We start from the raw sequence: 55,416 nt of genomic DNA on the forward strand, positions 1-55,416 counted from the left end.
GTGTCGTCACCGCTGTTGTAGCTGACCGCAGTGACGTAGCCGCCGCCATCTTCGGTCTGACCTTCCCGGCGGAAGATGGACTCGTCCGGCTCCGGCGTGCCGGTACCGGGCGGCAACTCGCGATCGCTGGAGATCGGGCTGCCGTCATCGCCGTCGTCATCATCGTCGGTATCATCAGGGGTCTCGTCGACCACCTCGTCTTCGTCGAAGGGGTTCGACGACCCACCACATCCGCTGACGGTCGCGACCGCCAGCAGCAACAGGATCCACATCCGCGCCATATCACTGCCTCTGCTCAAGCTTGTCTGGCCTCTGATGGGCCGCTTTGGGCAAAACGGTTGCCCGACCGCCGAAAAAAGTCAATTGCCCTTGGCGCTTACCCTGCGCTCTTCACCCGACTGCGGCGGAAATGCCCTACCGCATCTAGAGGTTCCGCTCCCCCGCGCCACAAGATACCTTTGGCGCGACACCGATCTAGTGGAAAGGATTCGCCCCATGACGCTCTCTGCCGACCAGCAGGCCGAAATCGACGCCCTGCGTGCCGAGACCCATCAGACCCTGCGGGCCACCGTGCCGGGGATGGAGGCGCATCTTTACAAGGCCTACCCGGTGCTGGATCACGGCTTCGTCCGGGTCGTCGACTATATGGGCGACGATTCCGCGATCTGCCAGGCGGCACGCGTCAGCTACGGGCGCGGCACCAAGTCGGTGCAGAACGACGAGGGGCTGATCCGCTACCTGATGCGCCACTGGCACTCGACCCCCTTCGAGATGTGCGAGCTGAAGCTGCATGTGAAACTGCCGGTCTTCGTCGCCCGCCAGTGGATCCGCCACCGCACCGCCAACGTCAACGAATACTCCGCCCGCTACTCGATTCTGGACCGTGAATTCTACATCCCCGGGCCCGAACATCTGGCGGCGCAATCGGTGGTCAACAACCAGGGCCGGGGCGAGGCCCTGACGGGCGAGGAGGCGGCCCGGGTGCTGGAATACCTCAAGGCGGATTCGGCGCGGGCCTATGACCACTACGAGGAGATGATCTCGGACGAGGGTCAGCAGGGCCTGGCCCGGGAACTGGCGCGGATGAACCTGCCGGCGAACATCTACACCCAGTGGTACTGGAAGGTGGACCTGCACAATCTGCTGCACTTCCTGCGCCTGCGCGCCGATGCCCACGCCCAATACGAGATCCGCGTCTACGCCGAGGAGATCTGCAAACTGGTCGCCGACTGGGTGCCCTTTGCCTACAAGGCCTTCGAGGATTACCGCCTGGGCGCGGTGACGCTTTCGTCGCAGATGGTCGAGTGTTTGCGCCGGATGCTGAAGGGCGAAGAGGTGACGGAAGAGAATTGCGGGATGAGCAAGCGGGAATGGCGGGAGTTTATGGGGACGTTTGAGTGAGCCGTTTGGTGCCGGAAGGCGCGGATGATCCGCGCTTTTCGGGGCTTCTTCGGGAGGTTGACGGAACAGCGGTTGTTTTGCGCCTTGAGCGTGGAGTGCGCGACGAGGAGCGTAAGTTTCGTTCTGCGCATGACTTGTTAGCGAAACAGCTAGAATTGGCCTCGGAAGGTAGGTCAACGCGTGTGTCGGCTCAGATTTCTGGTGATCGGGTTGTTGCTGAAGAGATCGGAGAGCACTTGCTTCCTGGTCTCAGTGATGTAGCGCTCGAGAGCTTTACGCTCTCATCCTATATGGATTCCCCAGCTGCGCTGACAGGTTATGACATTATTGGCCTGCAAGCAGTCGATGCCACTTTGCGCGTGAAAGATTGTACTCTTCGCAATCTGCTGTTTGGTAGCCTAACTCTACACGCCCAAGGTACGGTTAGACTCGAAGATTGCAGGGTCGGCCGCTTAGTTTTATCGGGCAACGGTGAGCCGGACATTGTTTTGTCAGGAGGACGGGTTTTGGTAATTGAGGTTCAGGATGAGCCTAATCTTCGGAGTTTAAATCTGTCGGGCGTTCAGATCTCCAGACAACCTGTAAAGGTCTCGCAAATCCCCAAAGATCTGCCGGCCTGGCTGCGGCTGGATGCCGTTTCGTTTCGCCGACTGCACAAATGGGCGCAGGACAAGGAAGACGTGAAATTGGCGCACCAGATGCGCGGTCATCAACTTTCGGTCGACTACTACCTGTCGGATCGCACCGAACGGCCCTTCATGTACCTCTGGCGGCTCTTCGGGAACTACGGCCTTAGCCTCTGGCGCCCAATGGCGTGGCTCCTCGCTTCCAATCTACTCTTTGGGACGCTGCTCTATTGTACAGGCACTGTGGCGACCGATGCCGTCCTGCCCGTTGCCAACGCCGTTGCTCCCGGGACTGACGCTGCCAATGCCGCAACTCTTGCTGCTGATGGTATCGCCGCCGCTGAGGCCTCCCTCGGCTGGCGCAGTGTCCTGATCGGGGACGGGCAAGGCGCCCAGCTCTCCCGCGCTATCGTCGGCGCGACCGAAGCCATCTTCTCTCCGGTCAACGTCTTCTCCATCCGCAAGCTCGTCCTGCCAACGGAGCCATGGGTTGCCGTGGTGCAATTTCTCTACAGCTACCTCTGCCTTGGCCTGATCTTCCTCTTCGGCTTCTCGATCCGCCGCCGATTCAAGATCTAAGCGCCAAGGGCCGCGCCCTCCCGTGGGGGAGGGAGGGCGCGGCCCGGCGTTGCCGCCGGGCGGGCCGTTGTGGCTGGTGTGCCCGTTGCTAAATTCCCTGACGTCTTCTAGCCCTGTCTAGGCCGCGCCGCACCCCGTGGGCCGGGGGCACCCCGGCCGCCTATCGGTCGCGGGCCTCCACCTCGCGCCCGAGCACAACATCCCCACCGGGCGTCCTTCCCGCCCCCCGGTGTAGGCTGGATGCCAATCCACCGAGCCCCATCAATACTGCCCCATCTCCCCGGCCAGCAGCTGGGTGAAGGCCGTGGGCGGCAGGGCGCCCGGGTTCGCGAAGGGATCCGAAAAGGCGAAGATCACGAACATGATCACCCCGGTATAGCCCCCGTAAAGCGACAGCAGTGCCAGGTGCAGGGGCGTCGGCGCGAAGGTGAAATAGGGCACCGCGACGCAGACCACCCCGGCCAGGGCGGCGAACCAGAACAGGCCCGACAGCTCGCGCGCGGCGTTGTTCTCGCGCTTCTGGCGCAGCTCGGCGATGGCCTGGGCCTTTGCCACCATATGCGCGCGCAGGTCCGTCTGGCGCAGGGTCGCGGGGGCGAGGTTCAGCGCCGTCTCGTAGATGGCCTCGCGCAGGATCCAGCCCTCGGCGGTCAGCTTGCCCGTCTCCGACAGTTCCGCCCATTCGTGGTTCACCACGTGGCGCAGGTAGGCGGCTAGGGTGCCTTGGACCTCCGCCGTCACCTCCTCCCCGGCATCAAAACGACGGATGTCGTTGAAGATGTCGGCGACGGCCGTGGCCTCGCTCACCAGATCGGCGCGGATCTCGGAATAGTCGATCAGTTCCTGGGCGAAGACCAGCGCCAGGATCAGCCCGTGCAGGGAGGCGATGCGGAAGATGACGGAGCCGGCCAGGTCCTTCGTCTCGGTGGTCTGGCGGCCACCCCAGATCCTGCGCGTCAGGGCATAGATGGCGAAGATCACGGCGATATTGGCCAGGGCGATCCCCACGCCCAACCCGATGTCCGACAAAGTCACCCGCGGTCCTCCCTGCGGCCCCGGCCTGCTGCCGCTGCGTCAACAGGTTAGGCGCGGGCGCGGCGCGCTGTCCAGCACCCGGATGCGGGCAGGGCAGAGGGGGCGCATGTGATCCAGGGGGGCGATCCGCGCGTATCCTTGTCGAACACCTCGGGAGGTCTCATGCAACTCGTCACCCTCTACCTGATCACCGCGCTGGTCTTTCTCGGCCTCGATGCGCTCATGCTGAAGAACGTCATGCGGCCGCTTTTCGAAAGCCGGCTGGGCGACCAGATCCTGGAGGACCCGCGGATGGTGGCCGCCGGGCTCTTCTACCTCGCCTATGTGGGCGGGCTGCTCTATTTCGTGTCCGTCCCGGCGCTGGAGGCGGGTAAGCCGTCTCAGGCCCTGCTGAACGGGGCGCTGATCGGGGCGATGGCCTATGGCACCTACGAGGTGACCAACTATGCCGTGCTGCGCGCCTGGTCGCCGGTTATGGTGGCCGTGGACCTCAGCTGGGGCACGGTGCTGACCGGCGTGTCGGCGGCCCTGGGGGTCTGGGCGACCCGGGCGATCTTTCCCGCCGCCTGAGGGACGTTTTGGCGATTTGCGGATGGGCGCGGCGCTGCTATCCTCCTGAGGATATTTGCATGAGGGACATCCGATGAAAGCCGTTTTCGCCGCCGCCGCGCTTGCCGTGGCCCCGCTGGCCGTCGCCGCCGAAGGCATGGTCGTCAATGACATCTACACCGGCACCACTGCCGGTATCAGCTATGGGGGGCTGTCCTACTACGACAGTCCGGCGATCACCGCCTATCCCTCCGGCGCCAACTATTGCCCCGCGGGCCTGCAGCCCGTTCAGCTGGGCGGCGAAGTGTCCTGCGGCACGCCCAATGCGGCCGGTGACTGGAACCGGCATCCGGTGCGGACCTGGGGCTGGTCCGGCGCGGTCGACTACGGGTCGAAATCGCCCAACTGATCTGGCCGACAAGGCGGAAGACCGGCGGGCGTCCCCCAGGGGCGCCCGTTTCGCATTCATGTGATCGGGGCAGGGGGCATTGGTCCTGCGTGATCTGTCATTTTTCTGTTACATCGGGGCGCAGGAGGAATTGCCATGCGTCCTTTCGCACCGCTTCTGGCCCTTGGCCTTTTCGCCGGTCCGGCACCGGCCGCCAGCCCCCTGGCGGAGGTGGTCTGCGACAGCACACCGCGCCTTGAGGCGCGGCTGTCGGGGGCGATGAACCAGCGAAGAGAGGCCATGGGCCTGCGCGATCCGGAACAGGTGATGGAGGTCTGGCTGGCGCCCGGCGGTGCCTGCACGCTGGTCGCGGCCTATGCCACGGGGCGGTCCTGCATCCTGGCCATGGGCGAGGCCTGGCAGGACGGCTTGGCCCGCGCGACCGCCGCAGAGCGGGATCCGAGCTGACCACGAAGGCAAACGTGAACCCCGATCTTGCAATGCAAAGGGGATTCACGGGCTGTTTGAAAACCCCGGCGGGGCCGGGACGGACCGGGGAATGCCGGTCAGAGCAGTTTCAGGTCACCCGCCATCTGGCGACCATCACGGCCCTCGGTCAGCTCGTAGCCGACCTTCTGGTTGTCGGCCAACCCGGTCAGGCCCGAGCGTTCGACTGCTGAAATATGCACGAAGACATCCTTCCCGCCCTCTTCGGGTTCGATGAAGCCGTAGCCTTTCGTCGTATTGAACCATTTCACGGTGCCTACAGGCATGCCGTTTCTCCTCTTGCCGTTCCACCCCGACATACGGGGGTCTTTCATCACGGCATCCAAGGCCCGCTAAAGGGGGCTTTGCCTGCCAAGCGACATGGTCAGGATTGCATTCACTATGTAAAAAGCAAGCAAAACCGGGGCTGCATTCGGATTCAGTCCCATTTTTGGCATTTTTGACGAAAGGGACAGCGATGCGCGTTTATGGGCTTAAGACCTGTGACACCTGCCGCAAGGCAATGAAGGCTCTGGAGGGGGCGGAACTGGTGGATGTGCGTAAGGATCCGGTGCCCGGGGCGCTACTGGAACGGGCGCAGGCGCAATTCGGCGAGGCGCTGGTCAATCGCCGCTCGACCACCTGGCGGGGCCTGGATGAGGCCGAGCGCGCCCGTCCGCCGCTGGATCTGCTGGCGGATCATCCCTCGTTGATGAAACGCCCCCTTATCGAGGACGGCGAGGATCTCTATCTGGGGTGGACGCCCGAGGTGCAACGCGCCCTCGGCGCGGGCTGAGAAGGAGACGGCGGTTTGCGCAACGCGGCATTGGTACTGGGATTGATTGGCGGGCTGTTCGGCCTGCTCGTGGGATTTGTCGGCTACGGCTACACCGAGGCGATCGAGGTCTACGGCGAGGTTGAGGGCCTCTTCGAGCAGGTGACCAACGTGCAGGCGGTGCGCCTGGCGGGCCTGCTGTCGCCGATCCTGGCGATTGCGGGCGCCGGTATGGCGAAGGTCCGCGCGCTCTGGGGCGGGGTCCTTCTGCTGGCCGGCGCCCTGGGGTTCTACCTGGGCTTCGGGGTGACGGTCTTCACCATCTTCCCGATCGCCTTCATCGGGATCGCGGCGCTGCTGGCACTGGCGGCCGGGAAGCCGGACGAACCTCAGGCGCATTTCTGAACAGGACCTGATCGGCGGACAGCGCGCCCGCGCCCTTCACCAGCAGCACCAGCAAGGTGAAGGTCCAGAAGGCGCGCTGATCCAGGATCAGCCCGTCGGGGTGCCTGTCGAACCAGGCGCCCAGGGTTTCGGCATGTTCGATCCCGCCGTGGCCGTAGAGGTCCGTCAGGCTCTGCACGGCGATGAAGCCGATCATGCCGAGGGCGGCGACCCGCGTCAGCAGTCCGATCAGGATCATCAGCGGAAGGACGAACTCGGCAACCGTGCCGGCGGTGACCACGGCCCAGTGCCAGGGCCCGAGGGCGGAAAGGTTGTAGCTCGCGGCGTCTAACGCGCGGGGGAAGATCTGCGCATAGGCACCGAGCGACGGTTGGAAGATACCCAGCGGGCCGTCCCCCAGCTTAGTCAGGCCCGAGGCCCAGAAGTAGGGCAGCAGCACGGCCGCGAAGGTGAAACGCGCCAGCAGCGGCAGCAGCGGGTCGAGGCGGGTCAGGGGCGCGGTCGGATCGGTCATCGGGGCAACTCCATGTCGGTCAGGGCACCGCCTTGCAGCAGCAGCCCCAGGATGGCGGACAGGTCGGGGGTGGGGGTCTCGGCGCTGGCGGCCTCGGCCGCCTCCGCCGTGGGGGCGCCGCGCGCCAGGGCCTGCAGGAAGACGGCGCCGCCCGGCGGCAGCAGGTAGACCTGCGGGTCGAAGGCGGGGCGGGCGATCAGCAGGTCCTCGGCCCGGGCCTGCGGCGGCGGGCCGTCGTGATGGGCCAGCTGCCAGATCTGGTAGAGCGGCCAGGGCGAGCGCAGCAGCCGCAGCGCCGGCGCCAGTGTCAGCCGGGCCCCGGCCAGGGCCTCGGGCGGCAGCTCCGACAGGCGCGCGGGATCCAGCGGTGTCGCATCGGCGGCGTGGTAGGCGGCGCGCAGGGCCAGATCCAGCCGTGCGACGTCCGGCAGATACTCCAGGTGCGCCAGCGGGGCGAAGTCATCCAGGAATGCGGGCAGGGCCGCGCCATAGCGGAACATCAGCGGCGAGGACGGCGGATGCGCCCGCAGGAAGGGCGCGGCGATGGCCCGCAGCGCCTCCTCGCCCAGCAGGGCGCGCAGGGTGGGGAAGCCCTCCAGCACGGCGTCGGTCAGGCCGACGGCCACATTGTTGCGATAGACGGCAAAGCGCCGCCCGGCGGGCCCGCCGTGGCCATCGCCCAGCCCCTCAGGCACGGCGGCGTCGGGACGCAGCAGGGCCTCGCGGAAGGTCGCCTGCGCGACGGGGGAAGGCCTGGGGTTCATGCCGGTATCCTTTCCAGCGCGCTGGCGGCCCGGGTGGCCTCGGCGGCCAGCACGGGCCAGTCGGGCACGTCGGTGTCCCATTCGATCAGCAGCGGGCGCGGCCCGGACCGGGTCAGGACGTGATCCAGCAGGGACCAGACCGGATCGGCCACCTCCCGCCCGTGGCTGTCGATCAGCAGCGGGCGACCCGCGTCATCGGCATCCTCGTCATGGCCGCCGAGGTGAATTTCGCCCACTTTCTCCAGCGGGAAGGCCTCGACATAGGCGCGCGGGTCCAGCCCGAGGTTCACCGCCGAGACGAAGACGTTGTTCACGTCCAGCAGCAGGCCGCAGCCGGTCCGGCGGCTGACCTCGGCCAGGAACTCGGTCTCCGCCATCTCGCTTTCCGCGAAGGCCAGGTAGGACGATGGGTTCTCCAGCAGCATCGGGCGGCCCAGCACCTCCTGCACCTGATCGATGTGATCGGCCACGCGGGTCAGGGTCGCGGCGGTGTAGGGCAGGGGCAGCAGGTCGTTGAAAAAGGCAATGTCATGGGTCGACCAGGCCAGATGTTCGGAGAAGCTCGCCGGGTGCAGCCAGTCGCAGAGCCCACGCAGTCGCGCCAGGTGGGCCGGGTCCAGCGGTCCCTCGCCGCCGATCGACAGGCCGACGCCATGGACGGAGATCGGGAACCGCTCGGCCAGGTGGCGCAGCATGGCAATGGGCCGCCCGCCGGCGCCCATATAGTTCTCGGCGTGGATCTCCAGCCAGCCGACGGGGGCGGGATCGTCCAGGAGGTCGAGGTAGTGCTGCGGCTTGAAGCCGACGCCGGGCAGGGGTGGAAGCGGGGGACGGGTCTGGTCCAGCATGGGGCGGGTGTCCTTGGTCCGGGGGCCGCTTGCGAAAGCGTCGAGGCTCGCGAAAGGGGCCCGAAGTGGCGGAGATGGCGGAAAAGGGGGAGGCGCGCCCGAACCCCGGGCGCGCCGGCAGCCGGATCAGCTGTCCATCGGCAGGTCACGCTCCAGCGGCTCCAGCGAGCCCATGCGCGCGGTGCCATCAGCCATGGCGGGCAGCTCGATCATGGCGCATTTGCCGGCGTCGACCAGGGTCCAGGCGTTGCCCTGGTAGTCGACCTTCGAGGTGCCGGCGCAGGTGGTGCCGGGGCCGGCCGCGCAGTCGTTCTCGCCGGCCAGGGACACGCCGAAGCATTTCTCCTGCGCCATCTCGTCGGCACTGGCGGAGGTGGCATGGGCGGCGAGGGCGGTGGCGAAGGCGCCGGCGATGGCGGCGGTCTTGAGGATGGTGGACATAGGTCTCTCCCTAAGAGGTTTGCGATCGGGCGCCGATCTGGCGTCCGTGCCCTGCCATTCGCGCCCCGCGGCCCTGTCGTTACATCTGTCACGAACGAGTGATGGGGATCGGCAAAATTTTCGACCCGCTGTAACGTTTGCCGATCCGTCTGCGAATGGAGAGACGTATGACAGACCGGAACGAGCTTTGGGGCGACTTGCTCCGCCGGGGGAACCGTGGCGATGCCGCGGCCTACGGGCGTTTCCTGACGGAGGCCGTGCCGGTTCTGCGCAACATCGCCCGTGCCCGCCTGCCCGGCGGCAATGCCGAGGAGTTGGAGGACGTGGTGCAGGAGGTGCTGATGGCCGTCCATGCCAAGCGGCACACCTGGCGCGAAAGCGATCCGGTGACGCCCTGGCTTTATGCCATCGCGCGCTACAAATGCGCCGATGCCGCGCGCCGCCGCCTCGGGCGGGGCGGGCAGGGGGCCGATGTGCCCATCGACGACCTGGCCGAGGTTCTGCCCGATGAGGCTGGCGGAGAGATTACCGCGGCCCGCGATCTGGGGCGCCTGCTGGATCGGATCGAGCCGCGCGCGGCGGATATCGTGCGGGGCCTCGGGATCCAGGGCGAAAGCGCGGCGGAGGTTGGTTCGCGTCTCGGCATGACCGAGGGCGCGGTGCGCGTGGCCTATCATCGGGCCATGCAGAAGTTGCGGGACATGGCAGATGATGACATGGCCGCAGGGAACGCGGTCGGGGAAGTGGAGCGCCCCGGCCAGATCAAAGGCGCCGGGGATGAGCCCGGCCCGACAGGGAGACGAGCAGAGGCAGCAGACGGATAAAACGGATGAATACGGACGACCTAATTGCTCAACTGGCGCAGGACCCCGCGCCGGCGCCCTCGGCCCGTGTCGAGGCGCGACTCTGGCCTTGGCTGGCCGGGGGGCTGGCGCTGACCGCAGCCGCCTTCGCGCTTCTGCTTGGCCCGCGCCCCGATCTTGCGGCGGCACTGGCGCAGCCCGTGGTGGCCGCCAAGACGCTGCTGCCGCTGTTGCTGGCGGCCCTGGCCCTGCCGCTGGCGCTGCGGGCGGTGCGCCCCGGCGCGCGCCCCGGCTGGCCCGCGCGGGTCCTCTGGGCGCTGCCGCTGGCGGTCGTGGCGCTGATTGCCCTGGCCTGGCTGGGCACACCGGCTTCGGAACGGATGCGCCTGTTCATCGGCCATTCGATCCATGTCTGCCTGCCGGCCATCACTCTGCTGTCCCTGCCGCCGCTGGCCGGGCTGATCGCCGCGCTGAAACGGGGCGCCCCGGTGCATCCGACGGGCGCGGGGGCTCTGGCCGGTCTGGCCGCAGCGGGCCTGGCGACCGCGCTTTATTCGACCTTCTGCATCGAGGACAGCCCGCTGTTCTACGGCGTGTGGTACTCGCTCGGTATCGGCATCGCCACGGGCATCGGCGCGTTGGCGGGGCGGCGCTGGTTGCGCTGGTGATCCGGCCGACGCGATGACGCTGAAACGAAAAAGGGCGCCCCGTGGGGCGCCCTTTCGTCTTACTCGGCGGCCAGCTCGGCCGGCGCATCCTGGCGCAGGTCCGGGGGCGTGGCTTCGCCCGCCAACTGGGCGACGATCTCGTCCAGGGTCTGCGTCTTCGTCTGCTTCTCGCCCAGACGACGAGTCGACACGGTGCGTTCCTCGACCTCCTTCATGCCGCAGGCGAGGATATAGGGCACCTTGCCCAGCGAATGCTCGCGGACCTTGTAGTTGATCTTCTCGTTTCGCAGATCCGCCTCGGCGCGCACGCCGCGGGCCTTCAGCGCCTCGACCACTTCCAGCACGTAATCGTCCGCATCCGATACGATGGAGGCGACGACCACCTGGCGCGGGGCCAGCCAGATCGGCAGCTTGCCGGCGTGTTCCTCGATCAGGATGCCGATGAACCGCTCGAAGCTGCCCAGGGTGGCCCGGTGCAGCATCACGGGGCGGTGCTTGTCGCCGTCCTGGCCGATATAGCTGGCATCCAGCCGTTCCGGCAGGTTCGGGTCCACCTGCAGGGTGCCGCACTGCCAGTTCCGGCCGATGGCATCGGTCAGCGTGAACTCCAGCTTGGGCCCATAGAAGGCGCCTTCGCCCTCCAGGATCTCGAAGTCGTAGCCGGCGGCCTTGCAGGCATCGCCCAGGGCCTTTTCCACGATGTCCCAGCTTTCGTCGCTGCCGATGCGCTTCTCGGGGCGGGTCGACAGCTTGATCGTCCAGTCGTGGAAGCCCAGATCGGCATAGACCTTGGACAGGAAGGCGATGAAGCGGGCGGTTTCGCTTTCGATCTGGTCCTCGGTGCAGAAGATGTGCCCGTCATCCTGGGTGAAGCCACGGACCCGCATGATCCCGTGCAGCGCGCCCGAGGGCTCATAACGCGCGCAGGAGCCGAATTCGGCCATGCGCAGGGGCAGATCGCGATAGGATTTCAGGCCGTGGTTGAACACCTGCACGTGGCAAGGGCAGTTCATCGGCTTCAGCGCGTTCACGGTCTTCTCGCGCGCATGGTCCTCGTCCACTTCGACGATGAACATGTTGTCCTGGTAGTTGGCCCAGTGACCGGAGGCTTCCCACAGCTTGCGGTTCACCACTTGCGGCGTGTTCACCTCGACATAGCCGCCGGCGCGTTGCTGGCGACGCATGTAGTCCTGCAACTCGGTGTAGATGGTCCAGCCGTTCGGATGCCAGAAGATCTGGCCCGGGGCCTCTTCCTGCATGTGGAACAGCTCCATCTCGCGGCCCAGGCGACGGTGGTCACGCTTGGCGGCTTCCTCCAGCATGGTCAGGTGGGCTTTCAGCTTCTCCTTGCCGGTGAAAGCCACGCCGTAGATCCGTTGCAGCATGGCACGGCTCGAGTCACCGCGCCAGTAGGCGCCGGCCACGGACATCAGCTTGAAGGCATCGGCGGGCACCTGGCCGGTGTGCTGCAGGTGCGGACCGCGGCACAGGTCCTGCCAGTCGCCGTGCCAGTACATGCGCAGGGGCTCATCGCCCGGGATGCTCTCGATCAGCTCGACCTTGTAGGGCTCGCCCCGGTCCTCGTAGTACTTGATCGCCACGTCGCGATCCCAGACCTCGGTCTTCACCGGATCGCGAAGGTTGATGATCTCCTTCATCTTCTTCTCGATCTCGCCCAGATCCTCGGGCGTGAAGGGCTCTTCGCGGTCGAAGTCGTAGTACCAGCCGTCCTTGATGACCGGGCCGATGGTGACCTTCACGTCCGGCCACAGCTCCTGCACGGCGCGGGCCATGATGTGGGCCAGGTCGTGGCGCACCAGTTCGTTGGCCTGCACCTCGTCCTTCATCGTGTGAATGGCGATGGAGGCATCTTCGGTGATCGGCCACTGCAGATCCCAGTGCTGGCCGTTGACGGTGGCGGAAATGGCCTTCTTGGCCAGCGAGTTGGAAATGCCCGCGGCCACGTCTGCGGCGGTCACGCCAGCGTCGTAGTCACGCGAATTGCCATCGGGAAAGGTGAGGGAGATCTGGGACATGCAAGTCCTCCTCGTCGGTTTGGCGCCCACGGAACGCCCGGTTGCGGGTTATGTACGGGGGCGTTGTGCCGCGCGGGAGGGGCGGGGTCAAGGGCGGTCTGGCGCGTAGGGTCGCGGGGGGAACGCGGGACGCCCGGCCGCGAGGGCAGGACCGCCTGCGCCGAAAGTGAACCAAACCCGTCCGCCCGGCGTTACCTAGGGGCCTAGCAGACGGAAAGGACGAGCCATGGCGGACCCGGCGCAAACCACTCTCTTCGGACAGATCGCAGGAGGAGAGGAGGCGCCGAAACCGCGAGAGGCCCGCAACGGTCTGCGAGAGATCGCCTCGCTGTCGATGACCAAGATCAGCGATGGCCTCATCAATCCGAAACTGGTTCTCAGCTGGCTGCTGAACGCGCTCGGCGCGCCGGCCTATTTCGTTTCCGCCCTGGTGCCGATCCGCGAGGCAGGCGCGCTGCTGCCGCAGATCCTGCTGGCCGGCTGGCTGAAAACTCTGGCGCATCGCAAGTGGATGTGGGCCGCGGGCGCCGCGTTGCAGGGCGTTGCGGCGCTGGCCATCGCCCTGTCAGGGATCTGGCTGCAGGGCTGGGCCGCCGGGCTGGCGATCTGCGCGGCGCTGGCGGTGCTGGCCCTGGCCCGCGCGGCCTGTTCGGTCAGCTACAAGGAGGTGCAGGGCAAGACCATCGCCAAGACCCGGCGCGGCGCGATCACCGGCACCGCCGGATCGGCGGCCTCGCTGGTCGTGGTGGTCTTCGCCGTCCTGCTGATGACCGGCCTGCTGCAATCGGAAGGCGCCGTGGTCGCGGCCATCGCCGTGGCGGGCGTTCTGTGGCTGGGCGCGGCCCTGCTGTTCTCCACCCTGCGCGAACCGGCCAGCGAGCCCGAGGACGATCCGGGCCGGCCGGAGTTCCTTTCGGTGCTGCGCGGCGACGCGGCCCTGCGCCGTTTCGTGCTGGTGCGCGGGCTGCTGGTCTCCACCTCGTTGGCGCCGCCCTACATCGTGCTTCTGTCGCAGGAAAGCGGCGAGGGCGTGCTGGGGCAGCTCGGTGCGATGCTGCTGGCAAGCTCGGCGGCGTCTTTCCTGTCGTCCTATCTCTGGGGGCGGCTGTCGGACCGGTCGTCGCGGCTGGTGCTGGCGGCCTCGGGCGTGGCCGGGGCGCTGTCCATGGGGCTGATGTTGGTGCTCTGGGCCGCCGGGATCGCCAATGCGGTCTGGGTGGGGCCGACGGTGCTCTTCCTGCTGATGATCTCCTACCACGGGGTGCGGCAGGCGCGGTCGACCTACCTGGTGGACATGGCGCCCGAGGACAGCCGGGGCAGCTATGCCGCCGTGGCCAACACGCTGATCGGGTCGATCCTGCTGCTGACCGGCCTCTTCGGCGGGGCGCTTTCGGTGATCTCTGCCGCCTGGGCGTTGGCCGGGTTTGCGGTGATGGCGGCGGCGGGTGGCGCCCTGGCGCTGACCCTGCGCGAGGTCGAGGCGGGCTGAGTTGCACCCCGTCCCGGCCCATGCCAATCATTGGGCAAACGCCATCTATGGGGACGGGACATCCGCATGACAGACGCCACCTATCTCGAGACGCCGCAGGGCCGCCGACTGGCCTATCACAAGACCGAAGGGGTCGGCGACGGCCGCCCCGGCGTGGTCTTCCTGGGCGGGTTCAAATCCGACATGGGCGGCACCAAGGCGGTTTTCCTGGAGGAGTGGTGCCGGGCCCGTGGCCTGTCGTTCCTGCGCTTCGACTACTCGGGGCACGGCGAAAGCTCCGAACCCTTCACCGACGGTTGCATCGGTGACTGGGCCGAGGATGCCGAGGTGGCGATCACCGAGCTGACCTCGGGGCCGCAGATCCTGGTGGGCTCGTCGATGGGCGGCTGGATTTCCCTGCTGATGACGAAGCGCCTGCATGACCGGGTGGCCGGGCTGGTGACCATCGCCGCCGCGCCGGATTTCACCGAGGACAGCATGTGGGCCGGCTTCACCCAGGCGCAGCGCCTGGCGCTGGACATGGTGCAGCACGTCGAGCTGCCGTCGGAGTATGGCGAGCCCTACGTGATCACCAAGCGGCTGATCGAGGACGGGCGCGATCACCTGGTCCTGCGCGACCCGGTGCCGCTGCCCTTCCCGGTGCGCTTCCTGCACGGCACGGCGGATGCGGATGTGGAACTGTCCGTGGCGCTGCGGCTCATGGAAAAATCGGTCGGCGAGGACATTCACCTGAAGCTGGTGAAAGGCGCCGATCACCGCTTCTCCACCCCGGAATGCCTGGACCTGATCGGCACGGGCATCGAGGAAGTGCTGGCACGGCTCTGAAAACCGCGACGGGGCAGGGTGGCGCAGGGCGCGCCGTCCGGGTCCCGCTCAGCTGCGGCCCGCGCGGGCCGGGATCAGCTGCTGCACCATGCCCACGAACAGCAGGTAGGCGCTGACCACGATCAGGGCCACCTCGGCCCAGTCGGGCAGGTTGAAGTTGGTCAGCGTGGCGAACAGCGCCAGTGCCACCCAGATCCCCGCCAGGGGCAGGGACAGCCCGCGCCAGCGTTCGGTGCGTACCGGGTGGATGAATTTCAGCGGCAGGAACATCGTGGGCGTCAGCGCCAGGATCACGCCGACCATCACGGTCCAGTGCGGCTCCACCGCGAAGAAGACCAGCACCACCATGTTCCAGCAGCCCGGGAACCCCCAGAAGCTGTTGTCCTCGGTCTTCATCCGGGTGTCGGCGAAGTAGACCGAGCTGGCAAACGCGATCAGCAGGACCCCGAACCAGCCGGTCCAGCCCGGCAGCAGGCCCGACTGGTAAAGGGCGAAGGCCGGTATGAAGACATAGGTCAGGTAGTCGATGATCAGATCCAGTAGCACGCCGTCGATCTCGGCCGCCTGGGTCTTCACGTGGTAGCGTCGGGCCAGCGGGCCGTCGATGCCGTCCACGGCAAAGGCCACGACCAGCCACAGGTACATGGTTTCCCAGGCGCTGTTGGCGGCAGCGATGATCGCCAGCATCGAAAAGACCGCACCCGTGGCGGTCAGCAGGTGAACGGAGAGGGCGCGCAATCTGATCGTGTTCATGTCGGAGCCTAGTCATAGAAATGTTACCGGGGCAAGCGGTTAGCCCCGCGCCGCGGGATCGGGCGGTTTCAGGTCGGGGGAGGGATGGGGGTCAGCCGCGCGGATGGGCCTTGCGGTAGACCTCCATCAGGCGGGCGCTGTCGACCGCCGTGTAGGCCTGGGTGGTGGAGAGGCTGGCGTGGCCCAGCAGTTCCTGGATCGCCCGCAGGTCGCCGCCGGCGTTCAGCAGGTGGGTGGCGAAGCTATGGCGCATGGCGTGGGGCGTCGCGCTGGCGGGCAGGCCCATCTGGGCGCGCACTTGGGCCATGGTCTTGCGCAGCTGCGCGGCGGCCAGCGGCCCGCCCCGGATGCCGCGAAAGACCGCGCGGTCGGGCTCCATTTCCCAGGGGCAGAGGCTGACGTAGCGGTCGACCGCGGCGCGGGCCGGGGCGATGACCGGCACCACGCGTTCCTTGTCACCCTTGCCGCGGATGCGCAGGGCCTCGCCCAGGGGGAGGTCGGCGCCGGTCAGGCCAAGCGCCTCGGAGATCCGCAGCCCGCAACCGTAGAGCAGGGTCAGCACGGCGGTGTCGCGCGCCGAAACCCAGTCGCGGGCATCCTGTTCGCCCATCTGTTCGATCATCTGCGCCGCGTCGGGCACCGACAGCGGGCGCGGCAGCTTGCGCTGATAGCGCGGCGAGCGCGCGGCCAGCACGGCCGTCGGCTCGAACCCTTCGCGCTCCGCCAGCCAGCGGTAGAAGCTTTTGACCGCCGAGAGCTTGCGCGCCAGGCTGCGGGCGCCGCAGCCGCCTGACCGCATCGCGGCCATCCAGGCGCGCATGTCCGACAGGGTGATATCGCGCAGCGGCCCGAGGCCCTGCGCCTCGCCCTTGTGGGTGGTCAGGAAGGCCAGGAACTCGGCCACGTCCCCGCGATAGGCGGTGATGGTGTTCTCGGCGCGGTCCTGGACCGCCGATTGCAGCTCCAGCCACTGCGCCAGCGCGTCGCGCGCCGCCGGCGAGATCAGCAGGCTGCCCTCGGTGCGGCTCATGACAGCCAGCGCCGCATGGTCCTTTCGAAGACCCCGGCGAAGAAACCCAGCAGGTCGGTGCCCTGCTGCGGGGTGAACTGCTGCGGGTCCTCGGACCCCATCAGAAGCATGCCGGGCAAGCGTCCCGGGCCGAAGTCAAGCCGCAGGCAGGCTTCGGAATAGGTATGCTCGGCCTTCTCGCCGTACATCTCCTCGGTGCCGGCCTCGATCTGGCGCAGGATCACCTGGCGCGCGGGGGAGGTGCGGTGGCCATCCATGTAGGCGGAGATGAAGCCGGGATCGACGACCCGCAGCACGTCGCCAAGGCGACGCACGGCCGGGTCGCTTTCGTCCTGGGTGGTTTCCAGCACCAGGTGCATGGAATCCACGCCCAGGATGTCGGCCACCTCGCCGCCCAGGTCGCGCAGGAAGGTCTCGAATTCGTCGGCGTCCATCATGCGGATGATGGCGCGGTGAATCTGGTTGGTGCCCGCAAGGTTTTCGTAGGCCGCCGCGATGACCGACCGATGGGTGTCCTCCAGCCGGTCCAGCCGGTCTTCCAGACGTTCCATGGCGATGCCGCGCAGGTCGACGATATTGCCGCCCATGGTCTTGTCGTTGGCCGCGATCAGGGCCTTCATCATGTCGCTGTCGTCGAGGATGATATCCGGCCGCGCCAGTACGCGCTCGCGCAGTTTTCGGTCCAGCTCGGGTTTGCCGGGGGTCGTTGTCATGCCTGGTGTCTGCCTCTGGTCTTCTTTTGCCGGTAAACCTAGCAGACCCGCGGGGGGATTTCGCGCCTTTTCTGGGGCGGGAGAGCGAAGTTTCGCCGCCCGCGCCGGGACTTTGGTCGCAGCTCCCGCAAAGGGAAAGCGCCCCCGCTTGTCAGCGGAGGCGCCCCTGGTCGTCTGTCTGTCGGTGCGCCTGCCCGCCGGGGCAGGGGGCGCCTTACAGGATCTTGATGCCGGCTTCGGCGATGTCCTTCAGGAAGGCATCCAGGCCCTTGTCGGTCAGCGGGTGGCTGGCCAGCGCCTTGATCACGGCCGGCGGCGCGGTGATCACGTCGGCGCCGATGCGGGCGCTGTCCAGCACGTGGTTCGGCGTGCGGATCGAGGCGGCGAGGATCTCGGTCTCGAAGCCGTAGTTGTCGTAGATGGTGCGGATGTCCTCGATCAGCTCCATGCCGTCCAGGTTGATGTCATCCAGGCGACCGATGAAGGGGCTGATGAAGGTCGCGCCGGCCTTGGCGGCCAGCAGCGCCTGGTTGGCGGAGAAGCACAGGGTCACGTTGACCATGGTGCCTTCGTCCGACAGCACCTTGCAGGCCTTCAGGCCGTCCCAGGTCAGCGGCACCTTCACGGTGATGTTGTCGGCGATCTTGGCAAGCTTGCGGCCTTCGGCGATCATCTGCTCGGCTTCGGTGGCGACCACCTCGGCGGAGACGGGACCGTCGACCAGGTCGCAGATCTCCTTGATCACTTCCAGGATGTCACGGCCGGACTTCTTGATGAGCGAGGGGTTGGTGGTGACGCCGTCCACCATGCCGAGGTCATTCAGCTCGGCAATGGCGGACACGTCTGCGGTGTCGACGAAAAACTTCATGATCGGGGTCCCCCGGGTTGCATTGTCTCGCCCCGCGTTTACCCGATAGACTGGTCGCCCGAAACCCTGAACACGCGCGGACGCTTTCTTTGGCCGATCCCGACCCTGCCTTCTCCGGCTCTCTCTTCGATGAGACCCCAGCCTACAGCTATGCGCCTGCCGATTACGCGGAAGGCGAACTGGTCAGCGTGCTGACGACTCAGCCGCTGGACCGGCCGCTGGACTACAAGGCGCCCCCCGGTGGGGTGGCCGACGGGGCCTTCGTGCTGGTGCCCCTGGGGCCGCGGCTGGTTATGGGCGTGGTCTGGGGGCGGGGGCGCGGCGGCTTCGACCTGTCGAAGGCGCGCGGCATCAATGCCGTGCTGCCCGTGCCGCCAATGCGCGAGGAAATGCGCGACTTCCTGGAAAAGGCCGGGGCCTACACCCTGACGCCCATGCCTGCCATGCTGCGGCTTGCCACGCGCGCGCCGGGCCTCACCGATCCGCCGTCGATGCGCAAGGTCTACCGCATGGGCGAGGGCGAGCCCGACCGGATGACCGACGCACGGTCCCGCGTGCTGGCGGTGCTAGAGGAATTCGGCGGTCTGGCCTTCACCCTGAAAGAGCTGAGCGAGGCCGCCGGCGTCACCTCCTCGGTCATCAAGGGGCTGGTGAAACAGGGCGCGGTCAGCGAGGAGAACACCCCCCGCGATCTGCCCTATCCCAGGCTGGACCCCAGTTTGCCCGGCAAGGCCCTGACCGAGGCGCAGGAGGCGGCGGCGGAAGACCTGCGCGCGGGTCTGCGCGCCGGTAACTACGGCACGACCCTGCTGCGCGGCATCACCGGGTCCGGCAAGACCGAGGTCTATCTGGAGGCCGTGGCCGCCGCCCTGGCGCAGGGGCGCCAGGCGCTGGTGCTGCTGCCGGAGATCGCCCTGTCGGCGGAATTCCTGACCCGGGTCGAGCAACGCTTCGGCGCCAAACCGGCCGAATGGCATTCCGGCGTGACCATGACCGAACGCCGCCGCACCTGGAAGATGGTGGCCGAAGGCGGCGCGCAGCTGGTGGTCGGCGCGCGCTCCGCGCTGTTCCTGCCGTTCCGCGACCTGGGCCTGATCGTGGTCGATGAGGAACACGACAGTTCCTACAAGCAGGAGGATGGCGTTCTTTATAATGCCCGCGACATGGCGGTGCTGCGCGCCTCGATCGCGGGCGCGCAGGTGGTGCTGGCCTCGGCCACACCGAGCCTGGAGAGCTGGGTCAACGCCCAGGCCGGCAAGTATCGCCGGGTCGATCTGAAATCCCGTTTCGGTGCCGCCGTCCTGCCGGAAATGAAGGCCATCGACATGCGTGCCGAGGAGGTGCCTTCGGGGCAGTGGATTTCCCCGGCGCTGCGCCAGGCGGTGAACCAGCGGGTCGAGGCGGGGGAACAGTCGTTGCTGTTCCTCAACCGCCGTGGCTATGCGCCGGTGACGCTCTGCCGGGCCTGTGGCCATCAGATCGAATGCCCGCAATGCGACGCCAGGATGGTCGAGCACCGCTTCCTCAAGCGCCTGATGTGCCACCAGTGCGGCGAGAACATGCCGGTGCCCGAGACCTGCCCGAAATGCGAGGCCGAGGGCACGCTGGCCGCCGTCGGCCCCGGGGTCGAACGGCTGACCGAGGAGGCGACGGCGCTCTTCCCCGAGGCACGCATCGCCACGCTGTCGTCGGACCTCTTTTCCTCGGCCCGTGCCCTGAAACAGGCGGTGGCGACGATTGCCGGGGGCGGCGCGGACATCATCGTGGGCACGCAGCTGGTGGCGAAGGGGCACAACTTTCCCGCGCTGACGCTGGTGGGGGTGATCGACAGTGATCTGGGCCTGCACGGGTCGGATATGCGCGCCGCCGAGAAGACCTTCCAGCTGATGCGCCAGGTGGCGGGGCGGGCCGGGCGCGCCGACAAGCCCGGCCAGGCGTTGATGCAGACCTATCAGCCCGAGCACCCGGTGATCCGCGCCATCCTGTCTGGCGACGAGGAGGAATTCTGGAACGCCGAGGCCGAAAGCCGTCATCAGGCCGGCATGCCGCCCTTCGGGCGCATGGCGGGGATCATCCTGTCGGCGGAACAGGCCGATGTGGCCATGGCCGCGGGGATGGAACTGGCCCGCCATGACGGCCCGATCCGCGCGGCGGGCGCCGTGGTCTACGGGCCCGCGCCCGCGCCCATTGCCCGGGTGCGCGGCTGGCACCGGGTGCGGATGCTGGTCAAGGCGCCCAAGGGCGTGGCCCTGCAACGGGCGGTGTCGGACTGGGTCGCGGGCGTTCGCCTGCCGAAGAACCTGCGCCTGGCGATCGACATCGACCCGCAGAGCTTCTTCTGAGGCAGACCCGGGAGCAGGACTGGCCGCGCGGCAAACCGGCAGGCTGCGCGGGGGCGCGGCCAAATTGTGCGTTCTTGCGAAATCATTTTTCTATCCAAAGCATGCGGATCGCATTAATTGGGCTTCATGACCAAGACCCTCCCCCTTGCCGATGCGGCCACTCAACCCTTCTGGCGGCGCCCCGTGGCGCTGCTGTTCCTCATGGCCGCGGCGATGCCGATCTCCTTCGCCACCTGGTCGGCGCTGCTGAACAACTTCGTCATCGAGGCGGCGGAGTTCGACGGCTCCGACATCGGCTGGCTGCACACGGTGCGGGAGATCCCGGGCTTCCTCAGCTTCGGGGTGATCCTGGTGCTGATCCTGGTGCGGGAACAGGCGCTGGCGCTGACCTCGCTGATGCTCTTGGGGATCGCCACGGCTCTGACCGCCTGGTTCCCCTCGCTCGGCGGCATCCTGATGATCACCTTCCTCAGCTCGGTCGGCTTCCACTACTACGAGGCGGTGAACCAGTCGCTGCAACTGCAATGGCTGACCCGCGAGGAGGCGCCGAAGGTGCTGGGCAAGCTGCTGGCGGTGGGATCGGCGGCGACGCTGGTGTCCTACGGGCTGATCGTGCTGCTGTGGGATCCGCTGGGGCTGACCTACAACACGGTCTTCATGATCGCGGGCGGGATCACCGTGGCCATCGCGCTGTTCGCGCGCTTCAGCTACCCGCGCTTCGAGAGCCCGCATCCGCAGCGCAAGACGCTGGTGCTGCGCAAGCGTTACTGGCTCTATTACGTGCTGCAGTTCCTGGCGGGCGCACGGCGGCAGATCTTCGTGGTCTTCGCGGGCTTCATGATGGTCGAACGCTTCGGCTTCGATGTGCATGAGGTAACCTCGCTCTTCCTCATCACGCTGTTGGGTAACATGATCATCGCCCCCCTGATCGGTCGCGCCGTCAGCCGTTTCGGCGAACGCCGGGTGCTGCTGGTGGAATATGCGGGGCTGGTCACCATCTTCACGCTCTACGGAGGAATCTATTTCTTCGGCTGGGGGCTGGTGCTGGCGGCCACGCTCTACGTGATCGACAACCTGCTGTTCGGCCTGGCGCTGGCGCTGAAGACCTACTTCCAGAAGATCGGCGACCCGGGCGACATGGCCCCCACGGCCGCCGTGGCCTTCACCATCAACCACATCGCGGCGGTCGTCCTGCCGGCCTCGCTGGGCTACCTTTGGCTAGTCTCTCCGGCGGCGGTCTTCGTGCTGGCCTCGGGGCTGGCGGCCTGTTCCTTCCTCTTCGGCCTGCTGATCCCCCGCCACCCCGAACCGGGGTACGAGACGATCTTCGCCGGCCGTCGCGCCCCTGCCGCGGCAGAGTGAGCGTGCTTGACGCCGGGCCGCCCTGCGCTTAGGCCGCTGGGCGACCCAAGATGCGAGGACGCAATGGCCACCTGGACCGCCCTGACCACCCTTGAAGCCAAACACGACGCCGAGGCCCTCGGCGCCGCGATGGAAGGGCTGATGCCGGAACCCACGGGCGTCGGCGTCTTCGAGATGGAAGACGGCTCCGGCCTGTGGGAAGTGGGCGGCTACTTCGAGGAGAAGCCCGACATTGCCGGGCTGGCCCTGCTCGCCACGCTGCACAACGCGCGCCCCTTCGCCGTGTCCGAACTGCCCGAGACCGACTGGGTGGCCCATGTGCGCCGCGAACTGGCGCCCGTCGAGGCTGGCCGCTTCTTCGTCTACGGCTCCCATGATGCGGACAAGCTGCCGCAGGATCCGGCCAAGATCCCGCTGCTGATCGAGGCCGCGATGGCCTTCGGCACCGGCCATCACGGCACCACGCTTGGCTGCCTGAAGGCGCTGGACCGGCTGGACAACGAAGGTTTCTCCACCGATCGCACGGCCGACATCGGCTGCGGCACCGCCGTGCTGGCCATGGCGGCGGCGAAGATCTGGCCGGGCACGCCCGTGGCCTCCGACATCGACCCGGTGGCGGTCGAGGTGGCCGAGGCCAACCTGAAAGCCAACGGCATGGCCGGCGCCGTCACCTGCTGCGAGGCGGCCGGGTTCGATAACCCCATCCTGGCGGAGAAGGCCCCCTATGGCCTGATCTTCGCCAACATCCTGATGGGCCCGCTGGTGGCCCTGGCGCCCGACCTTGCCAAGCATCTTGAGCAGGGCGGCTACGCCATCCTGTCGGGCCTGCTGAACGAGCAGGCCGAGGCCGTGCAGGCCGCCTACGAGGCCGAGGGCTTCGCCCTGCACCACGCGGAGCAGATCCGCGAATGGACGACCTTGACCCTGCGCCGGGTCTGACGCCAACACCTTCGTCCCGACGGTCCGGACCCGGTCAGCACGAATCGCTGTACCGGGTTTGACCGCTTTTGGCCCCATTCAGGCCCGAATCCTGCGTTTACCTTGATCTCGACGGGCTGGGGGGCCTGAGAGCTGAGGGACGAGATGACCCAATCCTTTAGAGAATTCGACGACCGTGTGCGCCGGATCCAGAAGAAATCGCGCCGCGCTGGCGGCATGCGGTTCACGGTGGATGAATACGGCAACGTGCGCCGGCGCGGCGCCCGCCGCTTCGGGTTGTGGCGCCTGACCCGCGGACTGGTGGTGCTGGTCGCGGCGATCTACCTGTTCAAGGTGATCGGCTTTGCCTTTCTCGGCGCTGCGGAGTTTGAACGCCGGGCCGATATCCTGTCGGAGGGCGCCCGCTGGGAGCGTACCGTTGGTCGCCTGATGCAGGTCGACCCGCTGACCCAGGAGCTGGGCAGCCGTCTGCGCCCCTACATCATGCACCAGTAACCCGGCTCGGGGCCGCCCGGGCAGGGCGGCTCTGCCCCTCGGCAAGAGGGCCTTGGGTCCCCGACAAGGCTGCGCCGGGAAAGTGACCCCAGAAAAGAAGAAAGCCGCCCCGGTTTCCCGGCGCGGCTTCCTGTCCCCGAAAGCGGCGCGGCCCCCAAAGCCGCGCCTTTTTCGGGTCTCAGATTTTCGAGATGTGGTCGATGTCGCCGCGGACCAGGCCGATGTCGTTCAGTTCACGGTCGGTCAGGCGGGACAGGGCCTTGCGGGTGACGCGGGCGTCGTTCCAGTTCATCACGGCGGCAACCAGGTGGTTGACGGCGGCGGCGATCGGCAGAACCAGGGAGGTGGAGGCGGCGGTGCGTGCGTAGAGCGTGGTCATGGTCGTAGTCCTTAACTTTCGGGGTGGGGCCCTGTGCCGGACCCCGTTGGGTTGTTCTCTGACGCCGCAGGTAGGATTCTTTTTCCGCCCAAACAATCGGCATTTTTGCATGAATTGCATGCGCGTTTTGCATGGCTGACCATTTGTTAAAATTTCGTTCGAAAACCCATAAAAATCCGTGACATTGGCGTCGGGTCTGAGCCGCCGAGTGTCGGATTCGCGCGATTTCGACATGCGTTTTGCGCAGGAAGGCGACCCGGGCGGGGTCTTGGCGAATGTTCTCCTTTCGTGCTAGGTCAGTGAAAAACCCGTGAACACATCCGCGAACACGGGGGCTCGGGCAGGAAAAGGGGCGGCAGCATGCGCATTCTGGGGATCGACCCGGGGCTACAGAACCTTGGCTGGGGCGTGATTCGTGTCGAAGGCAGCAAGATTGCGCATCTGGGCAACGGCGTCTGCCATGGCACCGGCACCGCCCTGGCGCAGCGCTTGCTGGCCCTGCACGACGCGCTGACGGAGGTCTTCACCCGGTTCGAGCCGGACGAGGCCGCGGTCGAGCATGTCTTCGTCAACCGCGACGGGGCGGGCACGCTGAAACTGGGTCAGGCGCGGGGCGTGGCCCTTCTGGTGCCGGCGCGTTTCGGGCTGGAGGTGGGCGAATACGCCCCCAACCAGATCAAGAAGACGGTGGTCGGCGTCGGCCACGCGGACAAGAAACAGATCCAGCACATGGTGAAGATGCAGCTGCCCGGCGTGCAGTTCGCCGGCCCCGACGCTGCTGACGCCCTGGCCGTGGCGATCTGCCATGCCCGCCACGCGGGGTCGTCGCTGGGCAAGCTGATGAAGGCGCAGGCATGAGGAGAGGCGCATGATCGGGAAACTCTCGGGTCGGATCGACTACAAGGCCACGGATCATGTCCTGCTGGACGTGCGAGGCGTCGGCTATGTCGTCCACTGCTCCGATCGGACGCTGGCCGCGCTGCCCGGTCCCGGCGAGGCGGTGGCGCTTTATACCGACATGCTGGTGCGGGAGGACCTGTTGCAGCTCTTCGGCTTCCCGACGCTGGTGGAAAAGGAATGGCACCGGCTGCTGACCTCCGTGCAGGGGGTGGGGGCCAAGGCGTCGCTGGCGATCCTGTCGGCGCTTGGCCCCGACGGGGTCGGCCGGGCGATCGCGCTTGGCGACTGGAATGCGATCAAGGCGGCGAAGGGGGTGGGCCCTAAGATCGCACAGCGTGTCGTGGCCGAGCTGAAGGACAAGGCGCCCACCGTCATGTCCATGGGCGGGCAGAGCGCCGAGGTCACCGAGGTGATCGAGGACGCCCCGATGCCCGCGGCGGCCAGCCCCGCGCCCCGGGCGCCCAAGCCGGCGCCGAAACCGGCAGCGAACCTGCAGGGCGATGCACTCTCGGCGCTTTCGAACCTCGGCTATCAACCCTCGGAAGCGGCGGGCGCGGTCGCCCAGGCGCTGAACGAGGATCCGGACCTCGACATGGCCGGGCTGATCCGTGCGGCGCTGCGCCTGCTGGCGCCGAAGGAATGAACCGCTCTTGCCCGTTCCCCGTGCCCGGCGCTAGGAGGGTCGAATGACAGAACCCGACCCCACCCTGCGCCCCGATCCGCTGCCCGAGGATGCCGCCGGCGACACCCGCGCCCTGCGGCCGCAGCAGCTCGATGACTTCATCGGCCAGGCAGAGGCGCGGGCGAACCTGAAGGTCTTCATCCAGTCCGCGCGCCAACGCGGCGAGGCGATGGATCATACGCTGTTCCATGGGCCGCCGGGCCTCGGCAAGACGACGCTCGCGCAGATCATGGCGCGGGAGCTGGGGGTGAACTTTCGCATGACCTCCGGACCGGTGCTGGCCAAATCCGGCGACCTGGCGGCGATCCTGACCAACCTGGAGGCGCGCGACGTTCTCTTCATCGACGAGATCCACCGCATGAACCCGGCGGTGGAAGAAGTGCTGTATCCCGCGATGGAGGATTTCGAGCTGGATCTGGTGATCGGCGAAGGCCCCGCCGCGCGCACCGTGCGGATCGAGCTGCAGCCCTTCACCCTGGTCGGCGCCACCACGCGCCTCGGCCTGCTGACCACGCCGCTGCGCGACCGTTTCGGCATCCCGACGCGGCTGCAGTTCTACACGGTCGAGGAGTTGCACGACATCGTCACCCGCAACGCGCGCCTGATGGGCGCCCCCGCCGACGCCGAGGGCGCGCAGGAGATCGCACGCCGGGCGCGCGGTACGCCGCGGATCGCCGGGCGCCTGTTGCGCCGGGTGGTGGATTTCGCCGTTGTCGAGGGGGACGGCACGATCACCCGCGCCCTGGCCGACCGCGCGCTGACCCGGCTGGGCGTGGATGAGCTGGGCCTCGACGGCGCCGACCGCCGCTACCTGCGGATGATCGGCGAAGGTTACGGCGGCGGCCCGGTGGGGATCGAGACCCTGGCGGCGGCGCTGTCGGAAAGCCGCGACGCCCTGGAAGAGGTGATCGAGCCCTATCTGCTGCAACAGGCGCTGGTGCAGCGCACGCCCCGCGGGCGGATGCTGGCACAGCGGGCCTGGGGGCACCTCGGGCTGACCCCGCCCCGGCGGGAGCCGCAGGCGGGCCCGGATCTCTTCGGCAAGTAGCCTCGCCCGGCCGCCCAACCCGACACCTCCCGCGAAGGAAAGGACAAAGCATGCAAGGACTGGCCCCCAGCCCCGAAGAGGCCGAGGCGCTGTTCACTGGCCCCGACGGCAGTTTCCGCTTCGCCCGCTGGTCGCGCCCGATCGCGCCGGTGGTCTTCGGCGCCACCGACGACAGCGTCGCGCCCCTGAAGGCGGCGATGGCGACGGTGGTTCTGGCCGCCAATCACCGGCTTGCGGAAACGGACCCGGAACTGGGCGCCAACCTGATGATCTTCTTCCTGACCGACTGGGCCGAGCTGGCCGAGGTCGAGAACATGGATCGCCTGGTCCCAGACCTGCCAGCCCTGCTGCCGCGCCTGCAGGCCGAGGAGGCCGATCAGTACCGCTTCTTCCGCTTCGAGGAGGACGGCTCGATCAAGGCAGCCTTCGTCTTCCTGCGCATGACGGGATCGCTGGCCGGCATGCCGGCGGCGGACCTCGGGATGGAACAGATGCTGAAAACCATGCTGCTCTGGGCGCCCGGAGCCTTCGCGGGCCGTTCGGCCCTGGCGCGGGTGGAAGGGCGGACCGAGGCAGTACTGCGGCCCGACCTGTCCTCGCTGCTGCGCGCGGCCTATGATCCGGTCCTGCCCGCCGCATCGCAGGACCCCGTGCTGGCGATGCGCCTGGCGGCCCGGGCCGGGCAGCTCTTCAACTGAGCAAAGGGGCGCGGCGCCCCTCTTATCCGACAGCCGGAAATACTCCGGGGGTGCGGCGGCTGGCTCCTGACTGGCTTGCCCGCGCCTCTGGACAGCGGGCGCCGAAGGAGGCAGCAAGACGTCATCAGGCCGTCGGGCCCAAAAGCAGGAGCGGAGAATGCACAGGTTCGATCTGCGGGTCTACTATGAGGACACCGACCTGGCGGGGATCGTCTACTACGCCAACTACCTGAAGTTCATCGAACGGGCGCGCAGCGAATGGGTGCGTGATCTGGGCGTCGATCAAGCGGCGATGAAGGCCGAGACGGGCCAGGTCTTCGCCGTGCGCCGGGTGGTGGCCGACTACCTTGCGCCCGCCCGCTTTGACGACCGGCTGACGGTCGTGACCCGGGTGCTGAAGGTCACGCCCGCCCGGATCATCCTCGGCCAGGATGTCACCCGCGAGGGCGAAAGCCTTTTCACTTCCGAGGTCACGCTGGTCGCGCTGGACGGGCAGGGCGGGGCCACCCGCCTGCCGGCGGTTCTTCGCCAGTTGACCCCCGCCTGAGGGGCGAACACCCCGCTGCTCACGCCGCCGAAAGGCCTTTGTCATTGGCCTTTGATCGGGATCTGCGCTAGGTTCTCTGACAATTGGCCCATCAGACGGCCCGGCGAGAAAGAGCAGACGAATGGAAACCCAAACCCTGGCAATGGCGTCGGAGATCGACTTCTCCATGCTTGGCCTGTTCTCTCAGGCAACCTTCACCGTGAAGCTGGTGATGCTTCTGCTGATCCTGGCGAGCTTCTGGAGCTGGTCGATCATCATCCAGAAGATCATCGCCTACCGCGCCGCCCGGCGCGAGGCGACCCGGTTCGACCGGTCCTTCTGGTCCGGTGAGCCCCTGGATGAGCTTTACGACGAGATCGGGCCGGACCCCTCGGGCCGCAGCGAGCGGATCTTCGCCGCGGGCATGACCGAATGGCGCCGCAGCTACCGCAGCGACGGGCAGATGATCGCCGGCGCCCAGGCGCGGATCGACCGGTCGATGGACGTGGCCATCGCGAAAGAGGCCGAAAGCCTGCAATCGGGCCTGCCGGTGCTGGCCACCGTCGGCTCCACCGCGCCCTTCGTGGGCCTCTTCGGCACCGTCTGGGGCATCATGCACGCCTTCATCGGCATTGCCGCCACCCAAAACACCAACCTGGCGGTCGTGGCGCCGGGCATCGCCGAGGCCCTGCTGGCCACCGCGCTTGGCCTCTTGGCGGCGATCCCCGCGGTCGTCTTCTACAACAAGCTCAGCACCGACTCGGACCGGCTGGTCGGCGGCTACGAGGCCTTCGCGGATGAGTTCGCCACCATCCTCGGCCGCCAGCTGGAGGCCTGAGCCATGGGAGCGGGTGTCATCGGAAAAGGCGGCGGCGGGCGCCGCAGGGGGCGTCGCCACGGCGGTCGCGCACGGCCCATGGCCGAGATCAACGTCACGCCTTTCGTGGACGTGATGCTGGTGCTGCTGATCATCTTCATGGTCGCGGCGCCGCTGATGGTCACCGGCGTGCCGGTGCAGCTGCCGCAGACCCAGGCCACGGCCCTGCCCACAGAGGCCGAGGAGCCGTTGTCGGTCACCCTGACCGCCGATGGCCGCATCCTGATCCAGACCACCGAGACCGACCGCGCCGAGCTGGTCGACCGCCTGCGCGCGGTCGCCGCCGAACGCGCTTCGACCCGGATCTACCTGCGCGCCGACGGCTCTGTCTCCTACGATCAGGTGATGCAGGTGATGGGCGCACTCAACGCCGGCGGCTTCAGCGACATCGGGCTGGTCACCGACCAGGCCGATCCCACAGCGGAGGCCGGCTGAGGCCGCCAGAGAATGAACACGGGCCAAACCATATCCGGGGCCGTCCATCTGGGCCTGATCGGCTGGCTGTTTCTCGGCGGGCTGTTCACCTCTGACCCCCAGCCGGCGCAGGTCAGTCCGGTGACGCTGATCACCGAGGCGGAGTTCGCGGCGCTGGAGGGGGCGGCGCAGCCCCCCGGGGCGGCGACCGAGCTGTCGCAGCCCGAGGCCCCCGCGCCGGAACCCGAACCCCAGGCACCCGCCCCGGAACCGGAGGCCCCCGCGCCCACGCCCGAGCCGCCGGCCCCCGCGCCGGAACCGGCGCCGGAACCCGATCCCGTCCCGGAGGTTGAACCGGAGCCGGTGGTGCCCCAGGCCGAGGTCGATGACGTCGCGCCCGAACTGCCGCCGGTCCCCGAACAGGTGCAGGGCCCCGACCGTCCGGATCTGGAGCCCAGCCCCGAAGCCGCCCCGCGCGTCAGCCCAGAGCCGGTCGCGCGCCCTGAGGAAGACGTGGCCGTGGACATCGAGACCCGCCCCGAGGTCGCCCCCTCGGACGCACCGGCCGAGGTGCAGCAGGACGAGCAGGAGGCCGCGGCCCCCGAACGCTCGACCACCGAGATCGTGACCGAAGCCGACAGGCCCTCCGGCGCGCCGACGTCCTCCGTGCGGCCCAAGAGCCGCCCGCAGCGCCAGGCGGAGGCACCGGAGCCGGAGGCGGAACCGGAAGATCCGCAGCCGCAGCAGCAGGCCGCGCAGCCTGAACCGGAGCCCGAGCCCGCGCCGCAGCAAAACGACGACGCCATCGACCAGGCCCTGGCCGAGGCGCTCGGGGCGGGCGGCAGCGAGGCCGATGCGCCAGTGCGCCAGGGGCCGCCCCTGTCCGCGGCGGAACGCGAAGGCCTGCGCCTGGCGGTTCAGCAATGCTGGGTGGTCGATCCCGGCTCGCCCGCCGCCCAGGTGGTCGTGACCCTGTCCTTCTCGCTGGATCGCGACGGGCAGGTGCAGCAATCGACGTTGGAAATGGCCAGCGCCCAGGGCGGTGACGCCGCGGCCCAGCGGGCGGCCTTCGACGCCGCGCGGCGTGCGGTGCTGCGCTGCAATGCCATGCAGGGGGGCTTCGCGCTGCCGCCCGAGAAATATGACAGCTGGCGCGACATCGAAATGACATTCAACCCGGAGAGAATGCGGAACCTATGATGACACGCCTTGCAGTCCAGACCCCGCTTGCCCTTTGCCTGAGCCTGGCCCTCGGCCTGGCCGCCCTTGTCGCGCCGCTGGCGCCGGGGGCCGCGCAGGCGCAATCCTCCGGTCCCCTGCGGATCGAGATCACCGAGGGCGTGATCGAGCCGATGCCGATCGCCGTGCCGGCCTTCGTGCCCGAGGGCGGCGAGGCGGGCCAGATGGCCGCGCAGATCAGCCGGGTGGTGGTCGACGATCTGGTGGGTACTGGCCTCTTCCGGGAAGTTCCGCCCTCGGCCCACATCGGCCGGATCACCTCGTTCAACAGCCCCGTGCAATATGCCGACTGGAAGGCGATCAATGCCGAGGCACTGATCACCGGCGCCGTGGCCGTGCAGGGCGGGCAGGTGAACGTGAAGTTCCGCCTGCATGACGTCTTCGCCGATCAGGAAATGGGGGCGGGCCTGCAGTTCACCGGCACCGAGGCCGGCTGGCGGCGCATGGCGCACAAGGTGGCCGACGCGGTCTACAGCCGGATCACCGGCGAAGATCCCTATTTCGACAGCCGCACCGTCTTCGTCTCCGAGGACGGGCCCAAGGACGCGCGGCGCAAGCGGCTGGCGATCATGGATTACGACGGCGCCAACGTGCAGTTCCTGACCGACAGCTCCTCCATCGTGCTGGCGCCGCGGTTCTCCCCCACCGGGGACCGGGTTCTTTACACCAGCTACGAAAGCGGCCGACCGCAGATCTACATGCTGGACGTGGCCAGCGTCGGGCGCCGCGTTCTGGATACCGGGGCCGGCGACATGGCCTTTTCCCCGCGGTTCAGCCCCGACGGGCGCACGGTGGTCTATTCCAAGACCGAGGGCAGCAACACCGACATCTACCGCATGGACATTGCCAGCGGGCAAAGCACCCGGCTGACCGATGCCCCCTCGATCGAGACCGCGCCCAGCTTCAGTCCCGACGGCTCGCGCATCGTCTTCGAAAGCGACCGCAGCGGCAGCCAGCAGCTCTACATCATGCCGGCGACGGGCGGCGAGGCGCAGCGGATCAGCTTCGGCGAGGGGCGCTACGGCACGCCGGTCTGGTCGCCGCGCGGCGACCTGGTGGCCTTCACCAAGCAGTCCAAGGGCCGTTTCCACATCGGGGTGATGCGCACCGATGGCTCTGGCGAGCGGCTGCTGACTGCCTCCTTCCTGGATGAAGGTCCGACCTGGTCGCCCAATGGCCGCGTCATCATGTTCGCCCGCGAAACCCAGGGCGCAACGGGCTCCTCTTCGCTCTACACCGTTGATATCACGGGGCGGAACCTGAAGCGGGTCTCGACGCCCTCGGGCGCCTCGGACCCGGCCTGGGGGCCCCTGCAATGAGCGCGAGCGCCCGTCGCACGCCCAGCTTCACGTCCTTGCCGTCAGGCAAGGGCGTCCTTGCTGCCCCGGCGCTTGCCCGGGGCGGACCCGGTACTATACGCTACACAAAACATATGAGGCACGACGCATGACCCATCTGGTGAAAGCCACCCTCCTGTGCACCGTCCTGGGCCTCGGCCTGGCCGGGTGTTCCAGCATGAGGCCCGACCGTTTCGACAATGTCACCGATCTGAACCAGGCCGGTGGCGCTGGCGCCGCGGGGACCGTTTCCGATCCCAGTTCTCCGGCCTACTTCCAGCAGAGCGTGGGGGACCGTGTCCTCTTCGCCGTGGACCAGTCGACGCTGAGCTACGAGGCCCAGGCCGTTCTGGACGGCCAGGTGCGCTGGCTGCAGTCGAACCCCAGCTACCAGGTCCGCATCGAGGGCCATGCGGATGAGCAGGGCACGCGGGAATACAACCTTGCCCTGGGCGCCCGCCGCGCCACGGCCGTGAGGGACTACCTGGTGTCGAAGGGCATCCCGCAAGGCCGCCTGACCACGATCAGCTACGGCAAGGAACGCCCGATCGAGATCTGTTCCGAGGAAGCCTGCTACGCCAAGAACCGTCGCGCCGTCACGGTGCTGACCGGCGGCGTCGGCATGTAACGCGCATCTGGTCGCCCCGGCGCAGGGACGGCGCCGATCCCGGTTCGAAAACCGGGGCGGGCGACCACGATGCCGCAAGGCGGCGGTCCAAAGGGCCGCCTCTGTCCGGTCTCGCAGGGCCCCCGGCGCGCCACTGGCCCGCCGGGGGTGGTGCGGCACCGACGAAGAGTGAGGGAGACGGCAATGCCCGATCGCAGACTGCCCCTGAAACGCGCGTCGCTGACCCGGCGCTGGCGCCAGCTGGCGCTGCGCCTGGCGCTGGTCGCGCCGTTGGCCCTGGCCCCGCTGACCGCCCCCGCGCCGCTGGCCGCCCAGGATCGGCAGGAGACCCTGGCCGACGTGCGCCAGCAGCTGACCCTGCTCTATGGCGAGGTGCAGGGGCTGAAGCGCGAGCTGTCGACCACCGGCGCGCCCACGCAGATGAGCGGTGGCGGCAGCCAGCTTGAGCGGCTGAACGCCATCGAGGCTGAGCTGCGTCGCCTGACCGGCAAGACCGAAGAGCTGGAACATCGCATCGACCGTGTCGTCACCGACGGCACCAACCGCATCGGCGACCTGGAATTCCGCTTGGTCGAGCTGGAAGGCGGCGACCTGAGCCAGCTGGGCGAAACCACGACCCTGGGCGGCGGCGCCGCGCCGGCGACCTCCGGGTCCGGCGCCCCGGCGTCTGAAACCAGCTCGGGCATCGCCCAAAGCACACTTCCCGCTACCGGCGATACCGCAAGCGGCGGTGCCGCGCCCCAACTGGCGGTCAGTGAAGAGGCCGACTTCCAGTCCGCCTCCGATCTGCTGGACAACGGGGATTACAGCGCGGCCCTGTCGGCCTTCGAGACCTTCAAGGCCAGCTACCCCGGCAGTCCCCTGACGCCCGAGGCCGACCTGGGCCGTGGCCGGGCGCTGGAGGGGCAGGGGGACATCAAGTCTGCCGCCCGTGCCTATCTCGACGCCTTCTCGGCCGCACCCTCCGAGGACAGCGCGCCCGAGTCGCTCTATCGTCTGGGCCTTCTCCTCGGCCAGCTGGGCCAACAGAACGAAAGTTGCGTGACCCTGAGCGAAGTCTCCAACCGCTTCCCCGGCGGCCCCTGGGCGACCGAGGCGAGCACCGCGCGGCAGCAACAGGGCTGTAGCTGACACCGGCATCTGAATGACTGAAAGCACCTCCCTCCTGAAAGAGATCGTCGCCGGGCATTTCCTGCCCGGTCCCGCCGAGGAAATCGGCCTGGCGGTCTCTGGCGGGGGGGATTCCATGGCGCTGATGCATCTCATGGCCGAAGTCGCCGTCGAGGGCGGTCTGCGCCTGCGCGTGGCCACGGTGGATCACGGGCTGCGGCCCGAGGCGGCGGACGAGGCGGCCCGTGTGGGCGAGGCGGCTGCGGGCCTGGGCCTGCCCCATGAGGTGCTGCACTGGGACGGCGCCGCGGATGAGACCGGCAACCTTCAGGATCGCGCCCGCCGCGCGCGCTATGACCTGCTCGCGGACTGGGCGCGCCGCCACGGCATGCGCCAGATCGCCCTTGGCCATACCTCCGATGACCAGGCCGAGACCTTCCTGATGCGCCTGGCGCGCGCGCCGGGCGCCGACGGTCTGTCGGGCATGGCGGCACGTCGCCGCATGGGGGCGGTGACGCTGGTGCGCCCGATGCTGGAGATCTCGCGCAGCTGTCTGCGGAACTACCTGGAAACCTGCGGCCTCACCTGGGTCGAGGACCCCTCGAACCAGGACGACCGTTTCGACCGGGTGCGCGCCCGCCGCGCGCTGGAGGTGTTGCGCCCCCTGGGCCTGACCGTCCAGACATTGTCGGAAACGGCGAAGAACATGGCCTCGGTCCGCAACGCGCTTGGCTGGTATGCCTTCACGGAGGCGCAGCGCCTGGTGCGGATCCAGGGGGGCGACCTGGTGATCGAGCGCAGCGGCTTTCGCGTCCTGCAGCCCGAGATTGCGCGGCGTCTGCTGTCACAGGCGTTGATCTGGATTTCGGGCAGCGACTACCCGCCGCGGCGCCGGGCGCTTGCGATGGCGCAGGAGGCGGTGCGATCGGGCTCCGGCATGACGCTGCACGGCTGCCAGATCTCGGTCACGCCGCGCGAATTGCGCATCACCCGCGAATACGCCGCGGTGAAGGATCTGAGTGTTCCGGCCGACGGTGTCTGGGACGGGCGCTGGCGGCTCAGCGGCCCCTGGGGCGACCGCTTCGGCGCCGCGGGGGCGGAGATCCGCCCACTGGGCGCCGAAGGCCTGCGCCTGTGCAGTGAATGGCGCGCCTCCGGTCTGCCTTACCGGTCCCTGCTGGGCTATCCCTCGGTCTGGATGGACGGGGACCTGGTGGCCGCACCCCATGCGGGGTTCGGTGACGGCTGGCGCGCGGATCTGCTGCGGGGCGAGGACGCGCTGCACACCGGCCTCCTGGCACAGTGAGCGCGGCGTCATTTTTTCGCCCAAAGTGACCGGCTCGGGCTCACGACGGGGTCGCGGTACATTGAACCCGGGGCGATCAAGCTTATTTAATCCCGGACGCCCTTATGCTAGGCGACTTACGACTTCGACTTAGGGGAGACCTTTCGTGGGTACCGCAAAAAACCTCGCCTTCTGGGCCGTACTGCTGCTGCTGATCGTGGCGCTGTTCAATCTGTTCGGCGGCTCGAACAGCGCGCTGCAAAGCCAGTCCCGGCCCTACTCCCAATTCGTTCAGGAGGTGGACGACGGATTCGTGCAATCCGTGACGCTGGATGGCGAGAAGGTGCTGTACCGCGGGACCGACGGCCGCGACTACGTGACCATCAAGCCCGAGGATGCCGAACTGACGAGCGAGCTGATCGCCGACGGCATCCCGGTCGAGGCGCGCAGCCAGGAAGAGAACGGCTTCCAGGCCTTCATCATCTCGCTGCTGCCGATCCTGCTGCTGATCGGCGTGTGGATCTATTTCATGAACCGCATGCAGGGCGGCGGCAAGGGCGGGGCCATGGGCTTCGGCAAGTCCAAGGCCAAGATGCTGACCGAGAAATCGGGCCGCGTGACCTTCGACGACGTGGCCGGCATCGACGAGGCCAAGGAAGAACTGGAAGAAATCGTGGAATTCCTGCGCAATCCGCAGAAATTCTCCCGTCTGGGCGGCAAGATCCCCAAGGGCGCGCTTCTGGTGGGCCCTCCGGGCACCGGTAAGACGCTTCTGGCCCGTGCCATCGCAGGCGAGGCCGGCGTGCCCTTCTTCACCATCTCGGGCTCCGACTTCGTCGAGATGTTCGTGGGTGTCGGTGCAAGCCGTGTCCGCGACATGTTCGAACAGGCCAAGAAGAACGCCCCCTGCATCGTCTTCATTGACGAGATCGACGCCGTGGGCCGCCATCGTGGCGCTGGCTATGGCGGGGGCAACGACGAACGCGAACAGACCCTCAACCAGCTGCTGGTCGAGATGGACGGCTTCGAAAGCAACGAGGGTGTGATCATCGTCGCGGCCACCAACCGCCGTGATGTGCTGGACCCCGCGCTGCTGCGTCCGGGCCGTTTCGACCGCCAGGTGACCGTGCCAAACCCCGACATCAAGGGCCGCGAGAAGATCCTGGGCGTGCACGCCCGCAAGACGCCCCTGGGCCCCGATGTCGATCTGCGCATCATCGCGCGCGGCACGCCCGGCTTCTCGGGCGCCGACCTCGCGAACCTGGTGAACGAGGCCGCGCTGATGGCCGCCCGCGTCGGGCGACGTTTCGTGACCATGGTCGATTTCGAGAACGCCAAGGACAAGATCATGATGGGCGCCGAGCGCCGCTCCATGGTGATGACCCCGGCGCAGAAGGAAATGACGGCCTATCACGAGGCCGGCCACGCCATCGTCGGCCTGACGCTGCCGAAATGCGACCCGGTCTACAAGGCCACCATCATCCCCCGTGGCCAGGCCCTGGGCATGGTGATGTCCCTGCCGGAAATGGACCAGCTGAACTACTTCAAGGATGAGCTGGAAGAGAAGATCGCGATGACCATGGCTGGCAAGGCCGCCGAGATCATCAAGTACGGTGAAGAGCACGTGTCGAACGGTCCCTCGGGCGATATCATGCAGGCCTCCAACCTGGCGCGGGCCATGGTGATGCGGTGGGGGATGTCCGACGCGGTCGGCAACATCGATTACCAGGAGGCCGCGGAGGCCTTCCGTGGGGGCGGCGCCGGTGGCTTCTCCATCTCCGCCCAGACCAAGGAGATGATCGAGAGCGAAGTGAAGCGGATCATCGACGAAGGCTACCAGGAGGCACACCGCATCCTGAGCGAGCGTCACGAGGAATGGGAACGTCTGGCTCAGGGCCTGCTGGAATATGAGACCCTGACCGGCGCCGAGATCGAGCGTGTGATCCGTGGCGAGCCCCCCCATGCCGACGACGGCGAGGACGACAGCTCCGACCAGGGCTCCGCGCCGTCCGTGGCGGCGATCCCGAAGACCAAGCCGAAGCCCAAGCCCGATGGCGGGCTGGAGCCGGAACCCTCCGCCTGATCGAGCGCGAGAGGAGAAGATTGAGAGGCCGGGGCAAACGCTCCGGCCTTTTCCCTTCCTGTATCGGCCCTTGGCAGATGGCCGCCGGCGGGAGTATTTGCAGCCATCGTATAGGGGTAGGTCTTCCTTCTTTCATACGATGGCTGCAAACACTCTGGGGGAGTCTCGGCGGGCCGAGACGGGGGCAAAGCCCCCTCCGCCGATTGCCTCTTCCCGCCGCTTTCGGGTTGCCGGGCGCCGGGCTTACGGCGAGGATCACCCGTGCCCCGGACCGGAGAAAGACATGCCTGCCCTCATCGCCACAGAGTACACCGCACGCATCACCTGGCTGGGCCTCGTGCCCGACCGCGACAGTGACCTGCCGTCCGTCCGGCGCGAACGGCTGGAATTGCGGTTTTCCGGACCGGCGGGGGAAAGCCATGGCGGGCTGACCCGCCCCAGCTGTTCGCGGGTCCTGACGCAGTACCCGCAGCAGGGCACCGAGATCCGCAACGTACGTCAGTTGTCGATTCTCTCGGCGGAGGAACTGGCGAAGATCGCCGAGGGCTGTGGGCTGGAGACGCTGGATCCGGCTCTGCTTGGTGCCACCATGGTGATCGAGGGGATCCCCGATTTCAGCCATGTGCCACCCTCATCGCGCCTGCAGGGCGCCGACGGGGCCACCGTGACGGTGGACATGGAAAACCGCCCCTGCCTGCTGCCCGCGCGGGAGATCGAGAAACGGATGCCGGGCCACGGTAAGCCCTTCAAACGCGCCGCGCGCGGGCTGCGCGGCGTCACCGCCTGGGTGGAGCGCGAGGGCGCCTTTACCCTGGGCGAGGAGATCCGCCTGCATATCCCGCATCAGCCGGTCTGGGCCCACCTGGATCGCGCCTATGCCGATGCCCGCGACTGACGGGATGCGCCGGAGGGCCCCTGCGCGCGGCCAATAAAAAACCGGCAGGTTCCGAGCGAGGAACCTGCCGGCAGTCAGACTGAGTTCTGGGGAAAAGTGTCGTCAGGCAAACAGCGCCACGGCCAGCGCAAGCGTGGCAGCGAAGCTGGGGAAGACGACGAGGGCAGCGGATCTCATGTTTGTTCTCCTTGGGCAGCTATGGAGTTATCGTCCGTTCGGGGTATTAACGCGGTGTTGAGGAAAAAAGTTCCGCTGCTCTTATCCACAAGTTTCTGACTGCGGAAGTCATGAATACCTGACCGTATGGAATTCCTGCCTTGCTGCATCTGCATGACAGCCCCTTTGGCAAGCGGCGCGGGGACGGGTAGGCTCCGCGCGACCGCCCCCGGAAACCTCTCCGCGGCAGCCAGAAGGAGACAGCCATGAGCCAGCCCAGTGACATCGAGATCGCCCGCGCGGCGCGGAAGAAGCCGATCACCGAGATCGCGGACCGCCTGGGCATTCCCGAAGAGGCCGTGCTGCCCTATGGCCGTGACAAGGCCAAGGTGGACCGCGATTTCATTGCCGGCCTCGCGGATCGGCCCCGGGGCAAGCTGGTGCTGGTCACCGCCGTGACCCCGACGCCCGCGGGCGAGGGCAAGACGACGACCACCGTGGGTTTGGGCGACGGGCTGGCACGGATCGGCGAAAACGTCGCGATCTGCCTGCGCGAGGCCTCGCTGGGCCCCTGTTTCGGCATGAAGGGGGGCGCCGCCGGCGGTGGCCATGCCCAGGTGGTGCCGATGGAGGAGATGAACCTTCATTTCACTGGCGATTTCCATGCCATCACCAGCGCCCACAACCTGCTGGCGGCGATGATCGACAATCACATCCACTGGGGCAATGCGCTGGACATTGACGCCCGGCGGGTGACCTGGCGGCGGGTGATGGACATGAACGACCGGGCATTGCGCGACGTGGTCGTCTCGCTGGGCGGTGTCGGCAACGGGTTTCCGCGTCAGACCGGCTTCGACATCACGGTGGCGAGCGAGATCATGGCGATCCTCTGCCTGGCGCGGGACCTCGACGACCTGCAGGCGCGCCTGGGCCGGATCATCATCGGCTATACCCGTGACAAGGCCCCGGTGACGGCGAAGGATCTGAAGGCCGACGGCGCCATGGTGGTGCTGCTGCGCGAGGCGATGCAGCCCAACCTGGTGCAGACGCTGGAGAACACGCCCGCCTTCGTCCACGGCGGGCCCTTTGCCAATATCGCCCATGGCTGCAATTCCGTGGTGGCCACGGAAACTGCCTTGCGCCTGGCGGACATCGTGGTGACCGAGGCGGGTTTCGGCGCCGACTTGGGGGCCGAGAAGTTCCTGGACATCAAGTGCCGCAAGGCCGGCCTGTCGCCCGATGCGGCGGTGCTGGTGGCGACAGTGAGGTCGCTGAAGATGTCGGGCGGTGTCGATAAGGCCGACCTGGGCGACGAGGATGCCGAAGCGGTGGCGCGTGGTTGTGCCAATCTGGGCCGCCACCTGGAAAACCTGCGCGGCTACGGCCTGCCGGTGCTGGTGGCGATCAACCGGTTCGACGGCGATACCGAGGCCGAACTGGCGGCCGTGCGCGACTACGTGGAGGGGCAGGGGGCCGAGGTTCACCTGTGCACCCACTGGGCCGAGGGGGGCGCGGGCACCGAAGGGCTGGCGCGCCGCGTGGCCGAGGTGGTGCAGGCGGGCGAGGCGGATTTCGCGCCGATCTACCCCGACGACATGGGGTTGGTGGAAAAGATCGAGACCGTCGCCCGGCGCATCTACCGCGCCGAAGGCATCGACATGCCCGCCCCGGTGCGCGCACAGCTGGCGGACTGGGAAAAGGCGGGCTTCGGGGATCTGCCGGTCTGCATGGCCAAGACGCAGTATTCCTTCAGCGCCGACCCGGGCCTGCGCGGGGCGCCCGACGGGTTCCGCGTGCCGGTGCGCGAGGTGCGGTTGAGCGCCGGGGCCGGCTTCGTGGTGGCGATCTGCGGGGAGATCATGACCATGCCGGGCCTGCCCCGCGTGCCGGCGGCCGAGGCCATCGGTCTGAATGAGGCGGGGGAGATCGAGGGGCTGTTCTGACGATCCCCGCTGTCGGACGTTCCTGATCCGCATAAGGCGCGAGGCGTGGATTGTGAAAGATCCACGCCCTCAGGTCGTCTCGACACAGGGGCAGGCGATATCACTTTTCGGACCTTTCGGGCTTCACCGGGGCCGCTTTTCCTCACGTGAACTTTGCCTATGAATGCATGGAAAGTATAATCACTTTCCTTTTGCGGAGCATGCTAATCTGATCAGGCAGCGATTCCCCTTTGGAGTCCAGAACCGGCGTTTGGCATGGTTGCCCGGGCAGATCCGCCCTAGGTTGAGGAAAGGCAAACTCTGCGCCGTCGCCCTTCAGCGTGGCATCGGGATCGGCCGAGCCGTCGACCCGGTGAGGATGGCGACCGCACCCGCCCCCATCAGGCCCGACAGTGCCGGGTCGCGCGTGCGCAGTCCGCCGGTGTAGGTACCGAAGGCCGGCAGGATCAGGCGTTGGCCGTCGAGCAGGAAACAGGGCCGCGCCCGCCCGCCGCGCAGACCGGCCTTGGGATGGTAATGGCCCGACACCTCCGCCTGCGCCCCGGGCAGGGCGATGTGGCGGAAGGTGAGGGGGCTGAGGGAGAGCTCGGCCAGATGTTCCCCGCCCAGGTCGACGGGGCCGGGATCATGGTTGCCTTCGATCCAGATCCAGCGCCGCCCGGCCTGCAACGTGGCGATCCACAGCCGGTGCGCCTGCGGCAGGGCACGGGCGGCGGCGTCATCGTCGAAACTGTCGCCCAGGCAGACCACGGTCTCGGCCTGCGTCTGCTGCAGCGCCTCTTCGAGGCGCGCCAGCGTATCCTGGGTCTCATAGGGTGGCAGGGGCGACAGGGCGCGGCGTGCGGCGCGCTCGGCCTTGCCCAGGTGCAGGTCGGAGACGCAGAGCAGCCGTTCGGCGGGCCAGTGCAGCGCGCCCGAGGGCAGGGCGATCAACTGGGCCCCGGCAAGAGAGAAGGGATGGCCGGTCATGGGCCGTTCTTGGCGCGGGTGGCGAGGAAGGGCAAGAGGCGCCGTGGTGATGGGGTGTAGGTCGGACAGGGGGCTCTGCCCCCTGCTGCGCGCCCTCCCATGGACTGTTTTCTATAAGGAGAAGCCTGGAGCATGCGCCTGCCGAGAGGCTGCCGTCCTCCTCGCAGGCGCGAGGGCCGCTCAGGCGAGGCCCGCGGCCTGCATCAGGCGCTCGGCCTCCTGCTCTTCGAGCCGTTCGCGGCCCTCGCCTTCCACCGGAACCTTGCCGACTTCAAGAAACAGCGGCGCGGCCAGCGGTGTCACTCGGTCGAGGCGCAGGTGGTCGATGCCCGAGATCCGGCCCAGCATCTCCTCGATCCGACCGAAATCGACGAGGCCGCGCATGGCCTCTTCGCGGGTGATCCGCATCAGCAGATGATCGGGATCGTAGCGGTGCAGCGTGTCGTAGAGGATGTCCGAGGAAAACGTGGCCTGCCGCCCCGATTTGCGCGACTGCGGCGTGTTGCGGTTGATCAGGCCCGCGATAGTGGCCGAGGCGCGGAAGGTGCGTTTCATCACCGCGTTGCCGGCCAGCCAGCCCTCCAGCCCGTCGCGAAGCGCCTCGGCGTCGAAGAGCGGCGCGGGGTCGGTCACCGCGTCCAGCCCCCAGATCAGCGTGGCATAGTCGGTGGCGACGAAGCCGAGCGGGGCCAGGCCCATCTCCTCCATCCGCTTGGTCAGCAGAAGGCCCAGCGTTTGCATGGCGTTGCGACCGGCAAAGCCATAGACAACCAGGTGCTGCCGCCCGTCGTGGGGGAAACTCTCGACCAGCAACCGGCCCGGTTCCGGCAGGCGTGACACCTCGCGCTGCAGGGTCAGCCATTGCGCCGTATGGCCCGGCAGCTCGGGCCAGCTGTCCTGGCGGAACATCCGCAGGATGCGGTGCGACAGTTGGGTGGAGGTGGCGAATTTCGTGCCCGAAAACACCGCCACCTTGGGTTTGCGCCCCGGGTCGCGGCTGACCTCCACCGTCATTTCGCGCAACCCCTCGTAGCGGACGATGCGGCCGCCGATCAGGAAGGTGTCGCCCGGGGTCAGCGAGGCGGCAAAGCCTTCCTCGACCTCGCCCAAAGCCCGGCCGCCGCCGCGCTTCATCCGCACCTTCAGGGTGTCGCTGTCCTGGATCGTGCCGATGTTCATGCGGATCAGCTGTGCCGCGCGCGGATCGCGCAGCTGCCACTGCCCGTCGGGGCGCTGTTTCAGCCGCTGCCACTGGTCATAGCCGCGCAGGGCATAGCCCCCCGTCGCCACGAAATCGAGGCAGGCGTCGAAGTCCGCGCGGGTGAGCGCGGCATAGGGCCCGGCAGAGGTGACCTCGGCATAAAGCGCCTCGGCGTCGATTGGCCCGGCGCAGGCGGCGATCAGGATCTGCTGGCAGAGCACGTCACGCGGCCCCGGGCCCCGCGGGTCGCCATCCAGGTCGTTTTCCTTCACCGCCTCCAGCGCCGCGACGCATTCGACCACCTCGAAGCGGTTGGCGGGCACCAGCAGCGCCTTCGAGGGCGCGTTGTAGCGGTGGTTGGCACGCCCGATCCGTTGCACCAGGCGTTTGACGTTCTTCGGCGCGCCGACCTGGATCACCAGGTCCACGTCGCCCCAGTCGATCCCGAGATCCAGGGATCCGGTGCAGACCACTGCCCGCAGCCGCCCCTGCACCATAGCCTTTTCCACCCGCTCCCGCTGCTGCCGGTCGAGCGAGCCGTGGTGGATGCCGATCGGCAGGCCCTCTTCGTTGGCCATCCAGAGGTTGTGAAAGAAGATCTCGGCCTGGGCGCGGGTGTTGTGGAAGATCAGGGTAATGCGGTGCCGGCGGATCTGGTCGAGCACCTCTGGGATGGCATAGGCGCCACCGCCGCCGGACCAGGGGGGCGGCGTCTCGACCTGCAACATCTGGATGTCCGGCGCCGGGCCTGGGTCGGCCTGCAGGATGGCGCAGGGGTCCGGGTGGCGCGCCAGGAACCGCGACAGGGCGGGGGGATCTTCGACCGTGGCGGACAAACCGACGCGCCGCAGCCCGGGGCAGAGCGCCTCCAGCCGCGCCAGCGCCAGCATCAGCTGATCGCCGCGTTTCGATTCCGCCAGGGCATGGATTTCATCCACCACCACCCGCTTCAGCCCGGCGAAGATGCGCGGGGCGTCTTCGTAGCTGGTCATCAGGGCCAGGCTTTCCGGGGTGGTCAGCAGGATGTGGGGCGGGTCGGCGCGCTGGCGGCGCTTGACCGTGTAGGAGGTGTCGCCGGTGCGATCCTCGATGCGGATCGGCAGGTCCATTTCGTCGACCGGGGTCGACAGGTTGCGGCGGATGTCGGCGGCCAGGGCCTTCAGCGGCGAGATGTAGAGGGTGTGCAGTCCCTCGTGCCCCCCGTCGGCCAGTTCGACCAGTGTCGGCAGGAACCCCGCCAGCGTCTTGCCGCCGCCCGTGGGGGCGATCAGCAGCAGGGCAGGATCGTCCTTGCGCGCCAGCATGTCCTGCTGGTGCGGGTGGATCTGCCAGCCGCGGGCAGAGAACCAGTCACGGAACCGGGGGGGAAGCGTCATGGGGTAGAGATAGGCGCGGGGCCGGGGTTTGGCGAGGGGCGACGGGCGCCCGCTCGCGCAATTCTCAGGTGCCGGTGTCCTGGGTGTCGGCGGTGCGTCCGACCGCGCCGACCGCATCCAGCTGGGCCACTAGGGTGTCGATGGTGGTCTCGAACCGGCTGTGATCGGCGGCCGCGGCCTCCTGCGACCAGGTCGAGAAACGGTCGAGCAGGGGCAGGAAGGCCTCCACCTCGGCGCTGTCCCAGCCGCGCAGGTAGTCGCCCAGGATCATGAACTTCAGCGTGCGCACCGCGTCGACCGTCACCAGGCCCTTGTCGGTCAGCTCGACGATGGTGCGCCGCGCGTCCTGCTGGCTGACGCCGCGTTTCAGGTAGCCCAGGCCGATCAGGTCCGACACCAGCCGCGAGGCGCGCGACGGGTCGATGGACAGTCGACAGGCGATTGTGGACACCATCGTCTCGCCTTCCTCGTCGCCGAATTCGTTGGAGGGCGCGCGCGTGGCCATCAGCACGTCGAGCTTGGGCAGGTCGATGTCCAGCTTCAGCCGCTCCAGCGCCATGCGCCCCAGTTCACGCTTGCCCACGCGGCGGCGCCACTTCTGCAGCACAGCGTCGATCTGCAACGCCTGACGGGTTGCGGTTTCGGGAATGCCGGCCTCGGACAGAAGCGCGGCCAGGTCCTCTTCTCGCGTGGCGATCGTTCTACCCTCCGTTCGGATTATTGCATGCAGTTGACATGCATATGCCATGAGCATATATGAGACGCAATCCAGTTTAGCAAGGCGGGGATCGGTCTGTCACGCAAGTGAGAGGACCCTCCGGGCGCCTTCCACAAGAAAAGACATACATCATGACACGTTCCACCCAAGACGGCGCCGCCGCGGCGCCCGCGGGGGCAGAGACCGACAGCGGTCTGCCAGACCCCAAAATCCGCCGCCTGACAATGATTACCGTGGCCCTGACCCTGTTCCTGGCCTCCACCGGTCAGAGCATCGTCTCCACCGCCCTGCCGGAGATCGTCAGCGATCTGGGCGGGCTGTCCTACATCACCTGGGTCGTCACGGCCTACCTGCTGGCCTCCACCATCGGCGCGCCGATCGCGGGCAAGCTGGGCGATATGTACGGGCGCAAGATCGTCTTGCAGTTCGGCATCGCCATCTTCCTGGTCGGCGGCTGGATCGCCGGCGCCGCCTGGACCATGCCGATGCTGGTCGGCGGGCGCATCATCCAGGGCTTCGGCGGCGGTTCCCTGATCGTGGTGGCCATGGCCGTCGTGGCCGACCTGCTGCCGCCGCGCGAACGCGCCAAGGCGCAGGGCATGCTGTCTGGCGTCTTCGGTGTCTCCACCGTGCTGGGACCGCTGGTCGGCGGTTTCCTGGTGCAGACCGTGGGCTGGCACTGGATCTTCTTCGTCAACATTCCCTTCGGCATCGCCGCCTTCACCGTCCTCAGCCGCACGCTGAAAGCGCCGGATGAGCAGGTGAAGCACAAGATGGACTACCTGGGCGCGGTGCTGCTGATGGCGTTGCTGTCCTCGGTGGTGCTGATCGCCTCGCTTGGCGGCTCCACCCTGGCCTGGTCGTCGACCCCGATGCTGGTGCTGATGGCCGTGGCCGCGCTGGCCGTGCTGGGGTTCGTCCTGGCCGAACGGCGCGCGGCAGAGCCGGTGCTGCCGCTGGATCTGTTCCGCATCCGCAACTTCCTGGCCGCCAACGGGGTCAACGTGCTGATCGGCATGGCGATGTTCGGCACCATCAGCTTCATCCCCATGTTCCTGCAGGTGGTGAAGGGCGTGCCGCCGGCAGAAAGCGGCGTCTACATGATCGCGATGATGGCCGGGCTGATCACGCTGTCCTTCACCGCGGGTCGGGTGATGACCTACACCGGCCGGTACAAGTTCCTGCCCAACATCTCCACCGTGGTGCTGGCCGCCGCGCTGCTGATGCTGTCGACGGTGGGGCCGGAAACGCCGCTGTGGCAGATCACGCTGAACCTGTTCTTCGTCGGTGTCGGCATCGGGCCGACCATGTCGGTTGGCATCGTTGCCATCCAGACCGCCGTGCCGCGCGAACATCTGGGCGTTGGCACCGCCAGCGCCAACATGTTCCGCCTGACGGGCGGGTCGGTCGGCACCTCCGTCTTCGGGGCTATCTTCAACCATGGTCTGGGCGAACACGTGCAGCCCCTGCTGCCGCAGGTCGAGCGGGTGCAGGACATCACGACGACGCTGGTGGCGGAACTGGAGCCCGCCTTGCAGGCCCAGGTCGTGCAGGGCTTCTCCGATGCGCTGTCGCCGCTGTTCCTGGTGGGGGCGGTGGCCGCGGTGCTGGCCTGCATCGCCTCGCTCTGCCTGGAAGAAAAGGGCCTTGGCCCGTCCGAGCCGCTGAAACGCGACGCGGAAGAGGCGCCGACGCCCATGGGCCAGAGGATCGCCGCCGCCGAATGAGCCAGAGCCCGCGGGCCGTGGCGCATTGCGGAAAATTCAAAGGGGCACGCCGCAAGGCGCGCCCCTTTTCGTTGCGCCTAAGGCAGTTGGAGCGTCAGCCCGGCAGGGTCAGCACCTCTGCGCCCGATGCCGTGGCGACGATGGTGTGTTCGTACTGCACGGTCGGTGCGCCCGGCTCTGCCGTCAGGGTCCAGCCGTCGTCGCCCTGATCCGCCCAGAGACCGCCGAGCGACAGGAAGGGCTCCACCGTCAGGACCAGGCCTTTCTCGATCCGGCGGCGGTCGCGGCGCACGGGCCAGGTGGCGATCTCCTCGGGGTATTCGTGCAGGGTCCGGCCGATGCCGTGGCTGGCCAGGTTGCGGATCAGCGTGTATTCGCGCGCCTTGGCGAAACGGCCGACGGCATTGCCGATCCCGGCCAGCGGCTTGCCCGCCGCCACCTGGTTGATTCCGATCTGCATGGCGCGTCGCCCGTCCTTGCACAGCCGGTCCAGCTTGGGTCGCACCTTGCCCAGCCGGAAGGTGGCGCCGGTGTCGGAGAAATAGCCATCCTTGGAGGCGGAGACGTCGATGTTCACGAGGTCGCCCTCGCGCAGCACGCGGGGGCCGGGGATGCCATGGGCGATCTCCTCGTTCACGCTGATGCAGGTGGCACCGGGAAAGTCGTAGCAGGACTGCGGGGCGGAGACCGCGCCGTCGCGTTCCAGCAATGTGGCACCGATGGCGTCCAGCTCGGCGGTGGTCATGCCCGGTTCCAGCGCGCGGCCCATGGCCTGCAGCGTGTTGGCGACGATACGGCCGATCTCGCGCATCGCGTCCAGTTCATGTTCTTCGGTGATCGTCATCTGGCCCCTCGTCTTCAGCGCGCCACGGGTAGCGCCGTTTGCGTCGAAGGGAAAGCCGGCTGGTCCGACCCCGGAGGCGATCAGCGCGTGATGGCCTCGTCGCGCAGGAACATGTTGGACCAGGCCCGGTCGATCAGCTGCGGCGACATCTGGTAGGGGATCCCCTCGAATTCGCAGATCGCGATCATCTGGTCGATCAGGAAGACCGGCTGGTAGTTGGCAAAGACGTTGCCGATGGTGGGGTACTTGTTCTTCAGCAGGTGACGCAGGGCGGCCTCGGACAGGGGCATCTTCTTCTTCTTGGCGACCAGGGCGAAGATCTTCAGGAAGTTCTCCTGGCTGGGGCCGTCGATCTTGATCTTGAAGAAGATCCGCCGCAGCGCCGCCTGGTCGAAGATCTCGTTCGGGTGGAAGTTGGTGGAGAAGATGACCAGCGTGTCGAAGGGCACCTCGAACTTCTCGCCCGACTGCAGGGCCAGGATGTCCTTGTTTTCCTCCAGCGGGACGATCCAGCGGTTGATCAGCGCCTGCGGCGGTTCCGCCTGGCGGCCCAGGTCGTCGACGATGAAGACGCCGCCGGTGGCTTTTAGCTGCAGCGGGGCCTGGTAGGTGCGCGCCACCGGGTTGTAGGTCAGGTCCAGCATGTCCAGCGACAGCTCGCCCCCGGTGATGACCGTGGGCCGTTCGCAGCGCACGTAGCGGGTGTCGTAGCGGTCGGCGGCGCGGCGCAGCTGGGTGGGGTCGTCGTGCTGTTCCTCGGCGGCGGCATGGACGATCGGGTCGTAGACGGTGATGACCTGGCCCGAGTATTCGACCGCGCGCGGCACGAAGATCCTGTCGCCAAGCGCATCGCGGATCCCGTTGGAGATCGAAGATTTGCCGTTGCCGGGGGGGCCGTACATCAGGATCGACCGCCCGGAGGAGATCGCCGGCCCGAGGTTCGCGATCAGATCCGGCGGCAGGATCAGATGCCCCATGGCATGTTCCAGGCGATCGCGGGTCAGCTGGATGTCCCGCACCGACTGACGTTTGACCTGTTCGGCGTAGACCTCCATCGGGACGGGCATTGGGCCGAAGTATTCCGATTGCGCCAGCGCATCCAGCGCCCGCGCTCGGCCGTTGTCGGTCAGTTGATAGCCCATCTCGCCGGAGGAGGAGGCCGACATCGACCCCGTCGCCTCGACCAGCAGCTGGTCGCGACACAGGTCCACCAGCTCCTGGGTCACCGCCACGGGCAGGCAGATGGCGCGTGCCAGGTCCGTCACGGTTTCGGTGTTGCGGCGGAACATGGTCTTGATGACGATGTCGCGCATCATCACCATCGGCAGCCGCATCCCTTCCAGCGTGCTGGGCGCGGGGGGCGCCTGGACGCTGCCCTGAGGCTGCATGTTCATGGCGTGTCTCCTTGGTCTGTCATGGTTGAGACTAATGGCAAATCCCCGTCAGGTCAGGCAGAAATGCGTGCAAGGGCCGGTTTGCAATCCTAGAATGCCGCGGAAACCATGAGGGACAGATGAACAGGTCAGAGACCGGCCGTATCGTCGCGCTGCTGATCGGGCTCCTGGCGGTCGAGGCCGGGTTGATCGGTCTGGCCGGCGGGCTTCGTTTCAATGCCCAGGCGCCGCAGATGTTGCACCTGGCCGAACTGGTCCTGCGGAGCGCCGGGGGCCAGGTGGCCCATCTCGACTTTGCCTCCCCCCTCGGGTCCTGGAGCTTTACCCCCGCGGGATTGCTGGTGCGGGCGGGCCTGTCGCTGGGGGAAGCGATGCTCTGGGCGCAATGGGGGCTGGCGGTGCTGATCGCGCCCGCCGTGGTCTGGATCGCCTGGAGCCGCCTGGCCTTCTGGCCATCGCTGGCGCTGGTCCTGCTGTGCATGACCGTGCCGCTGGCGCTGGTGCCCGGGGGCACCGATCCCGTCCTGTCGCTCGCGGCGCAGGCGGCCCGTTGGGCCTGGGCGCTGGCCTTCCTCGTCAACCCGGTGGTGCTTTTCCCGCCGATCCAGGGGCGGGCGGGCGACTGGGCCGATGCGGTGGTGCTGGGCCTGCCGATGGCGGCGCTGGTGATGGTCAAGCCGGGCTTTGCGCTGGCGCTGCTGCCGGCCTGCGTGCTGGGCCTGCTGCTGTCGGGGCGCGGGCGCCTACTGCTGCGGGCGCTGCTGCTGGCGCTGGCGGTGCTGGCGCTGGTGACGCTGGTCGCGGGGACCGCCTACTGGCCCGCCTATGGGCGGGACCTGCTGGCCGCGTCGCTGGATGCGCCGTCCGGCGACCGCTTCGGACGTATCCTGCTGTCGCCGGCCCAGACGCTGGGCACCGTGGCGGTCCTGGCGGCGGTGGGACTTCTGTGGGCCATGCGCGGACGGGCGGCCAGTGGGTCGACCTTGCTGCTGTTGCTGCCGGGATTAGCCTGGATGAGCTACCAAAGCGCGGGGCATGATGCCCTGTGGTTGGCAGTCCTCGGGGTGGTCCTGCTGGGCCTTCCGGGCCCGGAGGTCGATCCCGACCGCGAACGCATCCTGCGCAGCCTCGGGGGTGTCATGCTGGTCCTGATCGGGCCGGTCCTGCTGAATCTTGGCTACAGCCCGGTCCGCCACGCGGTACAACCCGCCGTGCGCTACAGCGCAGTGGGCCCGGGGCAGAGCGGGCTTTTCGCGCCCACCCGGGACCTCGACCGCGCCAGCGTCGTGACACCATGGGAGACCCGCGCATCGGGCCGCTTCGCCGGTCAGCCCCTGCCGGATTGCAGCGTGGCGGGGGGCCATCTGGCCTATGTCACGCGGATGGCGGCGGTCATGGGGGCCAGCCCGGCGCTGGACGGGCAGATGCCCTTCGTCGCGGATGAGATAGCGCCTCAATGGTGGGTCCTGGGCTGGGCGCCGCTGCCTGGCGGTGCGCCGCAGGTCCATGGCGGCCTGCCGGGATACGCGTCAGCGCGGCACCTTCTGGTGCCGCTTTGCGCGATCAGTTCTGCGGCGCGCGACAGGATCCTGTCCCGGATCGACCCGGACAGCGTGACCTTGATCGAGGAAAACCCGCTGTATTGGTTGTACCAGATCGACCGCTAGGGCACCGGCGCTGGCGTCCAGCGATCAGATCATCGCCAGGATCAGGTAGAAGGCGAGGGTGCCTGCCAGGGGGAACCCCATGGGGAAGGGCGCGCGCAGCCAGCGGGCTTTCGTGCCCTCGGCGCTCCGGGCCTCCCAACTTTGCCAGCCGGGGGCGAGGCGGCGCAGGGCCGTGGCCCGGGCCAGCCGGTGCGTGGCGAAGCCGGTCAGCAGCAGGGCACAGAACAGGATCAGCACATAAAGCAGGTCCGGCGGGGCGACGAAGGGCGCGGCCGCGGGGATGAACTTCGCATCGCCCCCGCCCATGGCGCCGCCGGCGTAGAACAGCATGGTGATGCCCAGGGTGACAACCATGGTCACCAGGCGCCAGCCATAGGCGTCGAGGGGCATCACCAGGGGGCCGATCAGCACGAAAACCACCGCCAGCGCCACCACCGCCCGGTTGGCGATCCGCATGGCCGACAGGTCGGTCCAGGCCACATGGGCGCAGAGCGGCAGCACGAAGGGGGCGAAGATCATCGCCGTGCGCGCCGGAAGCGCCAGATCAGGCGTCAGGAACCCGGCCATCAGATCAGGCGCTTTCGAGCGCGCGGAGCGAGCGCACCGCCTCTTCGAAATGCTGCGGGTGGGTCTCGATCGCCTCGCGCAGAAGCGCCTTGCCGGTTTCCACGTCGCCCTGCTTGACCGCCGCGAGGCCCAGGGTGTGCAGCAGCTGGGCGCGTTCCGTCTGGCTCATCTGCATGACGGGCAGGCTGTACTTGCGCTGTGCACCACGGGCCAGGATCATGTTGTTCTTGGCCGTGAACAGGGTCGGGTCCTGCTGGATCGCCTCGGCGAACAGCACCTCGGCATCGGCGAAATCGCCGCGGGTCAGCTTGGAATAGCCCCAGTTGTTCATCACGCCCGACGGCTTGGTGGTCAGCCCGGCGGCGATTTCATAGAAGCTGTCGGCCTTCTGCCACTCGCGGTTGCTATCGGCCACCATGGCCTCCAGCCGGTAACGCTTGTAGGTCTCGAAGGTCGGCGGAATGGCATCCAGCACGCTGTCGGCCTCTTCCCAGTTGCCGGTGCGGATCAGGGCATCGGCGAAATCGACGCGGTCCTCGTTGGTGGCCTGGGGATGGGCCACCACCTCGCGCCAGGCGCTGACCGCTTCCTCGTTGCGCTTGGCACGCACCAGCGAACTGGCAAGGCCGCGCTTCAGGTCGATCTTCTCCGGGTTCTCACGCGTGGTGCGGGCGAAATAGGCCACCGCCTCGTTCGGGTCGCCCACGGTCAGCATGATGTCCGACAGGTTGCTTTCCTCGATCACGTTGACCGCCTGGAAGGCCCGGTCGACCTCCTGGTCGCCGCGATCGGCACAGCCCGCCAGGGCCGCCAGGGCGGAGAGGGACAGGAAGATGGCGGACCGGGACCGGATCCGCGTCATCGGCTGACGCTGGGAAGGGTGGCGCATGATCGCGTCCTTTGCACTGCTCGTCCTCAGCCAGGGTCCGTGTCGCGGATCTCGTAGTAGCCTTGTCCGCTGTGCACGACCTGGAAGTCTTCTTGTTGCTCCGGATCATAGGGTCTTTCGCCCATCATGGCGAGAGCCAAGCGCAGATTGTCCCGGATTGCGTCACTTTCGCCATTATCAAGGGCATAGGCGCGGCGCAGGGTGGCCACGGCCTCCTGCAGCTGGCCGCGCCCGATCAGCACGAGGCCGAGGTTGTTCCAGACCTCGGGCGACGTGTCCGCACCCTCGGAGGCCCGGCGCAGCTGTTCCTCGGCCTGTCCCAGGCGGCCCAGTTGCAGGTTGGCGGTGCCGATCCCGGCATAGACCCGCGGGGTCAGCCCCTGGTCCAAGGCCGCGCGGGTATAGGCGTCGATGGCCAGCTCGTACTCTCCGGCCTGCAACAGCCGGTCGCCGACCAGCATGCCGTCCACGGCTTCGCCCTTCGGGTCCAGACCGGGGGCATAGGGGCTGTCGGGCAGACCCGGCGGCCCTTCGGCGCAGGCGGCCAGCAGCAGCGGCACTGCCAGCGCACAGAGACGGGAGAGGGCGGACCTGCGGCGGGGCAGGAAGGGCTGGGGCATGAAAGCTCCGGGCGCGCGGGGGCAGGACCAGGCGGTCGGGGCGGCGCGGTTACTGCCCCAGAGCCTGGATGTTCACGATGGAGGGGCCGACGAGGATGATCAAGAGCGGCGGCACGCAGAACATCATCGTCGCCAGCGTCATCTTGGTGGGCAGCTTGTTCGCCGCTTCCTCGGCGCGCATCACGCGTTTGTCGCGCATCTCGGCCGCATAGACGCGCAGGGCGTCGGCGATCGAGGTGCCGAAGGTGGCCGACTGGACCAGCACGGTCACGAAGGAGGAGATGTCGTTCACGCCACAGCGTTCCGCCATGTCCTGGAAGACGGCGGCCTTGTCCTTGCCTGCCTTGATCTCCCAGCTGACCATCTCGAATTCATCGGCCAGGTGTTCGTAGGAGGCGCGCAGTTCCTCGGCGACGCGGATGATCGCCTGGTCGATGGACTGGCCGGCCTCGACGCAGACCAGCAGCATGTCCAGGCTGTCGGGGAAGCCTTCCTCGATCTCCTGCTTGCGTTCGGTCAGCCGCTTGTTCACCCAGTATTTCGGCAGGTAGTAGCCCGCGCCGCCGGGGCCGAGGATCCACATCAGCGTGGTCTGGGTCGTGGGCTCGGTCTGGGCGATGAACAGCATGAAGTAGATGGTGCCGGCCAGCAGGCCCAGGATGCCCAGGGCAAACTGCGCGAAGTAGTAATAGCGCACCGCGTCCTTCGAGCGATAGCCGGCCTGAAGCAGCTTCAGCTTGATCGCGGAATACTCTTCTTCGTTCTGCGGTTCGAGGAAGGTCGAGTAGCGTTCCAGCCGCTCGTTCGCCTGTTTGGCGCGCAGGGCTTCGCGGTTCTTGTCGGTGCCGTCCTTGCCGCCGCCCTGGTTGGAGGCCTTCAGCTTCTCCAGGGGGTCGTCCTGCTTCTTCAGGAAGAAGGGAATGGTCAGCAGGATCAGGAAAAGCCCCAGCCCGCCCACGAGGTAGAGCGGGCCTGCCGGGCCAAGCCGGTCGGTGATGAACTGCATCAGATCCTGCATGCGCTTTCTCCGTTCTGCCCGGGCGGGCCGTGCCGTCGGGCGGCCGGGTCGTCAGACCCGGATGTTCACCATGCGCCGCATAACGATGAGGTTGGCGGTCAGGAAAACGCCGACCGCGATGCAGCAGGGAATGAAATAGGGGTGGTCCAGGACCTCGTCGTAGTAGTTCGGGTCCATCAGCAGGATGCCGACCAGGGCGAACAGCGGGAAGCCGGACAGGAACTTGCCCGACCACTGCGCCTCTGCGGTGATGGCCTTGACCCGGCGGAACAGCTTGAACCGGGCGCGGATCACCGCGGCCAGGCCGGCCAGGACCTCCGCCAGGTTACCACCCGATTGCTGCTGGATGGTCACGGCGACAGCGAGGAAGCGAAGGTCCTGCAGGCCGATGCGTTCGGCCATGTCCTTCAGCGCCTCGCCCATCTCGCGACCATAGGCGGCCTCGTCCGCGACGATCCCGAACTCGGTCGCCAGCGGGTCCTGCACCTCTTTCGCCACGATGCCGATGGCAGAGCTGAACGGGTGTCCGACGCGCAGCGAGCGCACCATCAGTTCCACCGCGTCGGGCAGCTGTTCCTCGATCAGGCCGATGCGCTTCTTGGCCTTGTTGTTGACCCACATGAAGACCGCGCCCACGCCCATCACCACCGAGATCACGGCGCGCACGGGCACGGCCGTGTCCGTGCCGATGGTCAGGCCGACGAAGGCCACGACGGAGACACCGGCCATGATCGCGATCAGCTGCGGCGGGGTGAAGGCGATGGCCGCCTTCTGCGCCCGTTCGGCCAGCAGCGAGTAGAGCGGGATTTCCCGCGAGGCCATGTGCAGTTCCATCTCCTTGCGGAGCTTTTCCAGCACTTCCTCCCGGTTGGAGCCCTTTTCGAGCATCTCCAGCCGTCGGTTGACCTTGCTGTTGAGGCTGATCGACTTGCCGAAGACCGTCAGGTAGAGGCCCTCGATCAGGCCGAAGACGCCGACGAAGATCAGGATGTAGATGATGGGATCCATGGCGATGGACATCATCGGGCTTACTCCCTTGCCGGTTCGAAGACCTGCGGGGGCAGATCATAGCCCCACATCTTGAACCGTTCGGAAAAGTGACTGCGCACGCCGGTGGCGGTGAAATGGCCCAGGATCTTGTTCTCGGGCGTCAGGCCGGTGCGCTGATAGCGGAAGATCTCCTGCATGGAGATCACCTCGCCCTCCATGCCGGTGATCTCGGTGATCGAGGTCATCCGGCGCGACCCGTCCTGCAGGCGGCTTGCCTGCACGATCAGATGAACGGCCGAGGCGATCTGGGCGCGCATGGCCTTCAGCGGCATGTCGATGCCGGCCATGGCGATCATGTTTTCCAGACGCGAGATACCGTCGCGCGCGGAGTTGGCGTGGATCGTGGTCATCGAGCCGTCGTGGCCGGTGTTCATGGCCTGCAGCATGTCGATCACTTCCTCGCCGCGCGTCTCGCCGACGATAATGCGGTCGGGACGCATCCGCAGGGCGTTCTTCAGACAGTCGCGCGGCGTCACCGCGCCCTTGCCTTCGACGTTGGGCGGGCGGCTTTCCATCCGGCCGACATGGGTCTGCTGCAGCTGAAGTTCCGCCGTATCCTCGATCGTCAGGATCCGCTCGGAGTTGTCGATGAAGCTGGACAGGGCGTTCAGCGTGGTCGTCTTACCAGACCCCGTCCCGCCCGAGACGATGACGTTCAGCCGGCAGGCGACGGCGGCCTGAAGGTAGGCGGCCATTTCCTCGGAGAAGGCGCCGAACTTCACCAGGTCGTCGATGCCCAGCTTGTCCTTCTTGAACTTACGAATGGAGACAAGCGAGCCGTCCACCGCAATGGGCGGCACCATGGCGTTGAAACGGGAGCCGTCGCGCAGACGGGCGTCGACATAGGGGTTCGATTCATCGACCCGCCGGCCGACGGCCGAGACGATCTTGTCGATGATCCGGAAGAGGTGCTTCTCATCCTTGAAGGTGACATCCGACAGCGTCAGCTTGCCGTCGCGTTCGACGAAGATCTGGTGCGGGCCGTTGACCAGGATGTCCGAAACGCTGTCGTCTTTCAGCAGGCTTTCCAGCGGGCCGAGGCCACGCACCTCATCGTACAGCTCCTGGTTCAGCTGCATCCGCTCTTCGCGGTTCAGCACGATGCCCTTTTCCTGCAGCACCTCGGTGGCGATGGAGTTGATCTCCATCTTCAGGTCGCTTTCCTGTGCGGCCTCCAGGGCCGAGAGGTTCAGGTTGTCCAGCAGCGAGCGGTGCAGATCCAGCTTGATCTCCGACAGGCGTTCCTTGCGCTTGCGGTTCCGGTCGGCGGCACCGGCCTCGGCGGGCTTGGAGGGGGCCATCGGCTTGCGCATGACGCGCACGCCGTTGCCCCCGCCGGAGGCCTCTGGCGCCGCGGGTTTCGGCGAGGGGGGCGGGGCCGCGGCGGGTTTCGGCGCCGGTGCCGGGGCGGCCTTCGGTCGGGCCGCGCCCGCGCCGGAGGCTCCGGACTTGCTGCCCGGGGTCGCGCTGTCTTTCTTGTATCGCGAAAACATGGCTATCCTCGGGCTCAGGCTTCTTCTTCGGCGGCGGCGTAATCCAGATCAAGCAGCGACTGGGCCAGCTTCTGGATCTCGCGGCGCAGCGGATTCTTGGGGATGGCCGCGCCAAGGGGCACGCCGTGATCGGCGCCCTGGGTCACCTGGCGGCCACCGTCGGGGAATTGCAGTTCGATGGCGATATCCAGGGTCTCGGCCAGTCGCTTCACCCGCTGGCGGCCGGACAGGTCGGTGAATTTCGGCGCCCGGTTCAGCACGTAGCGCAGCTTCTCCACCGGCAGTTCCTCGGCCTGCAGGGCGCGTTTCAGACGCTGGGTGTTCTGGGCAGAACGCATGTCCATCTCGATCAGGGCGAAGTAGACCTGAGCTTCGTTCAAAACCGTTTCGGTCCATTGAACGATGGTCTTGGGCATGTCGATGATGACGAAATCGAAATGCGACCGGGCCATGTCGATGATGCGCTGCACGTCGTCCTGGGTGATCAGGTCCAGCGGCAGCATCTCGGTGGGCGCAGTGAGCACCGAGATCCGGTCCTCGAAGCCCAGA

Annotated in this window: 57 protein-coding genes (2 of these 57 cut by a window edge); 32 read left to right on the plus strand and 25 right to left on the minus strand. The window is 67.6% G+C overall.

The window, feature by feature from the left end:
- Positions 1-281 carry the 5' portion of a hypothetical protein gene (locus tag LC066_RS12840; protein ID WP_224899628.1) on the minus strand. Its footprint begins 763 nt before the window's first position, so the window shows 281 of its 1,044 coding nt (coding positions 1-281); its start codon is at positions 279-281; its stop codon lies beyond the left edge, outside the window.
- Between the two features lie 214 nt (positions 282-495).
- On the opposite strand from LC066_RS12840, the gene thyX reads away from it, so the two are divergent.
- Positions 496-1,401 (plus strand): FAD-dependent thymidylate synthase, encoded by a 906-nt coding sequence (gene thyX, locus LC066_RS12845; RefSeq protein WP_224899631.1) that lies wholly within the window; start codon positions 496-498, stop codon positions 1,399-1,401.
- Positions 1,398-2,606 (plus strand): hypothetical protein, encoded by a 1,209-nt coding sequence (locus LC066_RS12850; protein WP_224899634.1) that lies wholly within the window; start codon positions 1,398-1,400, stop codon positions 2,604-2,606. The genes thyX and LC066_RS12850 overlap by 4 nt, the downstream gene beginning before the upstream one ends.
- A 261-nt stretch (positions 2,607-2,867) precedes the next feature.
- Here LC066_RS12850 and LC066_RS12855 read toward each other — a convergent pair whose 3' ends face one another.
- Positions 2,868-3,641: a DUF4239 domain-containing protein gene (locus tag LC066_RS12855; RefSeq protein ID WP_224899636.1), complete on the minus strand. Its 774-nt coding sequence runs from the start codon at positions 3,639-3,641 to the stop codon at positions 2,868-2,870.
- A 162-nt stretch (positions 3,642-3,803) separates the two neighbouring features.
- On the opposite strand from LC066_RS12855, the gene LC066_RS12860 reads away from it, so the two are divergent.
- From LC066_RS12860 to LC066_RS12870, 3 genes are all read left to right on the plus strand, one after another.
- Entirely contained in the window at positions 3,804-4,211 is a 408-nt protein-coding gene (locus tag LC066_RS12860; protein ID WP_085887541.1) for a DUF2177 family protein, read from the plus strand.
- 73 nt (positions 4,212-4,284) lie between these two features.
- The gene (locus tag LC066_RS12865; protein WP_224899640.1) at positions 4,285-4,599 is read left to right on the plus strand and encodes a hypothetical protein; all 315 of its coding nucleotides are present in this window, start codon (positions 4,285-4,287) and stop codon (positions 4,597-4,599) included.
- A gap of 135 nt (positions 4,600-4,734) precedes the next feature.
- Positions 4,735-5,046, plus strand: coding sequence for a hypothetical protein (locus LC066_RS12870; protein WP_224899644.1), 312 nt, complete (start codon positions 4,735-4,737; stop codon positions 5,044-5,046).
- 98 nt (positions 5,047-5,144) lie between these two features.
- Here LC066_RS12870 and LC066_RS12875 read toward each other — a convergent pair whose 3' ends face one another.
- Positions 5,145-5,351, minus strand: a complete 207-nt coding sequence (locus tag LC066_RS12875) for a cold-shock protein (RefSeq protein ID WP_085887538.1) — start codon at positions 5,349-5,351, stop codon at positions 5,145-5,147.
- A gap of 191 nt (positions 5,352-5,542) precedes the next feature.
- On the opposite strand from LC066_RS12875, the gene LC066_RS12880 reads away from it, so the two are divergent.
- Both LC066_RS12880 and LC066_RS12885 read left to right on the plus strand, forming a co-directional pair.
- Positions 5,543-5,860 carry an arsenate reductase family protein gene (locus LC066_RS12880; protein ID WP_224899646.1) on the plus strand — a complete coding sequence of 106 codons (318 nt, stop codon included), beginning with the start codon at positions 5,543-5,545 and terminating at the stop codon, positions 5,858-5,860.
- Positions 5,861-5,875: 15 nt separating this feature from the next.
- Positions 5,876-6,244 carry a hypothetical protein gene (locus LC066_RS12885; protein WP_222477778.1) on the plus strand — a complete coding sequence of 123 codons (369 nt, stop codon included), beginning with the start codon at positions 5,876-5,878 and terminating at the stop codon, positions 6,242-6,244.
- On the opposite strand, the gene LC066_RS12890 is transcribed toward LC066_RS12885, so the two are convergent.
- The 4 genes from LC066_RS12890 to LC066_RS12905 all read right to left on the minus strand — a co-directional run bounded on the left by LC066_RS12890 (position 6,177) and on the right by LC066_RS12905 (position 8,811).
- Entirely contained in the window at positions 6,177-6,758 is a 582-nt protein-coding gene (locus LC066_RS12890) for a DoxX family protein (protein WP_224899649.1), read from the minus strand. The genes LC066_RS12885 and LC066_RS12890 overlap by 68 nt on opposite strands.
- Positions 6,755-7,522 (minus strand): DNA-binding domain-containing protein, encoded by a 768-nt coding sequence (locus LC066_RS12895; RefSeq protein WP_224899651.1) that lies wholly within the window; start codon positions 7,520-7,522, stop codon positions 6,755-6,757. The genes LC066_RS12890 and LC066_RS12895 overlap by 4 nt, the downstream gene beginning before the upstream one ends.
- Positions 7,519-8,370, minus strand: a complete 852-nt coding sequence (locus LC066_RS12900) for a DUF692 domain-containing protein (protein WP_224899654.1) — start codon at positions 8,368-8,370, stop codon at positions 7,519-7,521. Before LC066_RS12900 ends, LC066_RS12895 begins: the two co-directional genes overlap by 4 nt.
- A gap of 126 nt (positions 8,371-8,496) precedes the next feature.
- Positions 8,497-8,811 (minus strand): DUF2282 domain-containing protein, encoded by a 315-nt coding sequence (locus LC066_RS12905; RefSeq protein ID WP_222477787.1) that lies wholly within the window; start codon positions 8,809-8,811, stop codon positions 8,497-8,499.
- 167 nt (positions 8,812-8,978) lie between these two features.
- Between LC066_RS12905 and LC066_RS12910 the strand changes: the two genes are divergently transcribed.
- Positions 8,979-9,635 carry a sigma-70 family RNA polymerase sigma factor gene (locus LC066_RS12910; RefSeq protein ID WP_224899657.1) on the plus strand — a complete coding sequence of 219 codons (657 nt, stop codon included), beginning with the start codon at positions 8,979-8,981 and terminating at the stop codon, positions 9,633-9,635.
- 5 nt (positions 9,636-9,640) lie between these two features.
- The gene (locus LC066_RS12915; RefSeq protein WP_224899659.1) at positions 9,641-10,282 is read left to right on the plus strand and encodes an NrsF family protein; all 642 of its coding nucleotides are present in this window, start codon (positions 9,641-9,643) and stop codon (positions 10,280-10,282) included.
- A 59-nt stretch (positions 10,283-10,341) separates the two neighbouring features.
- Here the strand turns inward: LC066_RS12915 and thrS are convergent, their stop codons facing one another.
- The gene (gene thrS / locus LC066_RS12920) at positions 10,342-12,318 is read right to left on the minus strand and encodes a threonine--tRNA ligase (RefSeq protein ID WP_222477792.1); all 1,977 of its coding nucleotides are present in this window, start codon (positions 12,316-12,318) and stop codon (positions 10,342-10,344) included.
- A gap of 226 nt (positions 12,319-12,544) precedes the next feature.
- On the opposite strand from thrS, the gene LC066_RS12925 reads away from it, so the two are divergent.
- Entirely contained in the window at positions 12,545-13,807 is a 1,263-nt protein-coding gene (locus LC066_RS12925; protein ID WP_224899663.1) for an MFS transporter, read from the plus strand.
- Positions 13,808-13,873: 66 nt separating this feature from the next.
- The gene (locus tag LC066_RS12930; protein ID WP_224899666.1) at positions 13,874-14,632 is read left to right on the plus strand and encodes an alpha/beta hydrolase; all 759 of its coding nucleotides are present in this window, start codon (positions 13,874-13,876) and stop codon (positions 14,630-14,632) included.
- 48 nt (positions 14,633-14,680) lie between these two features.
- Here LC066_RS12930 and LC066_RS12935 read toward each other — a convergent pair whose 3' ends face one another.
- From LC066_RS12935 to fsa, 4 genes are all read right to left on the minus strand, one after another.
- A complete protein-coding gene (locus LC066_RS12935; protein ID WP_222477798.1) occupies positions 14,681-15,385 on the minus strand; it encodes a CDP-alcohol phosphatidyltransferase family protein in 705 nt (234 codons plus the stop codon).
- A 91-nt stretch (positions 15,386-15,476) separates the two neighbouring features.
- Positions 15,477-16,415: a tyrosine recombinase XerC gene (locus tag LC066_RS12940; RefSeq protein ID WP_224899669.1), complete on the minus strand. Its 939-nt coding sequence runs from the start codon at positions 16,413-16,415 to the stop codon at positions 15,477-15,479.
- The gene (locus LC066_RS12945) at positions 16,412-17,128 is read right to left on the minus strand and encodes a DUF484 family protein (protein ID WP_222477801.1); all 717 of its coding nucleotides are present in this window, start codon (positions 17,126-17,128) and stop codon (positions 16,412-16,414) included. Before LC066_RS12945 ends, LC066_RS12940 begins: the two co-directional genes overlap by 4 nt.
- Before the next feature lie 214 nt (positions 17,129-17,342).
- Positions 17,343-17,996, minus strand: coding sequence for a fructose-6-phosphate aldolase (gene fsa, locus LC066_RS12950; RefSeq protein WP_222477803.1), 654 nt, complete (start codon positions 17,994-17,996; stop codon positions 17,343-17,345).
- Between the two features lie 188 nt (positions 17,997-18,184).
- Here fsa and LC066_RS12955 point away from each other — a divergent pair, with 188 nt between their 5' ends.
- The 4 genes from LC066_RS12955 to LC066_RS12970 all read left to right on the plus strand — a co-directional run bounded on the left by LC066_RS12955 (position 18,185) and on the right by LC066_RS12970 (position 23,134).
- Positions 18,185-20,338: a primosomal protein N' gene (locus LC066_RS12955; protein ID WP_318246720.1), complete on the plus strand. Its 2,154-nt coding sequence runs from the start codon at positions 18,185-18,187 to the stop codon at positions 20,336-20,338.
- Positions 20,339-20,464: 126 nt separating this feature from the next.
- Positions 20,465-21,700, plus strand: coding sequence for an MFS transporter (locus tag LC066_RS12960; protein WP_224899672.1), 1,236 nt, complete (start codon positions 20,465-20,467; stop codon positions 21,698-21,700).
- A 63-nt stretch (positions 21,701-21,763) separates the two neighbouring features.
- Positions 21,764-22,639: a 50S ribosomal protein L11 methyltransferase gene (locus LC066_RS12965; protein WP_222477807.1), complete on the plus strand. Its 876-nt coding sequence runs from the start codon at positions 21,764-21,766 to the stop codon at positions 22,637-22,639.
- 144 nt (positions 22,640-22,783) lie between these two features.
- A complete protein-coding gene (locus LC066_RS12970) occupies positions 22,784-23,134 on the plus strand; it encodes a hypothetical protein (RefSeq protein ID WP_224899675.1) in 351 nt (116 codons plus the stop codon).
- 178 nt (positions 23,135-23,312) lie between these two features.
- Here LC066_RS12970 and LC066_RS12975 read toward each other — a convergent pair whose 3' ends face one another.
- Complete coding sequence (locus LC066_RS12975; protein ID WP_222477811.1) at positions 23,313-23,513, minus strand: DUF1127 domain-containing protein; 201 nt, start codon at positions 23,511-23,513, stop codon at positions 23,313-23,315.
- 360 nt (positions 23,514-23,873) lie between these two features.
- Here LC066_RS12975 and ruvC point away from each other — a divergent pair, with 360 nt between their 5' ends.
- The 15 genes from ruvC to LC066_RS13050 all read left to right on the plus strand — a co-directional run bounded on the left by ruvC (position 23,874) and on the right by LC066_RS13050 (position 39,334).
- Positions 23,874-24,371, plus strand: a complete 498-nt coding sequence (ruvC, locus tag LC066_RS12980; protein WP_222477813.1) for a crossover junction endodeoxyribonuclease RuvC — start codon at positions 23,874-23,876, stop codon at positions 24,369-24,371.
- Between the two features lie 10 nt (positions 24,372-24,381).
- Entirely contained in the window at positions 24,382-25,056 is a 675-nt protein-coding gene (gene ruvA / locus LC066_RS12985; protein ID WP_224899679.1) for a Holliday junction branch migration protein RuvA, read from the plus strand.
- A 43-nt stretch (positions 25,057-25,099) separates the two neighbouring features.
- The gene (ruvB, locus tag LC066_RS12990; protein WP_222477817.1) at positions 25,100-26,143 is read left to right on the plus strand and encodes a Holliday junction branch migration DNA helicase RuvB; all 1,044 of its coding nucleotides are present in this window, start codon (positions 25,100-25,102) and stop codon (positions 26,141-26,143) included.
- A 50-nt stretch (positions 26,144-26,193) separates the two neighbouring features.
- The gene (locus LC066_RS12995) at positions 26,194-26,841 is read left to right on the plus strand and encodes a hypothetical protein (protein WP_224899681.1); all 648 of its coding nucleotides are present in this window, start codon (positions 26,194-26,196) and stop codon (positions 26,839-26,841) included.
- Positions 26,842-26,998: 157 nt separating this feature from the next.
- A complete protein-coding gene (gene ybgC, locus LC066_RS13000) occupies positions 26,999-27,388 on the plus strand; it encodes a tol-pal system-associated acyl-CoA thioesterase (protein ID WP_224899684.1) in 390 nt (129 codons plus the stop codon).
- Between the two features lie 121 nt (positions 27,389-27,509).
- Complete coding sequence (gene tolQ, locus LC066_RS13005) at positions 27,510-28,205, plus strand: protein TolQ (RefSeq protein WP_085887512.1); 696 nt, start codon at positions 27,510-27,512, stop codon at positions 28,203-28,205.
- Positions 28,206-28,208: 3 nt separating this feature from the next.
- Positions 28,209-28,679: a protein TolR gene (tolR, locus tag LC066_RS13010; protein ID WP_224899687.1), complete on the plus strand. Its 471-nt coding sequence runs from the start codon at positions 28,209-28,211 to the stop codon at positions 28,677-28,679.
- Positions 28,680-28,691: 12 nt separating this feature from the next.
- Positions 28,692-29,858 (plus strand): hypothetical protein, encoded by a 1,167-nt coding sequence (locus LC066_RS21455; protein WP_222477824.1) that lies wholly within the window; start codon positions 28,692-28,694, stop codon positions 29,856-29,858.
- Entirely contained in the window at positions 29,858-31,216 is a 1,359-nt protein-coding gene (gene tolB, locus LC066_RS13020; RefSeq protein ID WP_412103240.1) for a Tol-Pal system beta propeller repeat protein TolB, read from the plus strand. The genes LC066_RS21455 and tolB overlap by 1 nt, the downstream gene beginning before the upstream one ends.
- A 127-nt stretch (positions 31,217-31,343) precedes the next feature.
- Entirely contained in the window at positions 31,344-31,862 is a 519-nt protein-coding gene (gene pal, locus LC066_RS13025) for a peptidoglycan-associated lipoprotein Pal (RefSeq protein WP_085887508.1), read from the plus strand.
- Between the two features lie 183 nt (positions 31,863-32,045).
- Positions 32,046-32,993: a tol-pal system protein YbgF gene (gene ybgF, locus LC066_RS13030; RefSeq protein WP_224899695.1), complete on the plus strand. Its 948-nt coding sequence runs from the start codon at positions 32,046-32,048 to the stop codon at positions 32,991-32,993.
- 13 nt (positions 32,994-33,006) lie between these two features.
- Positions 33,007-34,278 (plus strand): tRNA lysidine(34) synthetase TilS, encoded by a 1,272-nt coding sequence (gene tilS / locus LC066_RS13035; protein ID WP_224899698.1) that lies wholly within the window; start codon positions 33,007-33,009, stop codon positions 34,276-34,278.
- Between the two features lie 145 nt (positions 34,279-34,423).
- Positions 34,424-36,340: an ATP-dependent zinc metalloprotease FtsH gene (ftsH, locus tag LC066_RS13040; protein WP_222477831.1), complete on the plus strand. Its 1,917-nt coding sequence runs from the start codon at positions 34,424-34,426 to the stop codon at positions 36,338-36,340.
- Positions 36,341-36,623: 283 nt separating this feature from the next.
- Positions 36,624-37,235, plus strand: a complete 612-nt coding sequence (locus LC066_RS13045) for an MOSC domain-containing protein (RefSeq protein ID WP_224899702.1) — start codon at positions 36,624-36,626, stop codon at positions 37,233-37,235.
- 422 nt (positions 37,236-37,657) lie between these two features.
- A complete protein-coding gene (locus tag LC066_RS13050) occupies positions 37,658-39,334 on the plus strand; it encodes a formate--tetrahydrofolate ligase (RefSeq protein WP_224899705.1) in 1,677 nt (558 codons plus the stop codon).
- Between the two features lie 315 nt (positions 39,335-39,649).
- Here LC066_RS13050 and pdeM read toward each other — a convergent pair whose 3' ends face one another.
- The 3 genes from pdeM to LC066_RS13065 all read right to left on the minus strand — a co-directional run bounded on the left by pdeM (position 39,650) and on the right by LC066_RS13065 (position 43,628).
- A complete protein-coding gene (pdeM, locus tag LC066_RS13055; protein ID WP_224899708.1) occupies positions 39,650-40,303 on the minus strand; it encodes a ligase-associated DNA damage response endonuclease PdeM in 654 nt (217 codons plus the stop codon).
- Between the two features lie 180 nt (positions 40,304-40,483).
- Positions 40,484-42,880 (minus strand): ligase-associated DNA damage response DEXH box helicase, encoded by a 2,397-nt coding sequence (locus LC066_RS13060; RefSeq protein WP_224899711.1) that lies wholly within the window; start codon positions 42,878-42,880, stop codon positions 40,484-40,486.
- Positions 42,881-42,944: 64 nt separating this feature from the next.
- Positions 42,945-43,628, minus strand: coding sequence for a MarR family winged helix-turn-helix transcriptional regulator (locus tag LC066_RS13065; protein ID WP_224899713.1), 684 nt, complete (start codon positions 43,626-43,628; stop codon positions 42,945-42,947).
- A 101-nt stretch (positions 43,629-43,729) separates the two neighbouring features.
- On the opposite strand from LC066_RS13065, the gene LC066_RS13070 reads away from it, so the two are divergent.
- Complete coding sequence (locus LC066_RS13070) at positions 43,730-45,325, plus strand: MDR family MFS transporter (protein WP_224899716.1); 1,596 nt, start codon at positions 43,730-43,732, stop codon at positions 45,323-45,325.
- Between the two features lie 94 nt (positions 45,326-45,419).
- On the opposite strand, the gene map is transcribed toward LC066_RS13070, so the two are convergent.
- Positions 45,420-46,169, minus strand: coding sequence for a type I methionyl aminopeptidase (gene map, locus LC066_RS13075; RefSeq protein ID WP_224899719.1), 750 nt, complete (start codon positions 46,167-46,169; stop codon positions 45,420-45,422).
- Positions 46,170-46,249: 80 nt separating this feature from the next.
- Positions 46,250-47,563, minus strand: a complete 1,314-nt coding sequence (locus LC066_RS13080; protein WP_224899722.1) for an ATPase — start codon at positions 47,561-47,563, stop codon at positions 46,250-46,252.
- A 119-nt stretch (positions 47,564-47,682) separates the two neighbouring features.
- Between LC066_RS13080 and LC066_RS13085 the strand changes: the two genes are divergently transcribed.
- Positions 47,683-49,230 (plus strand): hypothetical protein, encoded by a 1,548-nt coding sequence (locus tag LC066_RS13085; protein WP_224899726.1) that lies wholly within the window; start codon positions 47,683-47,685, stop codon positions 49,228-49,230.
- Between the two features lie 24 nt (positions 49,231-49,254).
- Here LC066_RS13085 and LC066_RS13090 read toward each other — a convergent pair whose 3' ends face one another.
- The 7 genes in view from LC066_RS13090 to LC066_RS13120 are tightly spaced (at most 51 nt apart) and all read right to left on the minus strand, a layout consistent with a single transcriptional unit that may run on beyond the window.
- A complete protein-coding gene (locus LC066_RS13090) occupies positions 49,255-49,797 on the minus strand; it encodes a prepilin peptidase (protein ID WP_224899728.1) in 543 nt (180 codons plus the stop codon).
- Between the two features lie 4 nt (positions 49,798-49,801).
- Positions 49,802-50,686, minus strand: coding sequence for a tetratricopeptide repeat protein (locus tag LC066_RS13095; RefSeq protein WP_222477852.1), 885 nt, complete (start codon positions 50,684-50,686; stop codon positions 49,802-49,804).
- A gap of 26 nt (positions 50,687-50,712) precedes the next feature.
- Positions 50,713-51,306, minus strand: coding sequence for a tetratricopeptide repeat protein (locus LC066_RS13100; RefSeq protein WP_224899730.1), 594 nt, complete (start codon positions 51,304-51,306; stop codon positions 50,713-50,715).
- A gap of 49 nt (positions 51,307-51,355) precedes the next feature.
- Positions 51,356-52,324 (minus strand): type II secretion system F family protein, encoded by a 969-nt coding sequence (locus LC066_RS13105; RefSeq protein ID WP_224899732.1) that lies wholly within the window; start codon positions 52,322-52,324, stop codon positions 51,356-51,358.
- A 51-nt stretch (positions 52,325-52,375) separates the two neighbouring features.
- Complete coding sequence (locus LC066_RS13110; RefSeq protein WP_224900217.1) at positions 52,376-53,344, minus strand: type II secretion system F family protein; 969 nt, start codon at positions 53,342-53,344, stop codon at positions 52,376-52,378.
- An 8-nt stretch (positions 53,345-53,352) separates the two neighbouring features.
- Positions 53,353-54,867, minus strand: a complete 1,515-nt coding sequence (locus LC066_RS13115; protein WP_224899734.1) for a CpaF family protein — start codon at positions 54,865-54,867, stop codon at positions 53,353-53,355.
- Positions 54,868-54,881: 14 nt separating this feature from the next.
- Positions 54,882-55,416, minus strand: partial view of an AAA family ATPase gene (locus LC066_RS13120; protein ID WP_224899735.1) — the final stretch only. 761 nt of this gene lie beyond the right edge of the window; 535 of the gene's 1,296 nt are visible here — the last part of the coding sequence; its start codon lies off the right edge, out of view — the gene reads right to left on this strand; the stop codon is at positions 54,882-54,884.

This window comes from Pseudooceanicola marinus (assembly GCF_020177265.1).
Taxonomy (GTDB): domain Bacteria; phylum Pseudomonadota; class Alphaproteobacteria; order Rhodobacterales; family Rhodobacteraceae; genus Pseudooceanicola; species Pseudooceanicola marinus_A.

Coding starts and splice junctions, on each gene's coding strand:
- LC066_RS13050 (WP_224899705.1), top strand. CDS start 37,658: ATGAGCCAGCCCAGTGACATCGAGATCGCCCGCGCGGCGCGGAAGAAG.
- LC066_RS13070 (WP_224899716.1), top strand. CDS start 43,730: ATGACACGTTCCACCCAAGACGGCGCCGCCGCGGCGCCCGCGGGGGCA.
- LC066_RS12910 (WP_224899657.1), top strand. CDS start 8,979: ATGACAGACCGGAACGAGCTTTGGGGCGACTTGCTCCGCCGGGGGAAC.
- tilS (WP_224899698.1), top strand. CDS start 33,007: ATGACTGAAAGCACCTCCCTCCTGAAAGAGATCGTCGCCGGGCATTTC.
- tolR (WP_224899687.1), top strand. CDS start 28,209: ATGGGAGCGGGTGTCATCGGAAAAGGCGGCGGCGGGCGCCGCAGGGGG.
- LC066_RS12865 (WP_224899640.1), top strand. CDS start 4,285: ATGAAAGCCGTTTTCGCCGCCGCCGCGCTTGCCGTGGCCCCGCTGGCC.
- LC066_RS13115 (WP_224899734.1), bottom strand. CDS start 54,867: ATGTTTTCGCGATACAAGAAAGACAGCGCGACCCCGGGCAGCAAGTCC.
- thyX (WP_224899631.1), top strand. CDS start 496: ATGACGCTCTCTGCCGACCAGCAGGCCGAAATCGACGCCCTGCGTGCC.
- LC066_RS12975 (WP_222477811.1), bottom strand. CDS start 23,513: ATGACCACGCTCTACGCACGCACCGCCGCCTCCACCTCCCTGGTTCTG.
- LC066_RS13105 (WP_224899732.1), bottom strand. CDS start 52,324: ATGCAGGATCTGATGCAGTTCATCACCGACCGGCTTGGCCCGGCAGGC.
- pdeM (WP_224899708.1), bottom strand. CDS start 40,303: ATGACCGGCCATCCCTTCTCTCTTGCCGGGGCCCAGTTGATCGCCCTG.
- LC066_RS13080 (WP_224899722.1), bottom strand. CDS start 47,563: ATGAACATGCAGCCTCAGGGCAGCGTCCAGGCGCCCCCCGCGCCCAGC.
- LC066_RS12940 (WP_224899669.1), bottom strand. CDS start 16,415: ATGAGCCGCACCGAGGGCAGCCTGCTGATCTCGCCGGCGGCGCGCGAC.
- ybgF (WP_224899695.1), top strand. CDS start 32,046: ATGCCCGATCGCAGACTGCCCCTGAAACGCGCGTCGCTGACCCGGCGC.
- LC066_RS21455 (WP_222477824.1), top strand. CDS start 28,692: ATGAACACGGGCCAAACCATATCCGGGGCCGTCCATCTGGGCCTGATC.
- tolQ (WP_085887512.1), top strand. CDS start 27,510: ATGGAAACCCAAACCCTGGCAATGGCGTCGGAGATCGACTTCTCCATG.
- LC066_RS12860 (WP_085887541.1), top strand. CDS start 3,804: ATGCAACTCGTCACCCTCTACCTGATCACCGCGCTGGTCTTTCTCGGC.
- thrS (WP_222477792.1), bottom strand. CDS start 12,318: ATGTCCCAGATCTCCCTCACCTTTCCCGATGGCAATTCGCGTGACTAC.
- LC066_RS12870 (WP_224899644.1), top strand. CDS start 4,735: ATGCGTCCTTTCGCACCGCTTCTGGCCCTTGGCCTTTTCGCCGGTCCG.
- ruvC (WP_222477813.1), top strand. CDS start 23,874: ATGCGCATTCTGGGGATCGACCCGGGGCTACAGAACCTTGGCTGGGGC.
- LC066_RS12995 (WP_224899681.1), top strand. CDS start 26,194: ATGCAAGGACTGGCCCCCAGCCCCGAAGAGGCCGAGGCGCTGTTCACT.
- LC066_RS13085 (WP_224899726.1), top strand. CDS start 47,683: ATGAACAGGTCAGAGACCGGCCGTATCGTCGCGCTGCTGATCGGGCTC.
- LC066_RS13110 (WP_224900217.1), bottom strand. CDS start 53,344: ATGTCCATCGCCATGGATCCCATCATCTACATCCTGATCTTCGTCGGC.
- ruvB (WP_222477817.1), top strand. CDS start 25,100: ATGACAGAACCCGACCCCACCCTGCGCCCCGATCCGCTGCCCGAGGAT.
- LC066_RS12900 (WP_224899654.1), bottom strand. CDS start 8,370: ATGCTGGACCAGACCCGTCCCCCGCTTCCACCCCTGCCCGGCGTCGGC.
- ybgC (WP_224899684.1), top strand. CDS start 26,999: ATGCACAGGTTCGATCTGCGGGTCTACTATGAGGACACCGACCTGGCG.
- LC066_RS13065 (WP_224899713.1), bottom strand. CDS start 43,628: ATGGCATATGCATGTCAACTGCATGCAATAATCCGAACGGAGGGTAGA.
- ruvA (WP_224899679.1), top strand. CDS start 24,382: ATGATCGGGAAACTCTCGGGTCGGATCGACTACAAGGCCACGGATCAT.
- map (WP_224899719.1), bottom strand. CDS start 46,169: ATGACGATCACCGAAGAACATGAACTGGACGCGATGCGCGAGATCGGC.
- LC066_RS12960 (WP_224899672.1), top strand. CDS start 20,465: ATGACCAAGACCCTCCCCCTTGCCGATGCGGCCACTCAACCCTTCTGG.
- tolB (WP_412103240.1), top strand. CDS start 29,858: ATGACACGCCTTGCAGTCCAGACCCCGCTTGCCCTTTGCCTGAGCCTG.
- fsa (WP_222477803.1), bottom strand. CDS start 17,996: ATGAAGTTTTTCGTCGACACCGCAGACGTGTCCGCCATTGCCGAGCTG.
- LC066_RS13100 (WP_224899730.1), bottom strand. CDS start 51,306: ATGCCCCAGCCCTTCCTGCCCCGCCGCAGGTCCGCCCTCTCCCGTCTC.
- LC066_RS13090 (WP_224899728.1), bottom strand. CDS start 49,797: ATGGCCGGGTTCCTGACGCCTGATCTGGCGCTTCCGGCGCGCACGGCG.
- LC066_RS12875 (WP_085887538.1), bottom strand. CDS start 5,351: ATGCCTGTAGGCACCGTGAAATGGTTCAATACGACGAAAGGCTACGGC.
- LC066_RS12935 (WP_222477798.1), bottom strand. CDS start 15,385: ATGAACACGATCAGATTGCGCGCCCTCTCCGTTCACCTGCTGACCGCC.
- LC066_RS13095 (WP_222477852.1), bottom strand. CDS start 50,686: ATGCGCCACCCTTCCCAGCGTCAGCCGATGACGCGGATCCGGTCCCGG.
- LC066_RS12880 (WP_224899646.1), top strand. CDS start 5,543: ATGCGCGTTTATGGGCTTAAGACCTGTGACACCTGCCGCAAGGCAATG.
- LC066_RS12945 (WP_222477801.1), bottom strand. CDS start 17,128: ATGACAACGACCCCCGGCAAACCCGAGCTGGACCGAAAACTGCGCGAG.
- LC066_RS12925 (WP_224899663.1), top strand. CDS start 12,545: ATGGCGGACCCGGCGCAAACCACTCTCTTCGGACAGATCGCAGGAGGA.
- LC066_RS12890 (WP_224899649.1), bottom strand. CDS start 6,758: ATGACCGATCCGACCGCGCCCCTGACCCGCCTCGACCCGCTGCTGCCG.
- LC066_RS13045 (WP_224899702.1), top strand. CDS start 36,624: ATGCCTGCCCTCATCGCCACAGAGTACACCGCACGCATCACCTGGCTG.
- LC066_RS13060 (WP_224899711.1), bottom strand. CDS start 42,880: ATGACGCTTCCCCCCCGGTTCCGTGACTGGTTCTCTGCCCGCGGCTGG.
- LC066_RS12895 (WP_224899651.1), bottom strand. CDS start 7,522: ATGAACCCCAGGCCTTCCCCCGTCGCGCAGGCGACCTTCCGCGAGGCC.
- LC066_RS12930 (WP_224899666.1), top strand. CDS start 13,874: ATGACAGACGCCACCTATCTCGAGACGCCGCAGGGCCGCCGACTGGCC.
- LC066_RS12915 (WP_224899659.1), top strand. CDS start 9,641: ATGAATACGGACGACCTAATTGCTCAACTGGCGCAGGACCCCGCGCCG.
- LC066_RS12965 (WP_222477807.1), top strand. CDS start 21,764: ATGGCCACCTGGACCGCCCTGACCACCCTTGAAGCCAAACACGACGCC.
- LC066_RS12905 (WP_222477787.1), bottom strand. CDS start 8,811: ATGTCCACCATCCTCAAGACCGCCGCCATCGCCGGCGCCTTCGCCACC.
- LC066_RS12970 (WP_224899675.1), top strand. CDS start 22,784: ATGACCCAATCCTTTAGAGAATTCGACGACCGTGTGCGCCGGATCCAG.
- pal (WP_085887508.1), top strand. CDS start 31,344: ATGACCCATCTGGTGAAAGCCACCCTCCTGTGCACCGTCCTGGGCCTC.